Raw genomic sequence first — 54,898 nt, forward strand, 5'->3', positions numbered from 1 at the left:
GCCCGGCCTGCGCCCTCGACGGCGCCGTCCTGGTCGACGCCACCCTCGGCCTGGCCGGGCACTCGCTGGCGCTGCTGCGGGCGCACCCCGGGCTGCGGCTGGTCGGCCTGGACCGCGACCCCGACGCCCGCGCCGAGGCCGCCCGCCGGCTGGCCGCCGCCAGCCTCGCCGACCGCGCCACCGTCGTCCCCGCCGTCTTCGACGAGCTGCCCGGCGTGCTCGACCGCCTCGGCGTCGAGCAGGTGCAGGCGGTGCTGTTCGACCTCGGCGTCTCCTCCCTGCAGCTGGACCGGCCCGACCGCGGCTTCAGCTACGCCGCCGACGCGCCCCTGGACATGCGGATGGACCCCGGCGCGCCGCGCACCGCCGCCGACGTCGTCAACAGCTACCCCGTCGCCGAGCTCGCCCGGGTGCTGCGCGTCCACGGCGAGGAGCGCTTCGCCACCCGCATCGCCCGGGCCATCGAGCGGGAGCGGGCCCGCGAGCCGTTCACCCGCACCGGCCGGCTGGCCGAGCTCGTGCGCGCCTCGATCCCCGCCGCCACCCGGCGCACCGGCGGCCACCCGGCCAAGCGGACCTTCCAGGCCCTGCGGATCGAGGTCAACGACGAGCTCGGCGCGCTGGCGCGGGCCCTGCCGGCGGCGATCGAGGCGCTGGCCGTGGGCGGGCGGATCGCGGTCATCACCTTCCACTCGCTCGAGGACCGGATCGTCAAGCAGACCCTCGCCGCCGGGGCGACCGACCGCACCCCGCCGGAGCTGCCCGTGCCGCTGCCCGGGCACGGCCCGACGTTGCGGCTGCTCACCCGCGGCGGCGAGGCGCCGGCCGCGGCGGAGGTCGCGGCCAACCCGCGGGCCGCCTCGGCCCGGGTGCGGGCCGCCGAGCGCATCCGGCGGGCCGCATGAGCGCCACGGCCCGCGCGGCGGGCCTGCCGCCGGAGGACCGCCCCGCCCGGACGCCGCTGGCCGCCGTCCACCCGGCACCCCGGGCCCCCGAGGTCCGGCCGGACGAGACGCGGCCGGGCGGCGCGCACACCGCACCGGTCCGCACCGGCTCCCTGCGCAGCCGACCGACCCGGGCGACCGGTCCGGTCGCCCGCGCCTCGGCGGCGTCGGCCGTCCGCGGGCGGGGCGTCGCCGGCGCCCGCCGCGCGCCGTTCGTGCTGCTCGTCGTGGCGCTGCTGGTGGCGACCACGCTCGGGCTGCTGTTCCTCAACACCGCCATCGCGGTCGACTCGCTCAAGGCCACCCAGCTCGCGGCCGCCAACGAGGACCGCACCCAGGAGGTCCAGCGGCTCGAACAGCAGGTCATCGCCGGCGACACGCCCGCCTCCCTCGCCGCCACGGCGGCGGCGGCCGGCCTGGTGCCCGCCGGCGCGGCCGCCTACCTGGTCATCGGCGACGACGGCAGCGTCACCCTCCGCGGGCGGCCGGTGCCGGCCCCGGCCGCGGCTCCCCGGCCCCGCAGCGGGGGCTGACCCGTGGCGACCGCGGTCCGCCCGCCCGCACCCGGCCGGCGCGCCGGTGACCGCACCCCGCGGCGGGGTGCCAGCCCGGCCGGCGCCTTCGTGCCCCGCCGCCAGCCGGGCAGCCGGCGCCTCGGCGGACTGCGCCCCAGCCGCCGCCGGCTCACCCTCGGGCTGGTGCTGGTCGTCGTCCCGCTGTTGGCGATCACGGGCAAGCTGGTGCTGCTGCAGGGCGTGGACGCCGGCGACTACGCCACCGCGGCCGCGCAGGACCGGCTGCGCAGCGACCCGATCCCCGCGCTGCGCGGCCAGGTGGTCGACCGCGACGGCCGCCCGCTGGCCTACACCGTCGACGCCTCCCGGGTGGTCGCCGACCCGACCGTCGTCGCCGACCCCGCCCGGACGGCGCTGGCGCTGACCACGCTGCTCGACGTCCCGGTCTCCGAGCTGACCGCGCGGCTGTCCGAGGACAGCCGCTACGTGGTCCTGGCCGCGCAGGTCCCGCCGGAGACCGTCGACGCGATCGACGAGCTGGGCCTGGCCGGCATCACCGCCGAGGACGACCCGCAGCGGCTCTACCCGGAGGGCGCCGTCGGCGGCCAGGTGGTCGGCTTCGTCGGCCGGGACGGCGACGGGCTGGCCGGCATCGAGCAGACCTTCGACGCCCAGCTGGCCGGCACCCCGGGGCAGCGGCGGGTCGAGGTGGGCAGCGGCGGCCACCCGATCCCCTCGGGCATCGACGAGTCGACCGCCGCCGTCGACGGCGCCACCGTGCAGCTCACCGTCGACGCCGACCTGCAGTTCGCCGTAGAGCAGCAGCTGGGCCAGGCCTGCTCCGACGGCGCCACCACCCGCGCCTCCGCCGTCGTCCTCGAGGTGCACACCGGGCACGTCGCGGCCATGGGCTCGTGTCCCGGCTACCACCCCGGCAACTCCGCGAAGACGAACCCGGACCTGCTGGGCAACCCGGTGGTCTCCGACGTCTTCGAGCCCGGCTCGGTGATGAAGGCGGTCACCCTCGCCGCCGCCCTGGAAGAGGGCAAGGCCACCCCGGACACCGTGCTCACCGTCGACGGGCACATCCAGGCCGGCGACAAGGTGGTCACCGACGCGCACGACCACGCGCCGATCGACTGGACGGTGACCGGCATCCTCGCCAAGTCCAGCAACGTGGGCACGATCATGCTCGCCCGCGAGGTCGGGGACGCCGAGCTCGAGCACTACCTGCGGGCCTTCGGCGTCGGCAGCGCCACCGGCGTCGAGCTGCCCGGCGAGAGCGCCGGCATCCTGCAGGACTCCGCGGACTGGACCGCCAGCCGGGCGGCCAACGTCCCCATCGGGCAGGGCGTGTCGGTGACCACCCTGCAGATGGCCTCGGTCTACCAGGCGATCGCCAACGACGGCGTGCGCATCCCGCCGCGGGTGGTCGCCTCGGTCGGCGGGAAGGCGCCCGAGGCCCCGGAGCCGACCCGGGTGGTGAGCGGGGCCACCGCCGAGCAGATGGCCTACGTGCTCGAGGCCGTCGTCGGCCCGGGCGGGACGGCGCCGCTGGCCCAGATCGATGGCTTCCGGGTGGCCGGCAAGACCGGCACCGCGCAGCGGGCCAACCCCGCCTGCGGCTGCTACACCGGCGGCGGCTACGTGACCACGTTCGTCGGCTTCGCCCCGGCCGACGACCCGCAGTACGTCGTCGCCGTCGACCTGGAGCGGCCGACCAGCTCGGCCGAGGGCGGCCAGGTCGCCGCGCCCGTCTTCGCCGACATCATGCGCCGGACGCTGACCGCGGGCGGGATCGTCCCGTCCGGGACGCCGCGCCCCGCCTTCCGGCTCACCGGTTGACCGACCCCCCTGCCCCCCGCCACCGGCAGGCTCGCGGCGCCCCGCGTGTGGGCGGCGGGCCGGCCCGGGGCCCGGCGGTAGATTGGCGCCCCGTGAGCACGCGCGGGAGGGGGTCGGGGCACCGGCCGGCGGGCACCGGCCCCCTGACCCTCGCCGCGCTCGCCGACCTCGTCGGCGCCCCCGTGCAGGGCGATCCCGGCACGACGGTCAGCGGGGTCACCCTCGCCTCGGCCGAGGTCGCGCCGGGGGACCTCTACGCCGCCCTGCCCGGCGCCCGCACCCACGGCGCCCGGTTCGCCGTCGACGCCGCCGCCCGCGGCGCGGCCGCCGTCCTCACCGACCCGGCCGGCCGGGAGTCCGCCTGCGCCACCGGCGTGGCCGTCTGCGTCGTCGACGACCCCCGTGCGGTGCTCGGCGCCGTCGCCGCCCGCGTGTACGGCGAGCCGGCCCGGCGGTTGCAGGTCGTCGGCGTCACCGGCACCAACGGCAAGACGACGACGAGCTACCTGGTGGAGGCCGGCCTGGTGGCCGCCGGCCGCGGCACCGGCCTGATCGGCACCGTGGAGACCCGCACCCGCGGCCGCGCCGACGACGGGTCGCCGACGGTCACCGCCCTGCCCAGCGTGCGGACGACGCCCGAGGCCCCCGCCCTGCAGGCGCTGCTGGCCGGCATGGCCGACGCGGGCGTGCAGACGGTGGTCATGGAGGTCTCCAGCCACGCGCTGGTGCTCGGCCGCGTCGACGGCACCGCCTTCGCCGCCGCGGGCTTCACCAACCTCGGCCGCGACCACCTGGACTTCCACGCCGACCTCGAGGACTACTTCCGCGCCAAGGCCCGGCTCTTCGACGGCCGGGCCGCGGTCGAGGTCATCGACGTCGACGACCCGCACGGCCGGCGGCTGACCGGGCTGCTCGGCGGCCGGCGCCCGGTCACCGTCTCCACGCAGGGCGCGGACGCCGACTGGTGGGCCGCCGACGTGACCGTCGCCCCCGACGGCGGGTCGGCGTTCACCCTGCACGGCCCGGGCGGGCGCAGCTGGCCGGCGCAGGTGCGGCTGCCCGGGCGGTTCAACGTCGCCAACGCCGTCCTCGCCGTCGCCCTGCTCGACGCCGTCGGCGTGCCCGTCGAGGCGGCGCTGACCGGGCTGGCCGAGACGGTGGTGCCCGGTCGGATGGAGCCGGTGGACGCCGGGCAGCCGTTCGTGGCCGTCGTCGACTACGCGCACACCCCCGACGCGGTCGCCACCGCGCTGGCCGCGCTGCGCGCCGCCACCCCGGGGCGGGTCCTCACCGTGCTCGGCTGCGGCGGCGACCGCGACCCCGGCAAGCGCGCGGCCATGGGGGAGGCGGCGGCGCTGGGCAGCGACCTGCTCGTCGTCACCGACGACAACCCCCGCTCGGAGGACCCGGCCGCGATCCGGGCGGCGGTGCTGGCCGGCGTCCCCGCCGACCGGCGCGGCGCCGTGCTGGAGGTCGGCGACCGCCGCGCGGCGATCGCCGAGGCCGTGGCCCGCGCCCGGCCCGGCGACGCCGTCCTGGTGGCCGGCAAGGGCCACGAGACCGGCCAGGAGGCGGGCGGCACCCTGCACCCGTTCGACGACCGCGCCGTGCTGCGCTCGGCGTTGGAGGCCCTGGCGCGGCCGGCGCCGGCCGGAGTGGAGCCCCTTCCATGACCCAGCTCGCGAGGTCGGGCGAGTGCACGGCAGCCTGGAGCGCGGGGACGACGAGCGCCGGTGAGGAGACCCCGTGATCGCACTGAGCCTGGCCGAGGTGGCCGAGGCGGTGCGCGGGGAGCTGGCCGGCGGCGCCGGCGGCGTGACCGGGGTCACCGTCGACTCGCGCACCGTCACGCCCGGCGACCTGTTCGTCGCGGTGCCGGGGGAGCGGGTCGACGGCGCCGACTTCCTGGGGGCCGCCGCGGCCGCGGGCGCCGTCGCCGCGCTGACCCCCCGCCCGGACGACGCCCTGCCGTGCGTGCTCGTCGACGACCCGGTCGCCGCGCTCGGCCGGCTGGCCGCCGCCGTGCACGCCCGGCTCGCCGGGAACGGGCTGCGCACGCTGGCGATCACCGGCTCCTCGGGCAAGACCAGCACCAAGGACCTGCTCGGCCAGGTGCTGGCCGCCGCCGGAGCGACGGTGAGCCCGCCCGGGTCGTACAACAACGACATCGGCCTGCCGCTGACCGTGCTCGACGCCGACGCGGGCACCCGCTTCCTCGTCCTGGAGATGGGCGCGCGCGGGCCCGGGCACATCGCCCGCCTGTGCCGGGTGGCCCGGCCCGAGGTCGGGGTCGTGCTCAACGTCGGCTCGGCGCACCTGGGCGAGTTCGGCTCGCCCGAGGGCATCGCCGCGGCCAAGGGGGAGCTGGTCGAGGCGCTGCCGGCCGAGGGCACCGCCGTCCTCAACGCCGACGACCCGCGGGTCATCGGCATGGCGTCGCGCACCCGGGCCCGGGTGGTCACCACCGGCCGCGCCGCGGACGCCGACGTCCGCGCCGAGGGCGTCGCCCTCGACGAGGCCGGCCGGGCGCGGTTCACCCTCGTCGCCGGCGGCGCGCGCTGCGCGGTGCGGCTGCAGGTCGTCGGCGAGCACCAGGTCGCCAACGCGCTCGCGGCCGCCGGCGCCGCCCTGGCCGCCGGGATGGCGCCCGACGCGGTCGCCGCCGGGCTGTCGGCCGCCGTGCCGCGCAGCCGCTGGCGGATGGAGGTCACCCGCCGGGCCGACGGCGTGACCGTGGTCAACGACGCCTACAACGCCAACCCCGAGTCGATGCGCGCCGCGCTGGCGGCGCTGGCCGGCCTGCCCGCGCGGCGGCGGATCGCCGTCCTGGGCGGCATGGCCGAGCTGGGACCGGGCGCGGCCGCCGAGCACGAGCGGCTGGGCCGGGACGCCGTCGCCGCCGGGGTGGACCTGGTCGTGGCGGTCGGCCCCGACGCGGCAGGGACGGCCGACGGGGCGCTCGCCGCGGGTGCGCGCGAGAACGAGGGCGCGGTGCGCGTGCCGGACCGGGCAGCCGCCCGGGAACTGCTGATGGAGGTGCTGGTGCCCGGCGACGTCGTGCTGGTGAAGGCCAGCCGGTCCTACGGGCTCGAGGTGCTCGCGGCCGACCTGCTCGCCGCCGGGGCAGGCGCGTGAAGTCGGTCCTCATCGCCGCCGCGTTCGGCCTGGTGATCTCCATCCTCGCCACCCCGGTCGCCGTCCACCTGTTCCGCCGCAAGGGCTTCGGCCAGGAGATCCGGGACGACGGCCCGGAGAGCCACCTGTCGAAGAAGGGCACGCCCACCATGGGCGGCACCGTCATCGTCGGGGCGACGGTGGGCGCCTACCTCATCGCCCACCTGTTCCTCGTCACCCAACCCGGCCGCGGCATGACCGCCAGCGGGCTGCTGGTGCTGTTCCTCATGGTGGGGCTGGGCACCGTCGGGTTCCTCGACGACTACCTCAAGATCCGCTTCCGGCGCAGCCTGGGGCTGAACAAGACCGCCAAGCTGGTCGGCCAGCTGCTCGTCGGCGTGGCCTTCGCGGTGCTGGCGGTGAACTTCCCCGACGAGGCGGGCATCACCCCGGCCTCGACGTTCGTCTCCTACGTGCGCGACATCGCGCCGCTGGCGCTGGGCTCCATCGGGTTCGTGGTGCTGGCCTACCTGTACATCGCCGGCTTCTCCAACGCGGTGAACCTCACCGACGGCCTCGACGGGCTGGCCGCGGGCTGCTCGGCGATGGTCTGCGGCGCGTACACGGTCATCTCGTTCTGGCAGTTCACCCACGACTGCACCACCGGGCTGATCGACGGCTGCTACACGGTGCGCGACCCGCTCGACGTCACCCTCGTCGCCGCCGCCGGGCTGGGCGCCTGCCTCGGGTTCCTGTGGTGGAACACCAGCCCGGCGCGGATCTTCATGGGGGACACCGGGTCGCTGGCCCTCGGCGGTCTGCTGGCCGGCCTGGCGATCGTCACCCGCACCCAGCTGCTGCTGATCGTCCTCGGCGGGCTGTTCGTCGCGGTCACCCTCTCGGTGGTCATCCAGGTCGCGTTCTTCCGCGCGACCCGCCGCCGGGTGTTCCGGATGGCGCCGCTGCACCACCACTTCGAGCTGGCCGGCTGGACCGAGAACACCGTCATCGTCCGTTTCTGGCTGGTGACCGGGATGGCGGTGGCCTTCGGCCTCGGCCTGTTCTACGCCGACTGGCTCGCCTTCGCCGGCCTGTGAAGAAGGGAGAAGGACCCCGTCCCTCTCACCACTCGCACGCTCGTGGCGAGCCTCCGGACGGGGCCGCCCCCCGCGCCTCGCCCGCTCGACGCGGGCCCCATGAGGGCGGCCGTTCCAGCACCTCACCACCGCGACACGCCCCGTCGGTCCCCCGGGAGCCCGGCGCCACCGGCGACCATGGCCCGGTGGAGTCCACCGGCGTCCCGACCGCCCCCGGACGGCGCCGGACCGCGCCGACCGGGCGGAGGACGCCGGCTGCCCGGCTGACCCCTCCGGCCTGGCTCGACGGGCCCATGACCAGCTGCCACCTGGTCGTCGGCGCGGCCGGCATGCTCCTGGCCATCGGGCTGGTCATGGTCTTCTCCGCCTCGGCCATCGAGGCGGCGCTCAACCACCAGCCGGCCTGGCGGCCCGGTGTCGACCAGGTCGTGTTCGCCTGCATCGGGCTGGGCGCCCTGCTGGTCGCCGTCCGGCTGCCGGTCGGCCTCGTCCGCCGCTGGACCCCGCTCGCGCTGGTCGGGTCGGTGCTGCTGCTGGTCCTGGTGCTGGTCCCCGGGATCGGCGTGCGGCTCAACGGCTCCCGGGCCTGGATCGACCTGGGCGTCACCAGCTTCCAGCCCTCCGAGTTGGCCAAGCTGGTGTTCGCCCTGTGGGGCGCGCACGTCCTCGCCGTGCGGGAGCGCTTCCTCACCGTCCGGACGCTGCTGGTGCCCCTGCTGCCGGTCTTCGGCGTCCTGTCGTTCCTGCTGTACCGCGAGCCGGACTTCGGCGGGATCGTCAGCCTCGGGCTGGTGTTGGTCGGGCTGCTGTGGGCCGGGGGACTCCCCGGGCGCTGGTTCGCCAGCTTCGCCCTCCTCGGCGCGGGCGCAGTGGTCCTCCTGGTGGCCACCGCGAGCTACCGACTGGAGCGGGTCACCTCGTTCCTCGATCCCTTCGCCGATCCGTCGAACGCCGGCTTCCAGGCCATCCGCGGGTTCTACGCGCTGGCCACCGGGGGGCTGTGGGGCGTGGGCCTGGGCAACAGCGCGATGAAGTGGAACCTGCTGCCGGAGGCGGAGTCGGACTACATCTTCGCGATCATCGGTGAGGAGCTCGGCTTCCTCGGCTGCCTGGTGGTGATCACCCTCTACGCCGTGCTGGCCTACGCCGGCTTCCGGATCGCCCGCCGCTGCGCCGACCGCTTCGTGCAGCTGGCCAGCGTGGCCATCACCGTCTGGCTGGTCGGCCAGGCGGCGCTGAACATGGGCTACGTCGTCGGTCTGCTGCCGGTCACCGGCCTCACCCTGCCGCTGATCTCCGCCGGTGGCACCTCGCTGGTGCTCACCCTGTTCATCGTGGGGTTGCTCATCCGCTTCGCCCGCTCCGAGCCCGAGGCCATCGAGCACCAGCGTCGCCGCGACCGGGGCCGGCTGGCCCGGCTGCTGCTGCCGGTGCCGCAGCACGCGGTCGACCCGCTGCGCCCGCGCCGCGACCGCCGTCCCGAGCGCGGCGGCCGCGCCCCCGAGGGGGCGGCGGGGCGGCCCGCCGTCTCCGGCAGCCGCACCGTCGTCCGCGTCGCCCGGCCCGGGGCCCGCGACGCCGCCCGCGAGCGGGTGCCCGCCGGCCGGGAGCGGCGGGGCGACGGCCGCGGCCGGGTCCCCGAGGTCCGCCGGCAGCCGCCGCCGCGGGCCCGCTCCACCGCCCCCGAGCACCCGCGGCGGCCGCGGTGAGCGAACGAGACGGCACGGTGAGCCGCAGCGTGGTGCTCGCCGGGGGCGGCACCGGCGGGCACATCGAGCCGATGCTCGCCCTGGCCGACGCGCTGCGGCGCCGCGGTGCTCCTGCCCACCCACCCCTGCGGATCACCTGCCTGGGCACCGCCCGCGGCCTGGAGACCCGGCTGGTGCCGGCGCGCGGCTACGACCTGCGGCTGATCCCGCCGGTGCCGCTGCCGCGCACGCCCACCGTCGACCTGCTGCGGGTACCCGGCCGGGTGCGCCGCTCGGTGGCCGAGACGCGGACGCTGCTGCGGGAGCTGTCGGCCGACGTCGTCGTCGGCTTCGGCGGCTACGTGGCGCTGCCGGCCTACCTCGCCGCCCGCCGCGAGCGAGTGCCGGTCGTGGTGCACGAGCAGAACGCGCTGCCGGGCCTGGCCAACCGGGTCGGCGCCCGGCTGGCGGCCCGGGTGGCGGTGACCGTGCCCGGGACGCCGCTGCGCGGTGCCGAGTGCGTCGGCATGCCCCTGCGGACGACGATCAGCACGCTCGACCGCCCCGCCCGCCGGGCCGAGGCCCGCGCCGCCTTCGGTCTGGACGCCGACCGGCCCACGCTGCTGGTCGTCGGCGGGTCGCAGGGCGCGGCGTCGCTGAACCGGGCCGCCGCCGGCGCCGCCGACGCGCTCACCGCCGCCGGGGTGCAGGTGCTGCACGCCCGCGGGCCGAAGAACACCGACGTGACGGTCCCGTCCCGGGCGCCGGGCGGCGCGCCCTACGTCGTCGTCGACTACCTCGAGCGCATGGACCTCGCCTACGCCGCCGCCGACCTGGCCCTGTGCCGGGCGGGCGCGGTGACCGTGGCCGAGCTCTCGGCGGTGGGGCTGCCGGCGGTGTTCGTGCCGCTGCCCATCGGCAACGGCGAGCAGCGGCGCAACGCGCTGCCGGTCGTCGCGGCCGGGGGAGGACTGCTGGTGGACGACGCCGACCTGTCGCCGTCCTGGATCGAGGAGCACGTGATCCCGCTGGCCACCGACCCGGCCGCGCTGGCCCGGTACGCCGAGCACGCCGCCGCGGCCGGGTCGCGCGACGCCGACGAGCGGCTGGCCGACATCGTGCTGCAGGCGGCCGGGCGGTGAACGCCGCCGCGGTGGCCGCGTGGGCCGGGACGGTGCCCACGCCCGAGGAGCTCGGCGCCGTCCACTTCATCGGCATCGGCGGGGCCGGGATGAGCGGGATCGCGCGGATCCTGCTGGCCCGCGGCGTGCGTGTCTCGGGCAGCGACCGCCGCGACACCCCGACGCTGCTGGCGCTGCGCGCGCTCGGCGCCCGGGTGGAGGTGGGCCACGACCCGGCGCACCTCGGCGACGCCGACACCGTGGTGGTCTCCACCGCCGTCCGCGACGACAACCCCGAGCTCGCCGCCGCCCGCGCGCGGGACCTGCGGGTGCTGCCGCGGGCGGTGGCGCTGGCCGCGGTCATGGCCGGCAAGCGCAGCGTCGCGGTGGCCGGCACCCACGGCAAGACCTCGACCACCTCGATGCTCACCGTCGCCGTGCAGGCCTGCGGCGCCGACCCGTCGTTCGCCATCGGCGGCGACCTCAACGAGTCGGGCAGCAACGCGCACGCGGGGGAGGGCGACGTCTTCGTCGCCGAGGCCGACGAGAGCGACCGCTCCTTCCTGCTGCTGGCCCCGCACGGGGCGATCGTCACCAACGTCGAGGCCGACCACCTGGACAACTACGGCGACCTGGCCGCGGTGGAGGCCGCCTTCGACCGGTTCCTCGGCACGGTCGCTCCCGAGGGCTTCGTCGTCCTGTGCGCCGACGACCCCGGCTCGGCGCGGCTGCACGGGGTGCCCACCCCGGCGCGGGTGCGCACCTACGGCACCGCCGAGGACGCCGACCTGCGCGTGCTCGACGTCGAGGTCGGCCCGGACGCCACCGCGTGGACCGCCGTCCTCGACGGGGAGGTGCTCGGCCGGGTGCAGATCCGGGTGCCGGGGGAGCACATGGCCCGCAACAGCGCGGCCGCGCTGCTGGCCGGTCTCGAGCTGGGTCTGCCCGCCGAGGGGCTGGTCGCCGGGCTGGGCCGCTTCGGCGGGGTGCACCGCCGGTTCGAGCTCAAGGGCGCCGTCGGCGGCGTGCGGGTGTACGACGACTACGCCCACCACCCGACCGAGGTCGCCGCCCAGCTGCGGGCCGCGCGGGCGGTGGCCGGCGGGGGACGGCTGGTGGTCACCTTCCAGCCGCACCTGTACAGCCGCACGCGGGCGTTCGCCGCCGCGTTCGGCGCGGCGCTGGGGCTGGCCGACGAGGTCGTGGTCATGGACGTCTACGGCGCCCGGGAGGACCCGGTGCCCGGCGTGACCGGCGCGATGGTCGCCGACGCGGTCCCGCTGCCGGCCGAGCGGGTGCACTTCGAGCCGTCCTGGTCGGCCACCGCGCCGGCGCTGGCCGAGCGGGCGCGCCCGGGCGACCTGGTGATCACCATGGGCGCCGGCAACGTCTCCATGGTCGGCCCGGAGGTGCTGGCGGCCCTGCGCGCCCGGCAGGCGCCCGGCGACCCGGGGGACCCGGCCCGGTGAGCCGCTCGGGGACGACCACCCGCGACCGGGCGCGCGGTGCGGCGTCCTCGCGGGACGGGGCCGCTCCCCGGCCCGCCCGCCGGACCGGCGGTGCAGCTCGGGCACGACCGCGGCGCCGGGACACCCCCCGCGCCCGCCGTCGCCGGTGGTTCCTGCACGCCGGCGTCGCCGCCGCGGTGCTCGGCCTGCTGGCCTGGCTGCTGCTGGGCAGCCCCGTGCTCGCCGTCCACTCGGTGCAGGTGGACGGCGCGGCGACGCTGACCGACGCCGAGGTCGTCGAGGTGGCCGGCATCGCCGAGGGCACGCCGCTGCTGCGGGTCGACGTGGACGCCGCGCGCGCCCGCGTGGCGCGGCTGCCCCAGGTCGCCTCGGTCGAGGTGACCCGCGGGTGGCCGCGCAGCGTCGTCGTCACCGTGGTCGAGCGGATGCCGGTCGCCGTGGTGGACCAGGCCGGCACGCGGTCCCTGGTCGACGCCGACGGCGTGCTCTTCGACACGGTCACCGGCGACCCGCCGGCGGGCGTGGTCCCGCTGGACGTCACCTCCCCGGGCCCCGACGACCGGGCCACCCGGGCCGCGCTCGGCGCCCTCACCGCGCTGCCGGACGACGTGCGCGCCTCCGTCGCCGCCGCCTCCGCGCGCACCCCCGAGGACGTCCGGCTGACCCTCACCGACGGCACCACCGTGCTGTGGGGCAGCGCCGACGACGCGGGCGGGAAGGCCGCCGTCCTCGTCGCCCTGCTCGGCCAGCTGCACGCCGGCGCCCTCGACCCGGCCGGCACCATCGACGTCAGCGCACCGTCGGCGGTCGTGCTGCGCTGAAGAAGGGACCTCCCTGCCCCCCACCCCTCGCAGGCTCGCGCCAGGCCCCCTCCCGGGCACCGCCGGCCCCTCTGCAGGGTCCCGCTGCGAGCCTGCGAGCAGTGGGGGCAGAGGGGTCCTTCTCCGAGGGGTGGGCAGGAGGGGGTCCTTCTGCCTGCAGGGTGGCCTGCCGCTGACGCGGCGGGGAGGCTGGGCCGGTGACCACTGCGCCGATCAGCCGCTTCCCCGTGCCATCCCACGACCAGCTCGCCCCCGAGCTGCGCGAACGCTACGCCGAGGTCGAGGAGCGCTCGGGCTTCCTGCCCAACGTCTTCGCCGCGCTGGCCTGGCGCCCGGCCGAGGCCGCCGCGTTCTTCGCGCTGCACGACGCGCTCATGGACAAGGAGACCCCCGGCCTGTCCAAGGCCGACCGGGAACTGGTCGTGGTGGCCACCAGCGCGGCCAACGACTGCCTCTACTGCGTGGTCGCCCACGGCGCGATCGCCCGGGTCCGCGCCCGCGACCCGTACATCGCCGACCAGGTCGCCGTCGACTGGCGCAAGGCGCCGCTGCCGGAGCGGATGTCCGCGGTGCTCGACGTCGCCGTCCGGCTGGCGACCGAGCCGGTGACGGTCACCGCCGCCGACCTCGACCGGCTGCGCGGGCACGGCCTCACCGAGGACGACGTGTGGGACGTCGGGGCGATCGTGTCGCTGTTCGCGCTGTCCAACCGGCTGGCGCACTGGGCCGCGATCCCGCCCAACGAGGAGTTCTTCCTGCTGGGGCGCGTCCCCCGCAGGTGACCGCCTCGCCCGAGGCGACCCCGCGCCGATCCGGTCGCGGCCGGGAGGGGCCGCACCCGGACCCCGGGGACGACACGCGCGGTGCCGCGACACGCCCGGCGCTGCAGGCGACTTCGCGAGTTCCTGCGCCCGGGCGTGTCCCGGCCCTCGACCTGGACATGAGACGTCCCGGGCGCGGGTCGTCACGCTGGGTGGTGCTGGAGTGACCAGCGGGTCGGGTGGGACCGGTGGGACCGCGCCGGTTCGACACGCCGCGTCCGAGAGGGTGCTTGTAGGGCCCGCGGAGGCGCACCTAACTTCGTCCGCGTCGACCCAGTTGACATAACTATAAGGCTTTACTTGAGGATGAGGGTCGAGGTCGGGAGCCCCACATGACACCTCCGCACAACTACCTCGCGGTCATCAAGGTCGTCGGCATCGGCGGCGGCGGGGTGAACGCGGTCAACCGGATGATCGAGGTCGGCCTCAAGGGGGTCGAGTTCATCGCCATCAACACCGACGCGCAGGCGCTGTTGATGAGCGACGCCGACGTCAAGCTCGACGTCGGCCGCGAGCTCACCCGCGGGCTGGGCGCCGGCGCGCAGCCGGACGTCGGCCGGCAGGCCGCCGAGGACCACCGCGAGGAGATCGAGGAGGTGCTCAAGGGCGCCGACATGGTCTTCGTGACCGCGGGTGAGGGTGGCGGCACCGGGACCGGCGGTGCGCCGGTCGTCGCCTCCATCGCCCGCAAGCTGGGCGCGCTGACCATCGGCGTGGTCACCCGGCCGTTCTCCTTCGAGGGCAAGCGGCGGGCCGTGCAGGCGGAGGCGGGGATCGAGGAGCTGCGCAACGAGTGCGACACGCTCATCGTCATCCCCAACGACCGGCTGCTGCAGCTGGGTGACCGCAACGTCAGCGTCATGGACGCCTTCCGGACCGCCGACCAGGTCCTGCTCTCCGGTGTCCAGGGCATCACCGACCTGATCACCACGCCCGGCCTGATCAACCTGGACTTCGCCGACGTCAAGTCGGTCATGTCCGGCGCCGGATCGGCGCTCATGGGCATCGGCAGCGCGCGCGGGGACAACCGGGCGCTGCTGGCCGCCGAGCAGGCCATCGCCAGCCCGCTGCTGGAGGCCTCCATGGAGGGCGCCCACGGCGTGCTGCTGTCCATCTCCGGCGGCTCGGACCTCGGCCTGTTCGAGATCAACGAGGCCGCCTCGCTGGTCTCCGACGCGGCCCACGCCGACGCCAACATCATCTTCGGTGCGGTCATCGACGACGCCCTCGGCGACGAGGTGCGGGTGACCGTCATCGCCGCCGGTTTCGACGGTGGCAGGCCCACCGGCCGCAAGGACGCCGGCGTCGCCTCGGTACCGACCGCGGCCCCGGTCGCCTCGCCGTCCCCCTCGCGGCTGCCCCTGCACCCGCAGCCGGTGACCGCGGCCGGGTCGGCGCCCACGGGTGAGCGGCTGGTCGGCTCGGTCCCGGCTCCGCAGGCGCAGGCCAACCCGCCCTCGGCGTCGCAGCTGCCGCCCCGTCCGCCCGTCGCGGCTGGCGGCGGCATCACCGTCCCCCCGCTGCCGCCCGTTCCGGGTGCCGCGGGTACCGGCCGCCGCCCGCTGTCCGACGAGGACTTCGAGGAGGAGCTCGACATCCCGGAGTTCCTGCGCCAGTGAAGAAGGACCCCCCTGCCCCCCACCGCTCGCAGGCTCGCGGCGGGTCTCTGCAGGTGGGCCGCTGTCCTCCCCACCCCTCGCAGGCTCGCGGCGGGACCCTGCACGGGGCCGCCGTCCTCCCTGGGACGGGGCCATGAGCTCCACCCCGGCCGCCCCGCAGGCGGTGCGACCCCGGCGGGTCGTCACCGACCGACGGGGCGGCCGGTCCCGTTCCCCGTACGACTCGTTCAACCTCGGCGACCACGTCGGAGACGACCCGGCCGACGTGGCGGCCAACCGGGTCCGGCTGGCCCGCGAGCTCGGTGTCGACGCGGACCGGCTGGTGTGGATGACACAGGTCCACGGCGCGGGCGTCGCCGTGGTCGACGGTCCGGTCGCCGGGCCGCTGCCAGACACCGACGCCGTGGTCACGCGGACACCGGGGCTGGTGCTGTGCGTGCTGGTCGCCGACTGCGTGCCGGTGCTGTTCGCCGACCCCGTCGGCGGGGTGGTCGCCGCGGTGCACGCCGGGCGGGAGGGCGTCCGGCAGGGCGTCGTCCCGGCCGCGCTGGCCGCGATGGCCCGACTCGGCAGCCGGCCCACCGACGTCGCCGCGCTGCTCGGCCCGGCCGTCTGCGGCGCCTGCTACGAGGTGCCCCGCGCGCTGCAGGCCGAGGTGGCCCGGGTGGCGCCCGCCGCGGCGGTGCGCACCCGGAAGGGCACCCCGGGCCTGGACCTGCGGGCCGGGCTGGCCGAGCTGCTCCGCGGGGCCGGTGTCGGCCAGGTGGTGCACGACCCGCGGTGCACCGCCGAGGACCGCCTGCTGTTCTCCCACCGCCGCGACCGGGTGACGGGCCGGCAGGCCGGCGTCGTCTGGCTCGGCTGAGAGAGGACCCTGCAGGGAGGGCCACGACCAACGGGATGATCGTCGCCGTGAGCACCCCGGCCGACCGTCTCCAGGCGGTCCGCGCGCGCATCGCCGCCGCAGCCCGCGCCGCCGGTCGCGACCCCGCGTCGGTGACCCTGCTGGCGGTGAGCAAGACCTGGCCCGCGGCCGCCGTCCGGGAGCTCGCCGCGCTCGGGCAGGCCGACTTCGGGGAGAACCGCGCGCAGGAGCTCTCCGCCAAGGCCGCCGAGCTCGCCGACGCCCCGCTGCGCTGGCACTTCGTCGGCCAGCTGCAGCGCAACAAGGCCGCTGCCGTCGCCCGGCTCGGCGCCGTCGTCCACTCGGTGGACCGCCTGCCCCTCGCCCGGGCGCTCGCGCGGGTCGGTGCCGAGCGCGGGCGGCCGGTCGAGGTGTTCCTCCAGGTCGACCTCGGCGGACCGGAGGGCGAGCTGGCCGCCCGCGGTGGCGTCGACCCCGCAGCGGTGCCGGCGCTGGCCGACGCGGTGGCCGCCGAGGAGGGCGTCGTCCTGCGCGGGCTCATGGCGGTCGCCCCCCGCGGCGGCGACCCGGCGGCGGCGTTCGCCCGGCTGGCCGCCCTCGCCGAGCGCGTGCGGGCCGACCACCCCCGGGCGCGGGAGCTCTCCGCCGGCATGAGCGCGGACCTGGAGACGGCGGTCGCCGCCGGCAGCACCCTCGTGCGTGTCGGAACCGCGCTCTTCGGGCAGCGCCCCCTACCCTCCCCGGAGGACGAGTCACACCAGTCACACGGGCCACAGCAGCCCGGGTGAGCGACGCGCGGCAACCGCAAGGGGGAGGGCCGATGGCCGGAGCCATGCGCAAGATGGGCATCTACCTCGGGCTCGTCGAGGACGACGACGCCCGCGCCTACGGCCGGTACGAGGCCCGGCAGTCCGACTCCGCCGACCGGTACGACCGGCACGAGGAGCACCGGTACGGCCGCTACGCCCCCGAGGACGCCTACGACGACCACTACGACGACGCCGACCGCTACGGCGACCCCGACTACCGCGCCGACTACCGCAGCGACGCCCACCGAGCCGATCCCCACCGAGCCGATCCCCACCGTGCCGATCCCCACCGTGCCGATCCCCACCGTGCCGATCCCCACCGTGCCGATCCCCACCGTGCCGATCCCCACCGTGCCGACGACTACGAGGCCGACCTGGAGGCGGACCTGCCCCCGGCGCCCGACCCCGAGCCGGCCGCCCTGCCCCGCCGCCCCGGCTCGGGCCGCAACCTGGGCCTGGCGCCCTCCGCCGGCCCCGCCTCGCCTCGCCTCGGCGGGCTGGCCGGCGCCGGAGCCGGCCAGCTGCCCGGACCGGGCGCCAGCGGCGCCACGGCCGTCGGCGCGGCCGGGCTGGCCGTCCGCGAGCCGGCCGCGGCCGCTCCCGAGCCGGCGCCGACGCCTGCCCCGGCTCCCGCGCCGCAGCCCTACCGGATCACCACGCTGCACCCGCGCACCTACAACGAGGCCCGCCAGATCGGCGAGAGCTTCCGCGACGGGATGCCGGTCATCATGAACCTCACCGAGATGGAGGACGCCGACGCGAAGCGGCTCGTGGACTTCGCTGCGGGTCTGTCCTTCGGGCTGCGGGGTAGCATCGAGCGCGTCACGAACAAGGTGTTCCTGCTCAGCCCGAGGGACGTCGACGTGACGGCCGAGGACAAGGCCAAGATCCGCGAGGGCGGGTTCTTCAACCAGTCCTGAGGCCCCGAGCAGGACGCAGACCGGCACGCGACGTGCCCTGGACGAGCGAGGACCGTGGCTCTCTTCTGGCAGATCGTCTCGTCGGTCCTGTTCGTCTTCCTCGTCCTGCTCTTCGCGCGGTTCGTCATCGACTGGGTCATGGTGCTGGCACGGAGCTGGCGGCCCTCGGGGATCGTGGCGGCCGGTCTGGAGGTCGTCTACGCCACGACCGACCCGCCGCTCAAGGCGATCCGCAAGGTGATCCCGCCGCTGAACCTGGGGACGATCCGGCTGGACCTCGGGTTTATGGTGCTCTTGATCGCCGTGTACATCCTGCGTGGCATCACGACCTCGCTCGCCGCCGCCGCGTGATCGCTGAAGCCGTCGGGGCTGGCGACGCCGGAGGCCGGGTGCGGTCGGCCGTCGCCTGTCCGACTCCGTCCCTGTCCCCGCTGTCCGCCCCGAGGTGAGCCCGATGCCACTCACACCCGCCGACGTGCACAACGTCGTCTTCAAGAAGCCGCCGATCGGCAAGCGGGGCTACGACGAGGACGAGGTGGACGCGTTCCTCGACGTGGTGGAGGCCGAGCTGGCCCGGTTGATCGAGGAGAACAACGAGCTGCGCGCGGGCTCGGCGACCGGTCGCACACCCCGCGCCGAGGCCGCCGAGCCGCCGGCCCCCACTCCCACCCCGGCGCCCGCCGCCGCGCCGCCACCCCCGCCCGCCCCGCGGGAGGACGACAGCGCCCGCGCGTCGCGGATGTTGGCCCTGGCCACCGAGACCGCCGACCGGTACGTCAACGAGGCCAAGGCGCAGGCCGACCAGATGGTGGTCAGCGCCAAGACCAACAGCGAGCGCATGGTCACCGACGCGCGGGCCAAGAGCGAGCAGATGGTCAGCGAGGCCAAGATGCGCGCCGACTCGATGGTCAGCGACGCCCGCACCCGCGCGGACACGATGGAGCGCGAGGCCCGCGCCAAGGCCGCCGCCCTCGACCAGGACGCCGAGCGTCGGCACGCCGAGGTCATGGGCTCGCTGGAGGAGAGGCGCGGCAGCCTGGAGCGCAAGATCGAGGAGCTGCGCACGTTCGAGCGCGAGTACCGCACCCGGCTGCGTTCCTACATCGAGTCGCACCTGCGCGACCTGGACAGCCGCGGCTCGGCCGAGCCGGCGGTGGGCAGCCGCCAGACCCAGCACGCGACCGCCTGAGAGAGGGCCCCGGCCCCCAGGACTCGTAGAAGGACCCCGTCCTCCCCACCGCTCGCTCGCGGCGCGGCGGGTCCCGGACGAGGCCAGCGGTGCCCTGGAGGAGGCCGACGCCAGGAGAGGGCCGCCCCGGGACGGGCCGCCCTGGAGGGCCACCGCTCGGGGACGCCGACGGGGGGCCCGGCGCGGAGTCCGGCCGGCGCAACCGTCCGACGACACCCTCCCGACAGAGGCCCCGGACGAGGTCCGAAGGCCCTTGTGGCGTCCGGTCGCCGCGGCGAGCACGGCGGGGGACCCGACTACAGTCGGCGCGTGGTCCTGGCGGCGAGCCTGTTCGTGCTCCTCGGCCTCGGCCTGTTTGTCGCCGGCTTCACCACCGAGACCACGGCTTTCTACTGGGCCTGCGTGGTCTCCTGCGCGCTCGCCGCCGTCCTGCTGCTCCTCGCACGGGTGCGAACGGCCCGGGAGGACCCTTCCCTCGCCCGCCCGGCTCCGGACAGCGAGCACGCTCCCGGCGCCGAGCCGCGGGTGGTCACCGGATCCCGTGCGGGTCCGGAGTCCCGGCCGGTCATCGAGCCCCAGGTGGCCCGCCGACCCGCCGGCCGGGCGGCTCAGGACTCCCCACCGGCCGGCGGGCCGGCGGGCCACTCGCCCGCGGGGCGTCACGCGGCGGCCGCGGACGGCCTCGAGCCGACCGCGACCGACCCCGGCCGCACGGTGCCGCCCCGAGGCGCCTCCGCGTACCGGCCGTCGACCGAGTCCCGCGAGGTCCCACCCCTGCCGCGGCGGCCGGGAGCGCACGAGGCACGGAATCCGGCGGCCCCGGACCCCGACTCCGCCGACGGCGCCCGCTCCGACAGGGGCGAACCGGCCGAGGAGGAGGTGGAGGTCACCGACCTGCTGCTGGTGGTCGACCTGGTCGACGACGTGGTCGTCGTCGACGAGCACCCGCGCTACCACCTGGCCGGGTGCCCGTACCTCGCCGGCCGGACGTCGGTGCTGCTGCCCATGACCGAGGCGCGCGCCGACGGGTTCAGCCCCTGCGCCGTCTGCCGGCCGGTGCGGCACCTCGCCGACACCGAACGCTCGCGCCGGGCCGCCCGCGGCAGCTGAGAAGGGACCCCTTCCTCCCCATCCCTCGCATGCTCGGGGACGCCCGGGAAGGGGGCCAAGCTCGGGGACGCCCGGGAAGGGGGCCAGGCTCGGGGACACCGAGGAGGGTGGCCCCCTCCAGGCGCGGCCCCGTCCGGGGCAACCCCCGAGCGTGCGAGGGGATGCGGGGCGGGGTCCTGCCATGAAGGGCTGGGGAGGGGGCCTTTCCTCAGCCGGTCGTGCGGGCCACCCAGAACCGGGAGCCGGCCGGGCCCTCGACGCCCGAGCCCTCGCCCGCGGTACCCGCGTGCACCCGCACCGCCAGCACCTCGGCGGCCACCTGCTCGCCTTGCTCGGTCAGCGCCCGTGCCACCTCGCCGTCCGCCGTCCACCACAGCTCGATCCGGTCGCTGACGGCCAGCCCGCTGTTCTTGCGCGCCTCCTGCACCAGCCGCACCGCCTCGCGGACCAGGCCGGCCCGCTCCAGCTCCGGGGTCAGCTCCAGGTCCAGCGCCACGGTCAGCCCGCCGCCGCTGGCCACGGTCCAGCCCTCGCGCGGCGTCTCGGTGACCACCAGGTCGCCCTCCTCCAGCGGCACGGTCGCGCCGTCCACGTCGACGGACGCCGTCCCCGCGCGGTAGGCGACCACCAACGCGCCCGGGTCGGCGGCGGCGACCGCCCTGGCCACCGCCTGCACCTGCTTGCCCAGCCGCCGCCCGACCGCGCGGAAGTCGACCTTCACGCTGACGTCGACGAGGTCGCCACCGACCGCGGAGAGGTCCATCAACTCCGCCACGTTGAGCTCGTCGGCCACCTCGGCGACCAGGTCCCGGGGCAGCGACGACCAGCCCGGCGCCGCCACGACCGCGCGGGCCAGCGGCTGCCGGGTGCGCACCAACGCCTTCGTCCGGGCCGACCGGCCCAGCTCGACCAGCCGGCGCACCAGCGCCACCTGCTCCACCAGCTCCGGGTCGCGGGCGTCGGCGTCGGCCTGCGGCCAGGCGGCCAGGTGCACCGAGTCGGGGGCGTCCACCAGCCCCGGGGCCACCGCGCGGGCCCACACCTCCTCGGTGATGAACGGGGTGAACGGCGCCATCAGCCGGGTCAGCCCGTCGAGCACCTCGTGCAGCGTGGCCAGCGCCGCCGGGTCGCCGTCCCAGAACCGGCGCCGCGAGCGGCGCACGTACCAGTTGGACAGGTCGTCGACGAACTGCGCGAGCAGCCGCCCGGCGCCGGCGGTGTCGAAGTCCTCCAGCGCCGCGGTGACGCCGTCGGTGACCTCGGCGAGGGTGGCCAGCGCCCAGCGGTCCAGCAGCGGCCGCTCCGCGCGCGCCGGAGCAGGAGAAGCGGCCGGGTCCCAGCCGTTGGTCTCGGCGTACAGGGTGAAGAAGCTCGCCGTGTTCCAGTAGGTCAGCAGCACCTTGCGGACCACCTCGGACAGGATCTCGTGCCCGATCCGGCGGGCCGACCACGGCGAGCCGCCGGCCAGCATGAACCAGCGGACGGCGTCGGCGCCGTGCCGGTCCATCAGCGGGATCGGCTCGAGGATGTTGCCCAGGTGCTTGCTCATCTTCCGGCCGTCCTCGGCCAGGATGTGGCCCAGGCACAGCACGTTCTCGTAGGAGTTCCGGCCGAAGACCAGCGTGCCGACGGCCATCAGCGAGTAGAACCAGCCGCGGGTCTGATCGATCGCCTCGCAGATGAACTGCGCCGGGTAGGCCGCCTCGAACTCCGCCTCGTTGCGGTACGGCGCGCCCCACTGGGCGAACGGCATCGAGCCGGAGTCGTACCAGGCGTCGATGACCTGCGGCACCCGCCGGTAGGTGCCCTCCTCGCCGGGCAGCGTGAAGGTGACCTCGTCGATGAACGGCCGGTGCGGGTCCAGACCGGACAGGTCGCGGCCGGTCAGCTCCGACAGCTCGGCCAGCGAGCCGACCACGAGCACCCGGGACGGGTCGGCGTCGTTGCGCCAGATCGGCAGCGGCGTGCCCCAGTAGCGGTCGCGGGAGAGCGCCCAGTCGACGTTGTTGCGCAGCCAGTCGCCGTAGCGGCCCCACTGGATGGTCTCGGGGTACCAGTGCGTCTGCGCGTTCTCGGCGAGCAGCTGGTCCTTAATCGCACTGGTGCGGATGTACCAGGACGGCTGCGCGTAGTACATCAGCGGCGTGTGGCAGCGCCAGCAGTGCGGGTAGCTGTGCTCGTAGCGCTGCTCGCGCCACAGCAGGCCGCGCTCCTGCAGATCCGCCACCAGCGCCGGGTCGGCCGCCTTGAAGAAGTGCCCGCCGACCAGCGGGATCTCGGACAGGAAGTGGCCGGTCGCGTCGATCGGGTTGACCACCGGCATCCCGTAGGCCCGGATGACGGCGAGGTCGTCGGCGCCGAACGCGGGCGCCTGGTGGACCAGCCCGGTGCCGTCGTCGGTGGTCACGTAGTCGGCCAGGACGACGTAGTGCGTGTCCTCGCCGGCGGGGAAGTCGACCAGGTCGAACGGACGACGGTAGTGCACCCGCTCCCAGTCCCGGCCGGGAGTGCGGGCCAGCACCTCCACGTCGTCGAGGTCGCCGAAGACCGAGGCCAGCAGCGGCTCGGCGACGACGAGCGTGTCCGGGTGGGCGGGGTCCTCGGTGGATCGCGCGACCACGTAGGTGACGTCGGGGTTGACCGCGACCGCGGTGTTGCTCGGCAGCGTCCACGGCGTCGTCGTCCAGACCAGCAGGTCGGCCCTGCCCGCCCACTCGCCGCTGGTGACCGGCAGCCGCACGTACACCGACGGGTCGGTGATCGACTCGTAGCCCTGGGCGACCTCGTGGTCGGACAGGCCGGTGCCGCAGCGGGGGCAGTACGGACTCACCCGGGAGTCCTCGACCAGCAGACCCGCCTCGTCGACCTGCTTGAGCGACCACCAGACGCTCTCGATGTAGGTGGGGTCCATCGTCCAGTAGGCGGTGGACAGATCGACCCAGTAGCCCATGCGGCGGGTCAGGTCGGCGAAGTCGGCGACGTGCCGCACCACCGACTCGCGGCAGCGGGCGTTGAACTCGGCGATGCCGTAGCGCTCGATGTCGGGCTTGCCGACGAAACCGAGCTCCTGCTCGACGGCGATCTCGACCGGCAGGCCGTGGCAGTCCCAGCCGGCGCGGCGCGGCACGGACCAGCCCCGCATGGTCTTGAACCGGGGGAAGACGTCCTTGAAGGCGCGCGCCTCGATGTGGTGGGTGCCGGGACGGCCGTTGGCGGTGGGCGGCCCCTCGTAGAAGTTCCACTGCGGACGGCCGGCGGAGGCCTCCAGCGAGCGGGCGAAGACCTTGTCGGCCTCCCAGCGACCCAGGATCTCCTGCTCCAGAGCGGGCAGGTCGACCTGCGGGGGCATGGCGCGGAAGCGCCCGGAGGGCGGTCCGGAAGGCGCCGCGCGGAAGGGACCGGGAGAGCTCACGCCGTCCATCATCCCCGAGCCGCCCGGCGGGCCGGCGGCTGCGGTCCTCGTCACCGGCCCGCCGACCCGGAGGGCCCGGGCCGGCCCGACGCGTACGCCAGACTGCGGAGGTGGGCAGGGGCGCGCGGTGAACACGGCGGTCACCGTGGCGCTCGCCGTGGGGGCGGTCGTCGTGCTCGTCGCGGCGGTGGCCCTGCGGCTGGCCGACCGGCTGGGCCTGCCCAGCCTGCTGCTCTACCTCGCCCTCGGCGTGGCGCTCGGGGAGAGCGGTCTGGGCATCCAGTTCGAGGACTTCGCGCTCACCCAGACCCTCGGCGTGACCGCCCTGGTCGTCATCCTCGCCGAGGGCGGCCTGACCACCCGCTGGACCGACGTCCGCCGGGCGGTCGGGCCCGGGCTGGCGCTGTCGACCATCGGCGTGGTGGTCAGCGTTGCAGGGACGGCGGCCGTCGCCGTGTGGCTGCTGGACCTGGACTGGCAGTTCGCGCTGCTGCTGGGCGCGGTGGTCAGCTCCACCGACGCCGCGGCGGTGTTCGCCACGCTGCGCCGGCTGCCGCTGCCGCGGCGCATGGTGGCCGCGCTCGAGGTGGAGAGCGGCCTCAACGACGCCCCGGTGATCCTGCTGGTCGTCGTCCTCGCCGACTCGCTCACCGGCGGGACGAGGCCCGCCTGGTGGTTCACCGTGCTCGAGGTGGTCGGCGAGCTCGTCGGCGGCGCGGTCATCGGCGTGGCCATCGGCGTGGGCGGGGCGGCGCTGCTGCGCCGCTCGGCGCTGCCGCTGTCCGGCTTCTACCCGCTGGCCACCCTCGCCCTCTGCGTGCTCGCCTTCGCCCTCACCGACCTGCTGCACACCTCCGGTTTCGTCGCCGTCTACCTGTGCGGGCTGGTGCTCGGCAACGCGGCCCTGCCGCACCGGGCAGCCAGCATCGGCTTCGCCGAGGGCATGGCGTCACTGGCCCAGATCGGGCTGTTCGTGCTGCTCGGGCTGCTGGTCTCGCCCGAGCGGCTGCCGGGGGCGCTCGGCCCGGCGCTGCTGGTCGGCCTGGCCCTGCTGCTGCTGGCCCGCCCGCTGTCGGTGGCGTTGAGCCTGGTCTGGTTCGGCATGCCGTGGCGGCAGCAGGCGTTCATCTCCTGGGCCGGGCTGCGCGGCGCCGTCCCGATCGTCCTGGCCACGTTCCCGCTGACCGCGCAGGTGCCGGGGGCGACCCGGATCTTCGACACCGTCTTCGTGCTGGTCGTCGTCTTCACCCTCGTGCAGGGCCGCTCGCTGCCGTGGGTGGCGCGGCGGCTGGCCATCGCCACCCCGTCGACCCCGCGGGACGTCGCCGTGGAGTCCGCGCCGCTGGAGTCGCTGGACGCCGAGCTGATGCAGCTGACCGTGCCCGACGGGTCCCGGCTGCACGGCGTCTACCTGCCCGAGCTGCGGCTGCCCGAGGACGCCGCCGTCGTGCTGATCGTGCGCGACGGGCGGTCCTTCGTGCCCGGTCCCACCACCCGGCTGATGCGGGGCGACCAGGCGCTGCTGGTGTCCGCACGGCGGTCCCGATCGGAGGCCGAGCAGCGGCTGCGGGCAGTCAGCCGCGCCGGCCGGCTGGCCATGTGGCGCGGCGAGACCGGCGCGGCCACCGGTACGGACTGAGAAAGGACCTCCTTGCCCCCCGCCACTCGCAGGCTCGCGGCGGGACGCTGCACGGGGGCCGCCCCCGTCCTCCTCCCCGCTCGCGGGCTCCCCCCGTCGTGATCATCGGCGGTGGCGGTACTCGATGGCGTGTCGGCCAGCCACCCGCCCTCGTGGCCCCGTCCAGAGGCTCGCCGCGAGCGTGCGAGCGGTGAGGGGGACGGGGTCCTTCTTCAGCCGTTGAGCTCCAGGGTCTGCGTCGTCTCGGCGCGGATCTCGGCCAGCAGGGCCGGGTCGTCGGCCAGCCGACGGCCGTAGGAGGGGATGGCTTCCCGCAGCAGCGGGCGCCAGCCGTCGATCCGGTCGGGGAAGCAGCGCTCGAGCACGGTGAGCATCGCCGAGACCGCGGTCGAGGCGCCGGGGGAGGCGCCGAGCAGGCCGGCGATGGTGCCCTCGCCGCCGACGACGAGCTCGGTGCCGAACTGCAGCACCGGCCTGCCGCCGGCGTCGCGCTTGACCACCTGGACCCGCTGGCCGGCCGTGATCATGTCCCAGTGCTGCTCCTCGGCGAGCGGCACGAACTCGGTGAGGGTCCGGTGGCGGGCGCCGCGCGACTGGAGCAGCTCCCCGACGAGGTACCGGGTCAGCGCCATCTCGGTGCGGGCCACGCCGAGCATGGAGCCCAGGTTGTCCGGCTTGACCGACAGCGGCAGGTCGAACACCGAGCCGGCCTTGAGGAACTTCGGCGACCAGCCGGCGTAGGGGCCGAACAGCAGCGCGTGATCACCGTCGATCAGCCGCAGGTCCAGGTGCGGCACCGACATCGGCGGAGCGCCGACGGCCGCCTGACCGTAGACCTTGGCCTGGTGGGCCGAGACCAGCTCGGGGGAGCGGGTGCGCAGGAACCTGCCGCTCACCGGGAAGCCGCCGAAGCCCCGGATCTCCGGGATGCCGGCCCGCTGCAGCAGGGGCAGCGCGCCCCCGCCGGCGCCGACGAAGACGAACCGGGCCCGCACGCTGCGCTCCTCACCGCTGCGGGTGTCGCGCACGGTGACGGTCCACCGGCCGTCGGTGCGGCGCTCGAGCTCGGTCACCCGCTGGTGGCAGTGCACGTGGACGCCGCGCTGCTCGGCGGCGTCGACGAGCAGGCGGGTCAGCGAGCCGAAGTCGACGTCGGTGCCCGCCACCGCGCGGGTCGCGGCGACGACCTGGTCGGCGGGTCGGCCGGCCATCATCAGCGGCACCCAGCCGGCCAGGACGGCGGCGTCGTCGGTGTACTCCATGCCGGCGAACAGCGGGGACGCCGACATGGCCTCGTACCGGGTGCGCATGTAGCGCCGGCCGGCCTCGCCGGTGACGAAGCTGAGGTGCGGGACGGGGGTGATGAACTCCTTGGGCGACCCGGTCAGGCCAGCGCGGACCAGGTGCGACCAGAGCTGCCGCGAGACCTGGAACTGCTCGTTGATGGTGACGGCCTTGGTGACGTCCACCGAGCCGTCGGGGTCGGCCGGCGTGTAGTTGAGCTCGCACAGGGCCGCGTGACCGGTCCCGGCGTTGTTCCAGGCGTCGGAGCTCTCACCGGCCACCTCGGACCCGGACTCGAAGAGGGCGACGCTCCAGTCGGGAGCCACGACACCGAGCAGCGCCGCGAGGGTCGCGCTCATGATGCCGCCGCCGACGAGAACCACGTCGGGGTCGGTCGAGGGGGCGAGTTCGGTGGACACGGGAGCCTTCCGGGCGGGGGAGCACTGTCTCTCCACGTTCGGCCAGTTGCCGTCCGAACATGTCACTCCGCGTGTTGAGATGTGTGGCACAGCGTCATGAGATGGATCACACCGGGTCCGGCTCGTGCGACGAGCCGGACGGCGCGGAGGCGCCCGGGCAGGCGCGGCTATCGTCGGTGCGGCCGGCGGGAACCGGCCGCGCCAGCCCCGACCGAGGAGCCCTCCTGTCCGACGCGCCCGACCCGAGCGACCCGGCCGACGGCCCGGTCGCGGCCGGCCCCGGGGCCGCCGGACGCCGTCCCCGCACGCGGCTGCTGCTCCTGCTGGCGCTCGCAGTGCTGCTGGCCGACCTCGCCAGCAAGCTGCTCGTCGTCGCCACCATCGGGCGGGGTGAGGACATCCGGCTGCTCGGCGGCCTGCTGTACCTGACCCACACCCGCAACACCGGCGCCGCGTTCTCCTTCGCCGAGGGCTTCACGGTGGTCTTCACGCTGATCGCGGTCGCCGTCGCGGTGGTCATCGTGCGCACCGCCCGCCGGCTGTTCTCGGTCGGCTGGGCGGTGGCGCTGGGCCTGGTGCTGGGCGGCGCGGTGGGCAACCTGGTCGACCGGGTCTTCCGCGAGCCGGGGTTCCTGCGCGGCGGCGTGGTCGACTTCATCTCCGTCCTCGCCCCCGACGGGCGCGTGTACCCGGTCTTCAACGTCGCCGACTCGGCGATCGTCTGCGGCGGGATCCTGGGCGCGGTCCTGGCGGTGCGCGGCGTGGAGTTCGACGGCTCCCGCGGCTCACGCGGCACCCACGACGGCGGCCCGGCCCGCCGCTGAACGTCGGGCCCCGGCCCCCTCCCGGGCACCCCCCCGAGCCTGCCAGCGGTGGGGAGGTCGCGAATCCGTTCCCTCGTGGCCCCCTCCCGGGCACCGCCCCGAGCCTGCCAGCGGTGGGGAGGTCGCGAATCCGTTCCCTCGTGGCCCCCTCCCGGGCACCGCCCGGAGCCTGCCAGCGGTGGGGAGGAGGGGGTCCTTTCTCTGTCACGATGGACGGCGTGACGAGCTCCGCGGGCCAGCACCGCGCGCTGCCGGTGCCCGACGGGCTCGAGGGCCAGCGTGTCGACCAGGCGCTGTCCCGGCTGTTCGGCCTCTCCCGCAGCACCGCCGCCGACCTCGCCGACGCCGGCGATGTGCTCCTCGACGGCCGGGTCCGCGGCAAGGGCGACCGGGTCAGCGGCGGCGCCTGGCTGGAGGTCGAGCTGCCCCCGCCGCCACGTGCCCAGCCGGCCGACCCGGAGCCCGTCGCCGGGCTGACCGTGGTCCACGACGACGACGACATCCTGGTGGTGGACAAGCCGGTCGGCGTCGCCGCGCACCCCAGCCCCGGCTGGGAGGGGCCGACCGTCGTCGGCGGCCTGGCCGCGGCGGGCTACCGGATCGCCACCTCCGGTGCGGCCGAGCGGCAGGGCGTCGTCCACCGGCTCGACGTCGGCACCACCGGACTCATGGTCGTGGCCAAGAGCGAGCGGGCCTACACCGCGCTCAAGGCGGCGTTCAAGCAGCGCACCGTCGACAAGGGCTACGCCGCCCTGGTGCAGGGCCACCCCGACCCCTCGCGCGGCACGATCGACGCGCCGATCGACCGGCACCCCCGGCACGACTGGAAGTTCGCCGTCGTCCAGGGCGGGCGCCCGTCGGTGACCCACTACGAGGTGGTCGAGGCGTTCCCCGCCGCCAGCCTGGTCGACATCCGGCTGGAGACCGGCCGCACCCACCAGATCCGGGTGCACTTCGCCGCGCTGCGCCACCCCTGCGTCGGTGACCTGACCTACGGCGCCGACCCGACGCTGGCCGCGCGGCTGGGCGTTCCGCGGCAGTGGCTGCACGCCGCCCGGCTGGGCACCCCGCACCCGGCCGACGGCCACTGGATGGAGTTCACCAGCCCGTTCCCGCCCGACCTGGCCGGCGCGCTCGACATCCTGCGCGCCGAGGCCTGAGGCCAGCCGTGTCGGGGCTGCCCGGCTCCCTCGCGGACTACGGCCCGGCGGCGCTGTCGGCGGTCGTCGTCACCGGCTACCTGGTGGTCGGCGAGCCGCTGGTCGGGCACGTGCTGCACCGCCGCTTCGAGGGCCGGCTGCGCACCGACGACGGCGCCCGCCGGTCGTTCTACGCGCGGCTGCTGGCGCTCGAGTGGGGGCTGGCCCTGCTCGCGCTGGTCGTGTGGCTGTCCGCCCCGGGGGTGGACGCCGGCACCGTGGGCCTGCGCTGGCCGAGCGGCTGGCCCGGGCCGGTGTCCGGTGCCGCCACGCTGCTCGTCGTCGTCTTCGTGCTCGCCTCCACCCGCGCGCTGCGCTCGGGGGCCCTGGCCCGGGCCGCGGTGCCCGTGCGCCGGCCGGGAGAGGGGCGCCACGCCGAGCCGGCGGTGCACGCCACCCTGGCGCTGCTGCCGCGCACCCGCGCCGAGCGGCGGCTGTTCACGCTGGTCGGGGTGACCGCCGGCGTCTGCGAGGAGTGGCTCTACCGCGGCTTCCTCCTCGCCGTCGTCGCCGCGCTGGCCGGCGGGCTGCCCGCGCCGGTGCTGGTCGCCGTCGGCGCGGTCGCGTTCGGCCTGGCGCACGCCTACCAGGGCGTCGCCGGCGTGGTGACCACCGGCGTCCTGGGCGGGGTGCTGGCCGGGCTGTACCTGGACACCGCCTCGCTGCTGCTGCCGGTCGTCCTGCACGTGCTCGTCGACCTGCGCTTCCTGCTCGTGCCCGCGTCGGCGCTGCCGGCAGTGGCCCGGTGAGCGCCACGGTGGCGAGCGCCGACGACTGGCCGGAGGTCGCCCGCCTGCGCACCCGGGTGTTCGTCGAGGAACAGCGCGTGCCGCCCGAGATCGAGCAGGACGTGCACGACGCCCGCGCCGTGCACGTCCTCGCCCGCGACGGGCACGGCCGGGTGGTGGCCACCGGGCGGCTGCTGGTCCGCGACGGCCGGGCGGTGGTCGGCCGGATGGCGGTGGACGCCGCCGCCCGCGGCCGCGGCCACGGGGCCGCCGTCCTCGCCGAGCTGCACCGGCAGGCGGTGCTGCGCGGGCACACCGAGGTGGAGCTGCACGCCCAGGTCGCCGCCCGGGGGTTCTACGAGCGGGCCGGCTACGCCGCCGTGGGGGAGGAGTACGAGGAGGCCGGCATCGCCCACGTCACCATGCGGCGAGCCCTGGACGACGTGCTGGCCGCGGTCGCTCGGGACACCCCGCCCCGATAGGTGGCGGCGGGCTGGATGGCGCCGCTGCTGTCGGGGTCGTGGCGGACGACCGACGGGCGCAGTGGCCGCGTGGCGTGCTGGACCTGTGCGTGCTCGCCGAGCTGGAGCGGGGCGCGCGCTGCTGCTGGTGATCGTCTCCGGCGTCTCGATGATCCTCGACCCGGCCGGCGGGACCGCTCGCCTGCTGCCGTTCCGGTCGGTGCGCGAGGTGGTCACCCGGACCGTCGACGGCACCGACGCCGGCTGCCTCGTCCGTGGGCTGCTGCGCGCCGGCGTGGCGCTGGTGGTCCTGCGCGCCGCCGCCACGGTCCCGCGCAGCCGGGCGCTGCGGCTCCGGCGGCGACCGGGCGCGGCGACCGTGGACGCCCGGCGGGGGCGGCCGGTGTGACCGACGCCGTCTGGACGACGGCCGAGACACGATCTGTCAGACCCTCGGCGTAGACCTGTCCCAGTGCGAGGATCGAACCACCGGCCCGGCAGGCCGCTGCGACCGGTGGCGCCGACCCGGCGCACCAGCCCTGCCGGTCTTCCCCGCCGGTCGCCCGCCGTGCACCCCGACGGCCGGGCACGCACGACCCGTGAGGAGCGCCAGAGCCCGTGAGCACCGACTCGTTCGTGCACCTGCACGTCCACACCGAGTACTCGATGCTCGATGGGGCGGCCAAGCTGCCGGAGGTCACCGCGGCCGCCGCCGAGCAGGGGATGCCGGCGCTGGCGATGACCGACCACGGCAACGTCTTCGGCGCCTACGACTTCTACAAGCAGGCCAAGGCCGCCGGCGTGAAGCCGATCATCGGCATGGAGGGCTACTACACCCCCGGCTCGCGGTTCGACCGGGCGCCGTTCGACTTCGGCGACAACCTCATCGACGAGGACGGCGAGGGCGGCTCGTCGCGCGGCAAGGCCGCCTACACCCACATGACCCTGCTGGCGCGCACCACCGAGGGCATGCACAACCTCTTCCGCATCTCCTCGATGGCCAGCCTCGAGGGGCAGTACCGCAAGCCGCGCTTCGACCGCGACCTGCTCGAGCGCCACGGCAAGGGGCTCATCGCCACCACCGGCTGCCCGTCGGGCGAGGTCAACATGTGGCTGCGGGCGGGCAGGTACGACCGCGCCCGCCAGGCGGCCGCCGACTTCCAGGACGTCTTCGGCAAGGAGAACTTCTACGCCGAGCTGATGGACCACGGGCTGGCCATCGAGGGCAAGACCCGTCCGCAGCTGCTGCAGATCGCCCGCGACCTGGGCATCCCGCTGCTGGCCACCAACGACCTGCACTACACGGCGAAGGAGGACGCCGAGGCCCACGACGCCCTGCTGTGCATCCAGACCGGGTCGCGGCTGACCGAGACCAACCGCTTCAAGTTCAACGGCGACGGCTACTACCTGAAGTCCGCCGCGGAGATGCGGGCGCTGTTCACCGGTGACCTGGCGCAGGCGTGCGACAACACGCTGCTGGTGGCCGAGCAGTGCGAGATCGAGTTCACCGAGGGCGCCGACCTCATGCCCCGCTTCCCGCTGCCGCCGGGGGAGGACGAGACCTCCTGGTTCGTCAAGGAGGTCGAGCGCGGCCTGCACAAGCGCTGGCCTGCCGGCATCCCCGACCACGTGCGCAAGCAGGCCGACTACGAGGTCTCGATCATCACCCAGATGGGTTTCCCCGGGTACTTCCTCGTGGTCGCCGACTTCATCAACTGGGCCAAGGACAACGGCATCCGGGTCGGCCCGGGCCGTGGCTCGGCCGCCGGGTCGCTGGCCGCCTACGCCCTGGGCATCACCGACCTCGACCCGCTGGCGCACGGGCTGATCTTCGAGCGGTTCCTCAACCCCGAGCGCGTCTCCATGCCCGACGTCGACATCGACTTCGACGACCGCCGGCGCGGCGAGGTCATCCAGTACGTCTCGCAGAAGTACGGCGAGGAGCGGGTCAGCCAGATCGTCACCTACGGCACCATCAAGGCCAAGGCCGCGATCAAGGACGCCGCCCGCGTGCTCGACCGGCCGTACTCGGTCGGCGACGAGCTGACCAAGCTGATGCCGCCGGCGGTCATGGGCAAGGACATCCCGCTGTCGGGCATCTTCGACCCGGCTCATGCGAGGTACAAGGAGGCCGCGGAGTTCCGCGCCCGCTACGAGTCCGATCCGGGCGCGGCCGAGGTGGTCGACCAAGCGCGCAAGCTCGAGGGGCTCAAGCGCCAGTGGGGCGTGCACGCCGCCGGCGTGATCATCGGCCGCTACCCGTTGATCGACTCGGTCCCGATCATGCGGCGCGAGGCCGACGGCGCGGTCATCACGCAGTTCGACTACCCGACCTGCGAGACGCTCGGCCTGCTGAAGATGGACTTCCTGGGCCTGCGCAACCTCACGGTCATCGACGACGCGCTGCGCAACATCGTCGCCAATGGCAAGGACCCGATCGACCTGGACGAGCTCAGCCGAGATCTGTCCGACCGGAACACCTACGACCTGCTGGCCCGCGGCGACACCCTCGGCGTCTTCCAGTTCGACGGCGGCCCGATGCGCTCGCTGCTGCGGCTCATGCGGCCGGACAACTTCGAGGACATCTCCGCGGTCGGCGCGCTCTACCGGCCCGGCCCGATGGGTGCCAACTCGCACACCAACTACGCGCTGCGCAAGAACGGCCAGCAGGAGATCACCCCGATCCACCCGGAGCTGGCCGAGCCGCTGGAGGACATCCTCGGCACGACCTACGGCCTGATCGTCTACCAGGAGCAGGTCATGGCGATCGCGCAGAAGGTCGCCGGGTACTCCCTCGGCAAGGCCGACCTGCTGCGCCGCGCGATGGGCAAGAAGAAGAAGTCGGTCCTGGACGCCGAGTTCGTCGGCTTCGAGGCCGGGATGCAGGAGCGCGGCTACTCCGCCGCGGCGGTCAAGACCCTGTGGGACATCCTCGTCCCGTTCGCCGACTACGCGTTCAACAAGGCCCACTCCGCGGCCTACGGCCTGGTCTCCTACTGGACGGCGTACCTCAAGGCCAACTACCCGGCCGAGTACATGGCGGCCCTGCTCACCAGCGTCGGCGACGACAAGGACAAGCGGCCGATCTACCTGGCCGAGTGCCGTCGCATGGGCATCAAGGTGCTGCCGCCCGACGTCAACGAGTCGGCGGCGGACTTCACCCCGGTGGGCACCGACATCCGCTTCGGCCTGGCCTCGATCCGCAACGTCGGCCGCAACGTGGTCGACGCGATCGTGCGGGCCCGCAAGGACGAGGGCGCGTTCACCGGCTTCGCCGACTTCCTGCGCAAGGTCGACGCGCTGGTGTGCAACAAGAAGGTCATCGAGTCGCTGTGCAAGGCCGGCGCCTTCGACTCCCTCGGCCACTCCCGCCAGGGTCTGGTCTCCGTGCACGCCACCGCCGTCGACCAGGCGATGGCGCTCAAGCGGCGGGAGGCCGAGGGGCAGTTCGACCTGTTCGGCGGCTTCGGCGGTGACGGCGCCGGGGACGGCGACCCCTTCGGCGGGGCGCTGGACATCGCCGTGCCGACCGCGGACTGGTCGAAGTCCGAGCGGCTGGTGTTCGAGCGGGACATGCTCGGCCTCTACGTCTCCGACCACCCGCTGCACGGCGTCGAGCACGTGCTCACCGCGCACGCCGACACCCCGATCGCGGAGATCAACGCCGGCGGCGTGGAGGACGGCGCCCCCGTCACCATCGCCGGGATCCTCACCGCGGTCGGCCCGCGGACCAACAAGCAGGGCGCGCCGTGGGCGATCGCCACCCTGGAGGACCTCGAGGCCGGCATCGAGGTGCTCTTCTTCCCCAAGACCTGGGCCGAGGTGTCCGAACGGGTCGTCCGGGACCAGATCGTCGTCGTCAAGGGGCGGATCAGCCGGCGCGACGACCAGCCGTCGTTGTTCGGCGCCGAGGTCACCGTCCCCGAGCTCACCGAGGGCCCACGCGGCCCGGTGCTGGTCTCCATGCCCGCCGCCCGGTGCACCCCACCGGTCGTCGAGCGGCTGCGCGAGGTCCTGGGCAGCCACCCGGGCACCACCGAGGTGCACCTGAGGCTGCTCAACGGCAGCCGGGAGACCGTGCTGCGGCTCGACCAGGGGCTGCGGGTGCGCCCGAGCACCGCCCTCATGGGCGACATCAAGGCGCTCCTCGGCCCGACCAGCGTGGCGCTGCTCTGATGAAGGACCCTGCTGCCCCCCGGTCGGCCCCGTCCAGAGGCTCCGGCCCCCTTGCAGGGTCCCACCGCAGGCCCCGTCCCGGGTCCCGCCCTGAGCTTGCGAAGGGTGGGGAGGACGGGGTCCTTCCATGGCGGGGGCAGGGGGTCCTTCCACTGCGAGTGGTGAGGAGGACGGGGTCCGTCAACCTGCAGCAGGGCCGCCGGTCCGCCCACCGCCGCGAGCCGGGGCAGCCGGTGTCGGCTGCGCCGGGGCGGACGGCGGCGCGGCCCCGGCGCGGCAGCACCGCGAGCGGCGTCGCCCCTGGAGCAGCCCGACGGAGGCGATGCCGCGGGCCCTCGCCAGGGCGGAGGGACCGGGTGGGAGGTCACCCACGGCGCAGTCCCGTCGATGCGACGTCCGCGCGCGCGCCACGGCCCGGAGGCTGGCGCCCCGCCCGCGTCCGGCCGGGTCCCGCGCGGTGAGCCAGGCAACACGGGCGGTCGCGGCAGGATCCTTGTTTTTCCAAGAGAGCTTGTAAAAACTCGGGGTCGTGCGGAACGCCCTCGACCCGCGAACCCGCCGGGCACCGGCCGGACCCCGCTGATGACCACGACCACGCCCGACGCCCGGGCCGCTGCCCCCGGCCGACCGGGGCCGGTGCCCGTCCCGCTGCGCCGGGCGGTGTTCCTGCTCCCGGCGGCGACCGCCCTGCTGGCCGGGCTGGACGCCGGCCTGCTGCTGCTCGGCCTGCCCGCGCCGGTGTCGGCCGACCGGCTGCCCTTCGTGCACGGCCCGGTCCTCGTACTGGGCTTCGTCGGCACCCTGATCGCCCTCGAGCGGGCCGTCGCGCTGCGCCGGCCGGCCGGGTTCCTCGCCCCGGCGCTGCTGGGCCTGGGCGCCCTGCTCGTCCTCTCACCGGCGCCGCTGCGGGTCGGACAGGGAGTGCAGCTGGCCGGGGCCGCGGCCGTGGTGGCGGTGCACGTGGCCCTGTGGCGGCGGGCCCGCGACGGCGCCGTCCTGGTCCAGGCGCTGGGCGCGGTCGTGGCCGCCGGGGCGACGGTCCTCTGGTGGGGCGGGGTACCCGTCCCGCTGCTGCTGCCCTGGCTGGCCGGCTTCGTCGTCCTCACCGTCGGCGGGGAGCGGCTGGAGCTGGCACGGGTCGCGATGGGCCCCCGGGCCGAGCCGACGCTGGTGCTGCTGGCCGGCGCCGTCCTCGCCGGGATCGTCGCCGCGCTGCTGTGGCCCGGGCCGGGGACACCGCTCCTGGGGGCCGCCGTCCTCGCCCTGGGCGGCTGGCTGGCTGCGCACGACGTGGCGCGCCGGACCGTCCGCGCGCGGGGGCTGACCCGGTTCACGGCCGGGTGCGTGCTCGCCGGCTACGCCTGGCTCGGGGTGGCCGGTGCCGTCTGGTTCGTCGGCGGCGCCGCGCTGGAGGGGCCCCGCTACGACGTGGTGGTGCACACGGTCTTCCTCGGGTTCACCCTGTCGATGGTCATGGCGCACGCCCCGGTGGTCCTGCCCGCCGTCCTGCGCCGCCCGCTGCCGTACACGCCGGCCCTGCTCGTGCCCGCGGCGCTGCTGCACGCCTCCCTGCTCCTGCGGACCTGGGCCGGGGACGGGCTCGGTCTCCACCCCGCCTGGCAGGTCGGCGGCGCCGGCAACGTCGCCGCGGTGCTGCTGTTCCTCGTGCTCGCCGGCTGGTCGGCCGGACGGGCCGCACGGAGCGCCCGGTGAGCCGCGCCCGGGACGGCGGCCGGGGGTTCTGGCCGCTGCGGGACCTGCCGGTCGTGGGCTGGCTCACCGCGACAGCCGGCGTCGCGCTGGTGCACCCGGTCGTGCCGGCGCCGCGCTGGCTGATGATCCACCTGCTCCTGCTCGGCGCGGTCGGTCACGCGATCCTGGTGTGGAGCCGGCACTTCACCGAGGCGTTGCTGCACACCGCCCCCGGGCCCGGCGACCGGAGGACCCAGTCCCGCCGGCTGCTGCAGTTCAACGCCGGTGCGGTCCTGGTGGTCACCGGGGTGGTGTCGGCGACCTGGCCGGTCACGGTCGCCGGCGCCGCCGCGGTGGCCGGCGCGGTCGGGTGGCACGGCGCGGCCCTCGGCCGGCAGCTCCACCGGGCCCCGCCGGGCCGCTTCCGGAGCACGGTCCGTCACCACGTCGTGGCGGCAGCTCTCCTCCCGGTCGGCGCGACGCTGGGCACCCTGCTCGCCCGTGGGCTGGGCGGTCCGTGGCAGGAGCGGGCGCTGCTGGCGCACGTCGTCGTCAACGTGCTCGGCTGGGTGGGGCTGACCGTCGTCGGCACGCTGGTGACCCTGTGGCCGGCGATGCTGCGGACCCGCATCGCCGAGGACGCCGAGCGGGCGGCGCGTCGGGCTCTGCCGGTCCTGGCCGGGGCGGTCGTCGTCGCGGCCGGGGGAGCGCTCGCCGGCTCCCGGACCCTCGCCGTCGCCGGGCTGGCCGGGTACGTGGCGGGCCTGGTCCTGGTCGGCCGGGTGCTCGTCGCGACGGCCCGCACCCGGCCGCCGTCGTCCTACCCGACCTGGTCGGTGGCGGCGGCGGTGCTCTGGCTGACCGGTTGCGTGGCGGCGGCCACGGTCGCGGTGGGCACCGCCGGGTCCTGGGCCGAGGCCGGGGACCGGTTGGCCTGGCTGACGCCGTTCCTCGCCGCCGGGTTCGGCGCACAGGTGCTGCTGGGCGCGCTGTCCCACCTGGTCCCGGTCGCCCTCGGCGGTGGCGCGGTGCCGGTCCGGGCGGCCAACACCGTCCTCGACCGGGGCGGCCCGCTGCGGATCGCCGTGGTCAACGCCGGCCTGCTGGTCTGCGTCCTCCCCGTCCCCAGCGTCGTGCGGGTCGGCGCCTCCGCCCTGGTGCTGGCCGGGCTGGGCGCCTTCGTCCCGCTGCTGTTCCTCGCGATCGGCGCGTCCCGTCGGGCCCGTGCCGGGGACGCCGGGCCCGGCGGCGGAGCGGTGGGCGGTCCGCACCCGCCGACGACCGCCGCGCGCCCACGGGGCCAGGCCGCCGGCCTCGCGGTCGCCGGGCTCGCCGCGGTCGCCCTGGTGGTGGCCGCCGGGGTCGCCGTCGACCCCTCGGCGCTGCCCGACGCCCGCGCCCTGGCCGCCGTCCCCGCGGCCGACGTCGTGCCCACCGGCCGGACGACGACGGTGCGCGTGGAGGCGCGGGACATGCGGTTCACCCCGGAGACGGTCGACGTCCCCGCCGGCGACCGGCTGGTCGTCGAGCTCGTCAACGCCGACGACGCGGCCGTGCACGACCTGGTGCTGGACTCGGGCGCCGACAGCGGCCGGCTGGCGCCGGGCGAGTCCACCCGCCTGGACGTCGGCGTCGTCGGCACCGACCTCGAGGGCTGGTGCTCGGTGGTCGGCCACCGGCAGATGGGCATGGTGCTGCACGTCCGCGCGGTCGGCGGCACCTCGTCACCGGCGGCCGGCAGCGCGGTCGACGCCGCGGCCGGACCCGGCAGCGCCGCCGACGACCTGGACTTCGCCGCGGAGCCGGGCGACGGCTTCACCGCCCACGACCCGGTGCTCCCGCCGTTGACCGACGAGCGCGTGCACCGGCTGACCCTCCCCGTCTCGGAGGTCGAGCGCGAGGTGGCCCCGGGTGTCACCCAGCAGCTGTGGACCTTCGGCGGCAGCGCGCCCGGCCCGGTGCTGCACGGGCGCGTCGGCGACGTCTTCGAGGTCACGCTGGTCAACGACGGCACGATCGGCCACTCGATCGACTTCCACGCCGGCGCGCTGGCACCCGACGGGCCGATGCGGACGATCCCGCCCGGCGAGTCGCTGGTGTACCGCTTCACCGCCACCCGGGCCGGGGTCTGGATGTACCACTGCTCGACCGCGCCGATGTCGGCGCACATCGCCAACGGCATGTTCGGAGCCGTGGTGATCGAGCCCGACGGCCTGCCGGCCGTGGACCGGTCGTACGTGCTGGTGCAGTCCGAGCTCTACCTCGGACCCCAGGGCGGGCCGGTGGACGTCGCCAAGCTGGCCGAGGAGCGCCCGGACGCCGTGGTGTTCAACGGCTACGCCGACCAGTACGACGCCCGCCCGCTGACCGCCGAGGTGGGGGAGCGGGTGCGGATCTGGGTGCTCGACGCCGGCCCGAACCGGGCCACCTCCTTCCACGTCGTCGGCGGGCAGTTCGACACCGTCTACGCCGAGGGCACCCACCTGCTGCAGCCCGGCGCGGGAGGCAGCCAGGTGCTGGCCCTCGGGCCGGCCCAGGGCGGCTTCGTCGAGCTCACCTTCCCCGAGGCGGGGCGCTACCCCGTCGTCTCCCACGTCGTGGTGGACGCCGAGCGGGGCGCGCACGGCGTCGTGGAGGTGAGCGCCGGCCGGTGACCGCGGTCCCGGGACGGCGGCGCGCTGGGGAGCCCGCCGGCGACCCGTCCCGGAACGCGGTTGACTGGGGGCGTGAGCAGCCTGCCCGTCCCGCCGCAGCCCGTCGTCCCGGCCCGGTGGCGCACCGGGGCGCGGTGGCCCGGTCGCGCGGAGCTGCGCGCAGACCTGCGCGGCGGCCTGGTCCTGACCGGGGTGCTGCTGGTGGCCGGGCTGCCGGCGGGGCTGCTGTGGGAGGCGCTGGCCCCGCGCGCGCAGTTCGAGGTCACCGCGGACGGCCCCACCGTGGTCGGGCACCCGTCGGCCGAGCTGCTCGTCGCCGACGACGGCGTCTACACCCTCGTGCTCGCCGGCCTCGGCCTGCTCGCCGGCGTCGCCGCCTGGCAGCTGCGCCGCCGGCGCGGGGTCGCCACGCTGCTCGGCCTGGCCGCCGGCACCCTGCTGGCCGCGCTGGCCGCCTGGCAGCTGGGACAGCTGCTCGGCGCCGGACCCACCGCGGCCGAGCTCGCCGACGTCGGCGCGCGGGTCACCACCGCGGTGCGGCTGCACTCGCTGCCCGCGCTGGCCGTCGGCCCGTTCGTCGCCGTCCTCACCTACGTGGTGGCGGCGCTGTTCGCGCCCGGGGAGGACCTCGACCGACCCGGCTCCGCCCCGGCCGTCGCCGTCCTCCCGCCGGGCGGCCCGCTGCCGGCCCCCGGCCCCGTCCAGGGCCGGCCCCCTGCAGGTAGGAGGACCCCGTCCTCCTTCAGTTGAGGCTGCGCTCCGCGGCGAACTGCTGCATCGGCGCGGGCACCGCGCCCAGGGTCTCCAGCAGGGTCAGCTCGCGGCGCAGCAGCCGGGACTCGGCCCGCAGCCGCCGGCGGGTCGCGGACTCGGCCAGCAACGCCTGGCGGTCCTCGGTGGTCAGCAGCGCCGCCGACGCCACCAGGTAGGACAGCGCCCGCGGGTCGTCGGCGACCGCGCCGGCCAGCTCCGCGGCGTCGGCGGGCTCCTCGCCGTCGTCCTCGCCGGTCAGCCCGGCGACCGCGGCGACGTAGCGGCCGAACAGCTCGCCGACCCCGCGGACCAGCACCGCCATCGACCGGCGCGCGACGTCGGAGACGAGGTCGTCCTCGGGCACGGCGCCTCCGGCCGGTGCCAGCTCCTCCTGGTCGCCGGCGGCCTCCTCGGCCGCCTCCTCCTCGGCCAGCCACTCGACCTGGGCCCGCAGGTAGGGCGGGTCCTCGGTGACGACGACGTCGAGCAGCCGGAACCGGTCCCCGCCGACGGTCACGAGGCGGAACCCGCCGTCGGGCTGCGGCCGCACTCCCTGCACCCGGGCGGTGCAGCCCACGTCGTAGAGCGCCTCCGCCGGGGCGACCTGCTCGACCTCCCACCCCTGCCGGATGGCCACCACCCCGAAGGACCGCTCGCCCTCCGGCGAAGCCAGCAGGTCGTGCACGAGCCGCCGGTAGCGCGGTTCGAAGACCTGCAGCGGCAGGACCACCCCGGGGAACAGCGGGGTCCCCAGCGGGAAGAGCGGGATCAGGTCGCCCACGGCCGTGGAGCCTACGAGCAGTGCCGGCCGAGACCGGGCAGCTCGCCCGACCACGCCGACTATCCTGGGGTGTTCGCCGTCCCCCGCCGCCGGAGGTCCGCCCGTGCTCGCCCGCATCGACCTGCGTGGATCCACCCTGCCGGGGGTGCGTGAGCTCGCCGGCCTGCTGCCCCGGGCCGTCACGGACGTCGACTCGGTGCTGGCCACCGTCCGGCCGCTGTGCGAGGACGTGCGGATCCGCGGCGCCCAGGCGGTCCGGGAGATCACCGCCCGCCTCGACGGCGTCGACCTGGAGGACTTCGCCGTCCCCGCCGAGGCGATCGAGGCCGCGCTCGCCGGGATCGACCCGGCCGTCCGCGCCGCACTGGAGGAGGCCGTCGCGCGCGTGCGCCGGGTGCACGCCGACCAGCGCCGCGCCGACGTCACCACCCGGGTCGTCCGCGGCGGCACGGTCATCGAGCGCTGGGTGCCGGTGCGCCGGGTCGGGCTCTACGTGCCCGGCGGGCTGGCGCCGCTGCTGTCCAGCGTGGTGATGAACGTCGTCCCCGCGCAGATCGCCGGGGTGGAGTCGATCGCGGTCGCCTCCCCGCCGCAGCGCGACCACGGCGGCCTGCCCGACCCCGGCGTGCTCGCCGCGTGCGCGCTGCTCGGCGTCACCGAGGTCTACGCCGTCGGCGGCGCACAGGCCATCGCCGTCTTCGGCTACGGCGCCGGCTCCTGCGAGCCGGTCGACCTGGTCACCGGCCCGGGCAACGTCTACGTGACGGCGGCCAAGCGGCTGCTGCGCGGGCTCATCGGCATCGACTCCGAGGCCGGGCCCACCGAGGTGGCCGTCCTCGCCGACGACACCGCCGACCCGGTGCACGTCGCGGCCGACCTGGTCAGCCAGGCCGAGCACGACCCGCTGGCCGGCGCGGTGCTGGTCACCACCAGCGAGCAGCTCGCCGACGCCGTCCTCGACCTGGTACCCGCCCAGGTGGCCGCGACCAAGCACTCCGACCGGATCACCACCGCGCTGGACGGCAGCCAGTCGGGCGTCGTCCTGGTGGACGACGTCGAGGCGGGCCTCGCGGTGGTCGACGCCTACGCCGCCGAGCACCTGGAGATCCAGACCCGGGACGCCCGCGCGGTCGCGATGCGGGTGCGCAACGCCGGCGCGGTGTTCGTCGGCCCGTGGTCGCCGGTGTCGCTGGGCGACTACTGCGCCGGCTCCAACCACGTGCTGCCCACCGGCGGGTGCGCGCGGCACTCCAGTGGGCTGTCGGTGCAGTCGTTCCTGCGCGGCGTCCACGTCGTCGAGTACGACGAGCAGGCCCTCGCCGAGGTCGCCGGGCACATCGACGCCCTGGCCGGCGCCGAGGACCTGCCCGCGCACGCCGCCGCCGTCCGGGCCCGGCAGCGCGCATGACGCACGGCGTCGCCAGCAGCACGGACCAGCTCCCGCTGCGGCCGGAGCTGCGCGGCCGCTCGCCCTACGGCGCCCCGCAGCTGCCGGCCCGCTACCGGCTCAACACCAACGAGAACCCGCACCCGCTGCCACCCGAGCTGCTCGCCGACCTCGGCGCGGCGCTCATGCGCGCCGCGGTCGAGCTCAACCGCTACCCCGACCGCGACGCGCTCGACCTGCGCCGCGACCTCGCCGGCTACCTGACCCGCACCAGCGGCGAGCCGATCGAACCGGCGCAGGTGTGGGCGGCCAACGGCAGCAACGAGGTCCTCCAGCAGGTCCTGCAGGCCTTCGGCGGCGCCGGGCGGACGGCGCTGGGTTTCACGCCGTCCTACTCGATGCACCCGATCATCTGCGCGGGCACCGGCACCGCCTGGGTCGACGGGCACCGGCGGGCGGACTTCACCATCGACGTCGCGGCCGCCGCGGCGCAGGTGTGCGAGGTGCGCCCGGACGTCGTCTTCGTGACCAGCCCGAACAACCCCACCGGCACCGCGGTCGCGCTGGAGACGATCGCTGCGCTGTACGACGCGACGTCCGGCGTGGTCGTCGTGGACGAGGCCTACGCCGAGTTCGCCCGCGCCGGCACGCCGTCGGCGCTGACCCTGCTCCCGGGCCGGCCGCGGCTGATCGTGAGCCGCACGATGAGCAAGGCGTTCGGCATGGCCGGGCTGCGGCTGGGCTACCTCGCCGCCGACCCGGCCGTCGTCGACGCGGTGCAGCTGGTCCGGCTGCCGTACCACCTCTCCTCGCTGACCCAGGCCGCCGCGCGGACGGCGCTGGCGCACACCGACGCGCTGCTGGCCACCGTCGACGCGGTCAAGGCCGAGCGGGACCGGATCGTCGCCGCCCTGCCGGCGATGGGGCTGACCAGCGTGCCCAGCGACGCCAACTTCGTGCTCTTCGGCCGGTTCGCCGACGCGCCGGCCGCGTGGCGGGCGCTGCTCGACCACGACGTCCTCGTGCGCGACACCGGGCTGCCCGGCTGGCTGCGGGTGACCGCCGGGACGCCGGAGGAGACAACTGCTTTCCTCACCGCGCTGAGTGAGGTCGTCCGTGAGCACGGCGCCACCTGATGCGCCCGGGGCCGAGTACTCCAGTACCCCCTCGGTGAGGTGGCCGCCGAGCACCGCCTGGGAGACTGAGCGCATGAGTCGCACTGCACGCGTCGAGCGGGAGACCAGCGAGACCAAGCTCGTCGTCGAGCTCGACCTCGACGGCACGGGCACGAGCTCGATCAGCACCGGGGTCGGCTTCTACGACCACATGCTGACCTCGCTGTCCAAGCACAGCGGCATCGACCTCACCGTCCGCGCCGACGGCGACCTGCACATCGACGCCCACCACACGGTGGAGGACGTCGCGATCGCCCTCGGCTCCGCCTTCGCCCAGGCGCTGGGGGACAAGAAGGGCATCACCCGCTACGGCGACGCCACGATCCCCATGGACGAGGTGCTCGCCCAGGCCGCGGTCGACCTCTCCGGTCGGCCGTACTTCGTGCACGCCGAGCCCGAGGGCATGACGCCGATGATCGGGCCGGACTACCCGACCAGCCTGACCCGGCACGTGCTGGAGTCCTTTGCGTTCAACGCGCGGATCAGCCTGCACGTGCGGGTGCTCTACGCCGGCCGGGACGCCCACCACATCGTCGAGGCCCAGTTCAAGGCGCTGGCCCGGGCGCTGCGCACCGCCGTCGCGCTCGACCCGCGGATCCCCGACGTGCCCTCCACCAAGGGTGCGCTGTAGGCCATGGCGCGGCTCCGGTACCTCGCATGACCTCCGGCGTCGTCCTGCTGGTCCTCGGCGGCTTCCTGCTGGGCGGGGCCTGGAGCATCTGGAAGGCCGACTCGGACACCAAGGGGCGGACCGGTCCGCAGGTCGCCTTCGCCGTGATCCTGCTGCTCGCCGCGCTGCTGGCGACGGCATCGGGCGTCCTGCGGTTGGTGTGAGCGAGGAGCCGCGGTTCCTCGACGTCGTCCTCGCCGACCCCACGGTGGCCGCGGTCGTGCAACGCGCTCCGGAGCTGGGCGTTGGGGGACTGGTCGCTCACCGCCGGGGTGCTGTTCCCGGCGGTGTGGAAGGAGCTGACCTTCGGCCGGCGGTCACCGGGGTGCGCGACGTCGACTGTTCTCCTTCCCCCGACACCTCCAGGGACGCCGAAGACGCCGTCATCCGCCGCGGCGGGCAGCTGTTCGCCGACCTGCCGGTGCCGGGCGAGATCCGCGACCAGGCGCGGGTGCACCTGTGGCACGCCGACGGCTTCGGCACGACCACCCGGCCATTGCGCAACTGTGCCGACGCAATCGAGGGGTTAGTGGCCGTGTGCTGTTGCTGTGGCGTGACCGTGGACGCGCATGGCCGGCCCCACGGCCATGCGCCTCACGGCTACGACGACCTGTTCAGCCTGGTCACACGCCCGAACCGGCACGGTCCGGCGCCGCGGTACGTGTTCGAGGCCAAGGCGGCCCACTGGACCAGCCTCTGGCCCGAGCTCACCGTGCTGCCCTGGGAGGGGAGCGCCGCAGGGCTCTGACGGCCGCTTCTCCCTTCCACTCGCCGCCGGTGCTGACGCACGAGCGGCCGGCAGCCGACCCGGGCCCGTGTGGGCGTCGGTCAGCTGTCGGCTGCTGTGCTGGCGGGGGTGGCGGCGTGACGTCGGATCAGGCGGCGGTCACGAGCGGCGGTCCGGTGCGCTGGGGCCCGATGAGGATCTCGGTGCCGTCGGGTCGCCGGGTGCGCCATCGCCCGTCGGGTTGTCGCTCGACGCGGAAGCCGTGGTGGACTTTCGTGTGGTGCCGCTCGCACAGCAGCGCGGCGTTGTCCAGGTCGGTCTGGCCGCCGTTGATCCACTCCAGCAGGTGGTGCACGTCGCACCACCAGGTCGGCGCCCCACAGCCGGCGAACACGCACCCGCCGTCACGGACCTCGGCAGCGCGACGGACGTGCGGCGGGAACAGCCGGACGGTGCGGCCGTGGTCAAGTGGCACCCCGTCGGGCCCCATCACGATGCGGGTGACCTGCCCGTCGCAGGCCAGCCAGCGGGCGCGGGCGGCGGAGATCGTCGCGCCGGACCCCATCTCGGCCGCACTCCGCCCGGTGGCGGGGTCGACGAGGTCCTCGATGGCGATCTTCACCACGACCTGCGGCTTGTGCCCCCGAAGCTGCGGCAGCGAGCCGGCGGCCAGGGCGTTGTCGCACAGCTGCACCAGCGCGTCGGCTTGCTGCTGGGCGCGGCTGCGCTCGTCGCCGGTGCTGCGGCCGGCCTGCACCAGCGCCTCCAGCGCCGTCTGCAACTTCTCCAGACCGACAGCGTCGAGGTCGAACCGGCCCGAGCCCGATCCGTCGGGGCGCTGGGCGATCACCAGCCGCCGCCCCTCGGTCGGATCGGGCTCCGGGCCGTCGGCGTCCAGCCGGTCGAGGTAGTGCTGCACCGCCTTGGCCACGTCGGCGCACCGCTGTTGGGTGGCCACACCGGCCAGCACCGCATCGACCGCGGCCAGGTCGACGTCCTGCTCGGCAGCCAGCGCGAGCGGCTCCGGCTCGGCCACCCGCGCCACCAGCCCGGCCTGCTCGCCGGTGACGTGCCCGGCGGCGAACGCGGCGGCCAGCGCGGGCAGGTGCTCGAGCGCCCGCCCGGCGCGGACCACCCGCCCGGCCTCCGCCGGGGACAGGTGGGCGTGCCCGCGCAGCCAGGAGGCCATCGACTTGAGCCCATCGACCTCGGCTGCGCCGGCGCTCTCACACTCGCGTACGGTGCGGGCGATCTCGGCGGCGATCCGGTTCTGCGCCATGAGCAGCGGCCGCAGCCGATCCAGCAGCGCCGGGCCGAACAGCGGCGAGAGGTCCTCGGCGGCGAGGGCGTCGAGTGCGGCCTGCAGCTCGTCCACGACACCTCCCACTGCTTCGATCACGTGTTCTAAGTCTAGTTGAGTCGACCCCGTTGCTCAACATGAACTTGCAGGTCAGCGCTCTGTCCACAGATCTGCGGATGCCCTTGACGCGCACTCCTGCGCCCCACCGCGACACCCCATCCTCAAGATCGGTTCCCGGCGCTGATCATGTCGCGGTGAAGGCCGAGCCGTAGGTGTCGATCGCATCGGCGAGGTCTTCCGAACCAAGGCTTCGCTGTCGGCCAGCGGCGTCTGGTTCCTCCGTACCTCGACGAAGTCGACTCCCAGGGCAGCTGCCACGAGCCCTCCCAGAAGACAACCACGCGTCTCAGGGCCCAGTACCACAGTCGGCTGCTCGGAGTCGAAGAGGCCGGCCAGCGCCGGGAGGACCTCTGCGTCACGCCACCAGCCCGTCATGTCGGCGAACGAGCTGACGTCGGTGCGGTCGCCGCGCCAGCGGAAGCCGCCGCGCAACCGTTCACGGAGCTGGCGCGGGGCCGGAGGGGCGGACATGCCCCGAGGGTGCCCGGACCCGCGGGCTCACGAGCCGAACCTCGCCGGGTCCTGTCGGAGGAGCACGGCCGTGTGCGAGGCCGACGCGGTACGGCCTGTGCGACGACCGCCACCTCGGGCCCGTCGGCCGCCCGCCTCCTGCCACGTACCGTGGCAGGGGTGAAGAAGGTCGTCGTCCTCGACTACGGCTCGGGCAACCTGCGCTCGGCCGAGCGCGCGCTGGCCCGCGTCGGCGCCGACGTCACGGTGACCGCCGACCGGCAGGCCGCGCTCGAGGCCGACGGGCTCGTCGTCCCGGGGGTCGGCGCCTTCGCCGCCTGCATGGACGGGCTGCGCGCCGTCGACGGGCCGCGCGTGATCGGTCGCCGGTTGGCCGGCGGCCGGCCGGTGCTCGGGGTCTGCGTCGGCATGCAGGTGCTGTTCGAGCGCGGCGTCGAGCACGGCCACGACGCCGAGGGCTGCGGGGAGTGGCCCGGCGTCGTCGAGCAGCTGAAGGCCCCGGTGCTGCCGCACATGGGGTGGAACACCGTCGAGGTGCCCGAGGGCAGCGCGCTCTTCGCCGGCCTCGCGGACCAGCGCTTCTACTTCGTGCACTCCTACGGCGTGCGCCACCTCCCGCTCGGCGCCGAGGGGCCGCCGTCCCCGCTCGCGAGCCCGATGGTCACCTGGGCCGAGCACGGCGACCGTTTCGTCGCCGCGGTCGAGAACGGCGCCCTGTCGGCGACCCAGTTCCACCCGGAGAAGAGCGGCGACGCCGGCGCCCAGCTGCTGACCAACTGGCTCGGCACGCTGGACTGACGCCGGACCGGAGCCGGTCGGCCGCCTAGGGTGACGCCGTCCCGTCCCGGCGTCCCGCGGAGGTGCGTGTGCCCGCCGAGCAGCCCCCACCCCGCGGACGACGCCTCGCCGGTCTCGTCGTCGTGGCGCTCCTCCTCGGCCTGACCGGCTGGTCGGTCGCCGCGCTCGGGCCGCCGAGCCCGCTACCCCCCGATGCCCCCGCCGACCGGTTCAGCGCCGCCCGCGCGTTCGAGCACGTCCAGCGCGTGGGCGCCCGTCCGCACGTCGCCGGCAGCGCCGCGGACGCCGACGTCGTCACCTACCTGGTCGACACGCTGACCGGCCTCGGCCTGGACACCCGCGTCCAGACCGCGGTGGGCGCCCGACCGTCCGGCCCCGGAGCCGCCGAGATGGCCACGGTGCGCAACGTCGTCGCCGTGCTGCCCGGCAGCGACCCGGCCGGGCGGCTGTTCCTCGTCGCCCACCACGACTCGGTCCAGACCGGGCCGGGCGCCAGCGACGACGGCGCCGGCGTGGCCGCGCTGCTCGAGTCGGTCCGCGCCCTCGCCCAGGGGCCGCGGCCGCGCAACGACGTCGTGGTGCTGTTCACCGACGCCGAGGAGGCCTGCCTCTGCGGCGCGGAGGCGTTCATCGCGTCGCACCCGCTCGCCGGCCAGGGCGGCGTGGTGCTCAACTTCGAGGCACGCGGCACCGGCGGCCCGCCGGTCATGTTCCAGACCTCGCCCGGCAACTCGGGCCTGGCCGCGGTCTTCGCCGGCGCGGCGCCCCACCCGGTGGCCACCAGCTTCGCCGTCGAGGTCTACCGCGCGCTGCCCAACGACACCGACCTCACCCCGTTCCTCGACGACGGTCGGTTCACCGGGATGAACACCGCTTTCGTCGACGGCGCCGCCGCCTACCACACCCCACAGGACACCCCCGACCGGCAGGACCCGGCGAGCCTGCAGGCCATGGGGGACAACGCCCTGGCGCTGGCGCGCGCGCTCGGCGACCGCGACCTCGCCACCCTGGCCGGGCCGGCAGCCGGCGACGCCACCTACCTGCCGGTCCTCGGTCGGCTGGTCCGCTACCCGGGGTCGCTGGTCTGGCCCCTGGCGGCCGCCGCCGCCGCCGCGGTCCTGCTGCTCGTCGGGGTGCTCGCCCGGCGGGGAACCAGCTCCCCCGGCCGGACGGCGGCGGCGACCGGCCTCGCCCTGCTGCCGCTGGCCGCCGCGCCGCTGGCGGTGCACGGCCTGTGGCTGCTGCTGGTCGCCGTCCGGCCGGGCTACCGCACGGTGCTCGACCCCTGGCGGCCCGGCTGGTACCGGCTCGCCGCCGTCGCACTCGTCCTCGCCGTCGTCCTGGCCTGGTACGGACTGCTGCGCCGTCGGGTCGGCGCCGCCGCGCTGGCCGCCGGCGCCCTGGTGTGGCTCGCGGTCCTGGGAGTGGTGCTGGCCGCGCTGGCGCCGGGCGGCTCCTACCTGGCGGCGCTGCCCGCGCTGGCCGGAGCGCTGGCCGGGCTGGTCCGCGCACCGGGGCTGCGTCCGGTCGCGGTCCTGCTCGCCGGTGCGGTCGCGGTCGTCGTCCTGGCGCCGACCGTGGCCCTGTTCCTCCCGGCGCTGGGGATGTCCGGCGCGGCCGCGCCGTCGGTCGTCGTGACGCTGGGCGCCCTCGCGCTGCTGCCGGCCGTCGAGCTGCTCCTCGCCGACGGGCGCCGGCTCCCCGCCGCCGTGCCGGGGGTCGCCGTCGTCGCCGCGGTCGCCTGCACGCTGGCCGGGCTGTCGGTCGACCGGTTCGACCCCCGGCACCCGATCCCCAGCCAGCTGGCCTACGTCCTCGACACCGACGCCGGCCGGGCCTGGTGGGCCACCACCGAGGCCGACCCGGGCGAGTACACGTCCCGCTACGTCCGCGGCCCGTCGCAGCTACCGGCGGCGTACCCGTACCCGGGTGGGGACGACGTGTCGAGCGGGCCGGCCCAGGTCGCGGCGCTGCCCGCCCCGCGGGTCGAACCGGTCGCCGAGCGGCTCACCGGTGGCCGCCGCGAGATCACCGTGCGGGTGATCCCGCAGCGGGAGGGCGTGCGGCTCCTGGCCCTCGATCTGGACGCCGGCGAGGGCACCGTCGTCGCGGCCCGCGCCGAGGCCCGTGACGTGCCGGAGGCGGCGCTCGGCGGGCACCGCCTGCGGGTGACCTTCTCCGCGCCGCCGGCCGACGGCGTGGAGCTCCGGGTCACCGTCGAGGGCGGCGGCCCGCCGGACCTGCTGGTCGTCGACGGTAGCGACGGCCTGGACGGCCTGCCCGGCTTCGTGCCACGGCCCGCGGACGTCGACGCCGCCGGGTCGCACAGCTCGGACCTGGTGCTGGTCTCGGCCACCGTCGCGCTGGGCTGAGCGACCGCGGCCGGCGGGCCCGGGCCGCGGCGCTCACCAGCGCCGGCTCCACCGCCGGTGCCGGAGGAACACCACGAGCAGCAGCAGGGCGAGGACCGGGGGAGCGCCGTGCACGAGCGCCACCACCGACCAGACCAGGACCATCGCCACGAGGACGGCGACCGCCGCCCGCGGGGCCCACGCCGGCGGGCCCGGCGCCCGACGGGCCGGTGGCGGCTCGGCGGGGAGGTCGGCCAGCAGCGGCGGGAGCTCGTCGAGGTGCACCGCCGCGTGCGCGCGGGCCGCCCGCTCGTCGTACTCGCCGACGGTCAGCCGCCCCTCGGCGAGGTTCCGGCCGAGCCGCTCCACCACCCGCTGCCGGTCGGCGTCCCCCGCGCGCATCCGCGATGGCTCCATGTCGCCCGCCTCCTCCGTCTCCCGGCCCCATGCTCCGCCGCGCAGCGGTACGCCGTCGTCGGCGCGGGAGCGGCTGTGCGCCTACGCGGCCCGACGTACGGGCCAACGTCCCGGGGCGGTCACCAGTGCCCGCGGTGCACGACCTCCTCGACGCCGCGCCGACCGCGCCGCAGGGACGGCGACCGGCGGTCCTCCCCGCCCGGGTAGCCCACCGAGAGGCAGCCGACCGGCCGGTGGCCGTCGGGGACGCCGAAGGCCTCCCGGAAGGCGTCCACCCGATCGGCGGGGACGCCGAAGAAGCAGGCGCCCAGCCCCTCGTCGACCGCGGTCAGCAGCACCAGCAGGGCCGCCATCCCGGTGTCGACGTCCCAGTAGGGAACCGGCCAGCGCGCCTCGTCACGGTCGGTCCAGCCCTTGTCCGGCTCGGCGTAGCGGTCCAGGTAGGCCGCCCTGCACGACAGCGCCACGATCAGCAACGGCGCCCGGCGCATCCGGGTGAGCCAGCCGTCGGGTGTCCCGCCGGTCGTGGTCACCGTCCAGAAGCGATCCCGCTCCTCGGGGGTCTCGAGCACCAGGAACGCCCAGCCCTGGGTGAACCCCGCCGACGGCGCCCGGATCGCGTGCTCCAGCAGCCGCTCCCGCACCTGCGGCGGCACCGGCCGGTCGGGGTCGTAGTCGCGCACCATGCGCCGCCGGCGGACGACGTCGGCGAACTCCACACCGCCACCCTGCCAGGCCGCCACCCTGCCACCCCGCCGCGGCGCCCCGGGGAACGCGGTGCCGCAGCGCCCGCACGCCGCCACCCTCCGGCCGGTGACGCGGGCGACAGGAGGGACGTCACTAGCCTGAGGGCGTGCCGAAGCTGCAGCTGCTGCCCGCCGTCGACGTCGCCGACGGCCAGGCCGTCCGGCTCGTGCAGGGGGAGGCCGGCAGCGAGACCTCCTACGGCGACCCCCTCGAGGCGGCGCTGACCTGGCAGCGCGACGGCGCCGAGTGGGTGCACCTGGTCGACCTCGACGCCGCCTTCGGCCGGGGCAGCAACCGTGCGCTGCTCGCCCGCGTCGTCGGCGAGCTCGACGTCGACGTGGAGCTCTCCGGCGGCATCCGGGACGACGCGTCGCTGGCCGCGGCGCTGGCCACCGGCTGCCGGCGGGTCAACCTGGGCACTGCCGCGCTGGAGTCGCCGGAGTGGTGTGCCGCGGCCATCGCCGAGCACGGCGACCGGATCGCCGTCGGCCTCGACGTCCGCGGCACCCGGCTGGCCGCCCGCGGGTGGACCCGCGAGGGCGGCGAGCTCTACGAGACCCTCACCCGGCTCGACGCCGAGGGCTGCGCCCGCTACGTGGTCACCGACATCACCAAGGACGGCACGCTGCGCGGACCCAACCTCGACCTGCTGCGCGAGGTCTGCGCCGCCACCGACCGCCCGGTCGTCGCCTCGGGCGGGGTCAGCTCCCTGGACGACGTCCGGGCGCTGGCCCGGCTCACGCCGGTGGGCGTGGAGGGCGCCATCGTGGGCAAGGCCCTCTACGCCGGCGCGTTCACCCTGCCCGAGGCGCTGAAGGTGACCGAGGAGTTCGCGTGAGCACGGTGCGGCTGGGCTCCGGCGGGCCCTGGGAGGACGTCGTCGGCTACAGCCGCGTCGTCGTGGTGGGGGACCAGGCCTGGGTCAGCGGCTGCACTGCCACCGTCGACGGCGAGGTCGTGCACCCCGGCGACGTGGGCGCCCAGGCCCGGGTGGCGTTCTCGGTGCTCGTCCGGTCGCTGGAGAGCGCCGGGTTCAGGGCTGCCGACGTCGTCCGCACCCGCATGTACGTCACCGACACCAGTCGCTGGGAGGAGGTGGGCCGGGTGCACGGCGAGGTCTTCGGCGCCGTCCGGCCGGCCACCGCGATGATCGGCGTCGCCTCGCTGCTGCACCCCGACATGCTGGTCGAGGTGGAGGCCGACGCGGTGCGGGGCGCGTCGTGAGCCTCGCCGTCCGCGTCATCCCGTGCCTGGACGTCGACGCCGGCCGGGTGGTCAAGGGGGTCAACTTCGTCGACCTGCGCGACGCCGGCGACCCGGTCGAGATGGCCCGCGTCTACGACGCCGAGGGTGCCGACGAGCTGACCTTCCTCGACATCACCGCCAGCTCCGGCGACCGGGAGACCACCTACGACGTCGTCCGCCGGACCGCGGAGAGCGTGTTCATCCCGCTGACCGTCGGCGGCGGTGTGCGGTCGGTGGCCGACGTCGACCGGCTGCTGCGCGCGGGCGCGGACAAGGTCGCGGTCAACACCGCCGCCGTCGCCCGGCCCGAGCTGATCGGCGAGATCACCGACCGCTTCGGCAACCAGGTGCTGGTGCTCTCCCTCGACGCCCGGCGCTGCCGCGACGGCGCGGTCACCGACTCCGGCTTCGAGATCACCACCCACGGCGGGCGGCGCGGCACCGGCCGGGACGCCGTCGAGTGGGTGGTGCGGGCCGCCGAGCTCGGCGCCGGCGAGGTGCTGCTCAACTCGATGGACGCCGACGGCACCCAGGCCGGCTTCGACACCGAGCTGATCCGGGCGGTGCGCCGCGAGGTCACCGTGCCGGTGGTCGCCAGTGGGGGGGCCGGGGAGCCGGAGCACTTCCCGCCGGCGGTGGCAGCCGGCGCCGACGCGGTGCTGGCCGCCAGCGTCTTCCACTTCGGCAAGCTGCGCATCGGCGAGGTCAAGGCCGCGCTCGCCGGCGCCGGTGTCCCCGTGCGGTGACATCGTCGTCCTACCGGACGACACCGCGTCCAGGTGCCCAGAAGGACCCCTCCGGGGCACACTGGGCGCGACACCGTCAGCCGGTGGTGACCCGGGCGGCGTCCCGGCGGCCGCTGGCCCACAGCAGCAGCTCCAGCGGCTCGCCCGAGACGACCGTCTCCGGCGTCCCGCTGCCGAACCGCCTCTCCTCGCCGGGCGCGTCGCTGCGGCGCAGCACCAGCGCACCCGGGACCTGGCCGGCGGCGACCCGGCCGAAGAGGCCGAGGGCGCGCCAGAGGCGGTCCTGCGCCGCCCGCGGCAGCGGCCGCGGCGCCCAGCCCGGCTGGGCGCGGCGCACGTCCTCGTGGTGCACGACGTACTCGACCGTGTCGAGCGCCCCGGCCACCGGTGGCCAGGCGGCCGGCAGCCAGGGGGGCGGGCCGGAGCGCACGCGGTCGACCAGTTCGGCGTAGGGGGTCCCGGTCCGCAGCCGGTCCTCCACGCGGTGCGACCAGGCGGCCAGCGGCCGGCCGACCGGCGTCGTCTCCAGCGCGAACCCGGGCACCGCGTCGGGACGGCGGTCGCGGGTGACCAGGTGCGCGGCCAGGTGGGCGGTGTCCCAGCCCTCGCACAGGGTGGGCGCGTGCGGCCCCAGCTCGTCGAGCAGGTCGGCCAGCTCGGCGCGCTCGGCGGCCGCGAGGGAGCGAGTCGTCACACCGCGGGGGTTACCGACGTGGACGGGCCGGGAAACGGGCCGGCCGAACCGTCCCGGCCGAGCTCGTCGGACCGTCCGGTGCCCGTCGGCCCGTCCGGCGCCGGCAGTCCGTGCGACGCCCGTTAGCGGGTCTAAGCACCGCGTACAGTCGGTGATCCCGCCCTGTCCACGTGAGGAGCGCCGTGCCCCGCCGCCGCCGAGACGCCGTGGTGCGGCGCGGCCTGCGCCACGTCGGGCGCGCGATCGCCGAGCAACCCGGCATGTTCACCCTGGCCTTCCTCGCCAGCTGCCTCTACGGCGGGATGACCGTGGCCAGCGCCTACGTCGTCGGCGGGATCACCGACCGCGTCGTCCTCCCGGCGTTCGCCTCGGGCGCGACCACCACGGCGGCGCTGACGCTGGCCGTCGCCGCCTTCCTCGGCGTCGCCGTCCTCAAGATCGCAGGCATCCTCGGCCGGCGGCTGTTCGCCGGCATCATGGGTTACCGGCTGCAGGCCGACTACCGGCGCCGGGTCACCGGTCAGTACCTGCGGCTGCCCCTGTCCTGGCACCAGCGCCACCCGACCGGGCAGCTGCTGTCCAACGCCAACTCCGACGTCGAGGCCGCCTGGTTCTTCGTCGCGCCGCTGCCGTTCGCCTGCGGTGCGGTGGTGATGATCGCGATCACCGTGGTCGCGCTGGTGGCCACCGATCCGTGGCTGGCGCTGGTCGGCCTGGTCGTCTTCCCCGCGGTCTTCGCGGTCAACGCCGTCTACTCGCAGGTGATGAGTCCGCGGGTGCAGCGGGCGCAGCAGCTGCGCGCCGAGGTCAGCGAGATCGCCCACGAGAGCTTCGACGCCGCCCTGGTGGTCAAGACCCTCGGCCGGGAAGACGTCGAGACCCGCCGGTTCACCGCCCGCGCCGAGGAACTGCGCGACGGCCTGATCGCCGTCGGCCGGGTGCGCGGCCTGTTCGACCCGCTCATGGAGGCCCTGCCCAACCTCGGCACGCTGGCCGTGCTGCTCATCGGCGCCGGACGGGTGGCCGACGGCGCCGCCGACGCCGGCGACCTGGTCTCCATCGCCTACCTGTTCACCCTGCTCGCCCTGCCCATCCGCGCCATCGGCTGGGTGCTGGCCGACCTGCCCCGCGCGCTGGCCGGCTTCGACCGGGTCACCCCGGTGCTCGACGCCACGGGAGAGGTCCCGCACGGCGCCGAGGCCGCGGCCGGCGGCAGCGGCGGCGCCTCCCTGGCGCTGCGCGACGTGGGGTTCGCCTTCGACGACGACGACGGCGCCCGGCGGCCGACCCTCTCGGGGGTGAGCTTCGACGTCCCCGCCGGCAGCACGGTCGCCGTCGTCGGACCGACCGGGTCGGGCAAGTCCACCCTGGCCGGGCTGCTGGTCCGGCTGGTCGACCCGGCCACGGGGTGGGTGCTGCTCGACGGCGCGGACCTGCGGACGCTGCGGGAGGGCGAGGTCAGCGGCCAGGCGGCGTTCGTCCCCCAGGGCACCTTCCTCTTCGACGACACCGTCCGCGGCAACGTCACCCTCGGCGCCGACCTGCCCGACGACGCGGTCTGGGCGGCGCTGCGGGTGGCCGCGGCCGACGACTTCGTGCGCCGGCTGCCCGACGGGCTCGACACCCGGGTCGGGGAGCGGGGCGCCACGCTGTCCGGCGGGCAGCGGCAGCGGATCGCGCTGGCCCGCGCCGTCGTCCGCCGTCCCCGGCTGCTGGTGCTCGACGACGCGACCAGCGCCGTCGACCCCGCCGTCGAGGCGCGCATCCTCGACGCCCTCCGCAGCGCCGACCGGCCCTCCACCGTCGTCGTGGTCGCCTACCGGCAGGCCACCATCGCGCTGGCCGACGAGGTCGTCTGGCTCGAGGGCGGCCGGGTGCTCGCCCGGGGCAGCCACGAGGAGCTGCTGGCCGAGGTCCCCGGCTACGCCGCCCTGGTCCGCGCCTACGCCCAGCCGGAGGTGGCGGCGTGAGAAGCCCTGTGTCAAGCCGCCTGCCGTTGATCTTGGTTGAGGATGCGTTGCAGGGCGTTGTGTCGGGCGGGGTCGTAGGCTTCGCCGGCTTGCCAGCAGTGCCAGATCACG

45 protein-coding genes and 1 pseudogene (1 of these 46 running past the window's edge) are annotated in these 54,898 nt (G+C 75.9%); 39 read left to right on the forward strand and 7 right to left on the reverse strand.

Annotated features, from left to right (window positions below; genetic code table 11):
* From rsmH to DQ238_RS15865, 18 genes and pseudogenes are all read left to right on the forward strand, one after another.
* On the forward strand, positions 1 to 905 hold the 3' portion of the coding sequence (gene rsmH / locus DQ238_RS15780; RefSeq protein WP_113782215.1) for a 16S rRNA (cytosine(1402)-N(4))-methyltransferase RsmH. Its footprint begins 73 nt before the window's first position; 905 of the gene's 978 nt are visible here — the last part of the coding sequence; its start codon lies off the left edge, out of view; it ends in the stop codon at positions 903 to 905.
* Positions 902 to 1,477: a hypothetical protein gene (locus DQ238_RS15785; protein ID WP_113782216.1), complete on the forward strand. Its 576-nt coding sequence runs from the start codon at positions 902 to 904 to the stop codon at positions 1,475 to 1,477. The genes rsmH and DQ238_RS15785 overlap by 4 nt, the downstream gene beginning before the upstream one ends.
* Positions 1,478 to 1,480: 3 nt before the next feature.
* Positions 1,481 to 3,304 carry a penicillin-binding protein 2 gene (locus DQ238_RS15790; RefSeq protein ID WP_113782217.1) on the forward strand — a complete coding sequence of 608 codons (1,824 nt, stop codon included), beginning with the start codon at positions 1,481 to 1,483 and terminating at the stop codon, positions 3,302 to 3,304.
* 92 nt (positions 3,305 to 3,396) lie between these two features.
* The gene (locus DQ238_RS15795; protein WP_113782218.1) at positions 3,397 to 4,977 is read left to right on the forward strand and encodes a UDP-N-acetylmuramoyl-L-alanyl-D-glutamate--2,6-diaminopimelate ligase; all 1,581 of its coding nucleotides are present in this window, start codon (positions 3,397 to 3,399) and stop codon (positions 4,975 to 4,977) included.
* Between the two features lie 73 nt (positions 4,978 to 5,050).
* A complete protein-coding gene (gene murF, locus DQ238_RS15800) occupies positions 5,051 to 6,439 on the forward strand; it encodes a UDP-N-acetylmuramoyl-tripeptide--D-alanyl-D-alanine ligase (protein WP_113782219.1) in 1,389 nt (462 codons plus the stop codon).
* Positions 6,436 to 7,515: a phospho-N-acetylmuramoyl-pentapeptide-transferase gene (mraY, locus tag DQ238_RS15805; protein WP_113782220.1), complete on the forward strand. Its 1,080-nt coding sequence runs from the start codon at positions 6,436 to 6,438 to the stop codon at positions 7,513 to 7,515. Before murF ends, mraY begins: the two co-directional genes overlap by 4 nt.
* A gap of 185 nt (positions 7,516 to 7,700) precedes the next feature.
* The gene (gene ftsW / locus DQ238_RS15810; RefSeq protein ID WP_113782221.1) at positions 7,701 to 9,224 is read left to right on the forward strand and encodes a putative lipid II flippase FtsW; all 1,524 of its coding nucleotides are present in this window, start codon (positions 7,701 to 7,703) and stop codon (positions 9,222 to 9,224) included.
* A gap of 71 nt (positions 9,225 to 9,295) precedes the next feature.
* Positions 9,296 to 10,345 (forward strand): undecaprenyldiphospho-muramoylpentapeptide beta-N-acetylglucosaminyltransferase, encoded by a 1,050-nt coding sequence (gene murG / locus DQ238_RS15815; protein WP_370447524.1) that lies wholly within the window; start codon positions 9,296 to 9,298, stop codon positions 10,343 to 10,345.
* Positions 10,342 to 11,793, forward strand: coding sequence for a UDP-N-acetylmuramate--L-alanine ligase (murC, locus tag DQ238_RS15820; protein WP_113782223.1), 1,452 nt, complete (start codon positions 10,342 to 10,344; stop codon positions 11,791 to 11,793). Before murG ends, murC begins: the two co-directional genes overlap by 4 nt.
* Entirely contained in the window at positions 11,790 to 12,614 is an 825-nt protein-coding gene (locus tag DQ238_RS15825; protein ID WP_233496009.1) for a cell division protein FtsQ/DivIB, read from the forward strand. Before murC ends, DQ238_RS15825 begins: the two co-directional genes overlap by 4 nt.
* 197 nt (positions 12,615 to 12,811) lie before the next feature.
* Positions 12,812 to 13,396: a peroxidase-related enzyme gene (locus DQ238_RS15830; protein ID WP_113782224.1), complete on the forward strand. Its 585-nt coding sequence runs from the start codon at positions 12,812 to 12,814 to the stop codon at positions 13,394 to 13,396.
* A 371-nt stretch (positions 13,397 to 13,767) separates the two neighbouring features.
* The gene (ftsZ, locus tag DQ238_RS15835; RefSeq protein ID WP_113782225.1) at positions 13,768 to 15,054 is read left to right on the forward strand and encodes a cell division protein FtsZ; all 1,287 of its coding nucleotides are present in this window, start codon (positions 13,768 to 13,770) and stop codon (positions 15,052 to 15,054) included.
* A 133-nt stretch (positions 15,055 to 15,187) separates the two neighbouring features.
* Positions 15,188 to 15,919, forward strand: a complete 732-nt coding sequence (gene pgeF, locus DQ238_RS15840; RefSeq protein ID WP_199506384.1) for a peptidoglycan editing factor PgeF — start codon at positions 15,188 to 15,190, stop codon at positions 15,917 to 15,919.
* A 35-nt stretch (positions 15,920 to 15,954) separates the two neighbouring features.
* Positions 15,955 to 16,707, forward strand: coding sequence for a YggS family pyridoxal phosphate-dependent enzyme (locus tag DQ238_RS15845; RefSeq protein WP_199506385.1), 753 nt, complete (start codon positions 15,955 to 15,957; stop codon positions 16,705 to 16,707).
* A 659-nt stretch (positions 16,708 to 17,366) separates the two neighbouring features.
* Positions 17,367 to 17,648 (forward strand): annotated as a pseudogene (locus DQ238_RS23845) (cell division protein SepF); the annotation flags it as partial.
* 54 nt (positions 17,649 to 17,702) lie between these two features.
* Positions 17,703 to 17,999 carry a YggT family protein gene (locus DQ238_RS15855; RefSeq protein WP_113782227.1) on the forward strand — a complete coding sequence of 99 codons (297 nt, stop codon included), beginning with the start codon at positions 17,703 to 17,705 and terminating at the stop codon, positions 17,997 to 17,999.
* Between the two features lie 103 nt (positions 18,000 to 18,102).
* The gene (locus DQ238_RS15860) at positions 18,103 to 18,837 is read left to right on the forward strand and encodes a DivIVA domain-containing protein (RefSeq protein WP_113782228.1); all 735 of its coding nucleotides are present in this window, start codon (positions 18,103 to 18,105) and stop codon (positions 18,835 to 18,837) included.
* A 309-nt stretch (positions 18,838 to 19,146) separates the two neighbouring features.
* Entirely contained in the window at positions 19,147 to 19,947 is an 801-nt protein-coding gene (locus DQ238_RS15865) for a hypothetical protein (RefSeq protein WP_147263098.1), read from the forward strand.
* Positions 19,948 to 20,155: 208 nt separating this feature from the next.
* Here DQ238_RS15865 and ileS read toward each other — a convergent pair whose 3' ends face one another.
* The gene (gene ileS, locus DQ238_RS15870) at positions 20,156 to 23,359 is read right to left on the reverse strand and encodes an isoleucine--tRNA ligase (protein WP_233496010.1); all 3,204 of its coding nucleotides are present in this window, start codon (positions 23,357 to 23,359) and stop codon (positions 20,156 to 20,158) included.
* Between the two features lie 127 nt (positions 23,360 to 23,486).
* Between ileS and DQ238_RS15875 the strand changes: the two genes are divergently transcribed.
* Positions 23,487 to 24,998, forward strand: a complete 1,512-nt coding sequence (locus DQ238_RS15875) for a potassium/proton antiporter (RefSeq protein ID WP_113782231.1) — start codon at positions 23,487 to 23,489, stop codon at positions 24,996 to 24,998.
* Between the two features lie 212 nt (positions 24,999 to 25,210).
* On the opposite strand, the gene mqo is transcribed toward DQ238_RS15875, so the two are convergent.
* The gene (gene mqo, locus DQ238_RS15880) at positions 25,211 to 26,701 is read right to left on the reverse strand and encodes a malate dehydrogenase (quinone) (protein WP_113782232.1); all 1,491 of its coding nucleotides are present in this window, start codon (positions 26,699 to 26,701) and stop codon (positions 25,211 to 25,213) included.
* Between the two features lie 101 nt (positions 26,702 to 26,802).
* Between mqo and lspA the strand changes: the two genes are divergently transcribed.
* The 9 genes from lspA to DQ238_RS15925 all read left to right on the forward strand — a co-directional run bounded on the left by lspA (position 26,803) and on the right by DQ238_RS15925 (position 39,185).
* Complete coding sequence (gene lspA / locus DQ238_RS15885) at positions 26,803 to 27,525, forward strand: signal peptidase II (RefSeq protein WP_233496011.1); 723 nt, start codon at positions 26,803 to 26,805, stop codon at positions 27,523 to 27,525.
* A gap of 209 nt (positions 27,526 to 27,734) precedes the next feature.
* Positions 27,735 to 28,685, forward strand: a complete 951-nt coding sequence (locus DQ238_RS15890; protein ID WP_113782233.1) for an RluA family pseudouridine synthase — start codon at positions 27,735 to 27,737, stop codon at positions 28,683 to 28,685.
* An 8-nt stretch (positions 28,686 to 28,693) separates the two neighbouring features.
* Positions 28,694 to 29,473, forward strand: coding sequence for a CPBP family intramembrane glutamic endopeptidase (locus tag DQ238_RS15895; RefSeq protein WP_113782234.1), 780 nt, complete (start codon positions 28,694 to 28,696; stop codon positions 29,471 to 29,473).
* Positions 29,470 to 29,934: a GNAT family N-acetyltransferase gene (locus tag DQ238_RS15900; protein ID WP_113782235.1), complete on the forward strand. Its 465-nt coding sequence runs from the start codon at positions 29,470 to 29,472 to the stop codon at positions 29,932 to 29,934. Before DQ238_RS15895 ends, DQ238_RS15900 begins: the two co-directional genes overlap by 4 nt.
* A 127-nt stretch (positions 29,935 to 30,061) precedes the next feature.
* Positions 30,062 to 30,322 carry a hypothetical protein gene (locus DQ238_RS15905; protein WP_113782236.1) on the forward strand — a complete coding sequence of 87 codons (261 nt, stop codon included), beginning with the start codon at positions 30,062 to 30,064 and terminating at the stop codon, positions 30,320 to 30,322.
* 209 nt (positions 30,323 to 30,531) lie between these two features.
* Positions 30,532 to 34,089, forward strand: coding sequence for a DNA polymerase III subunit alpha (gene dnaE, locus DQ238_RS15910; protein ID WP_199506386.1), 3,558 nt, complete (start codon positions 30,532 to 30,534; stop codon positions 34,087 to 34,089).
* A gap of 582 nt (positions 34,090 to 34,671) precedes the next feature.
* A complete protein-coding gene (locus DQ238_RS15915) occupies positions 34,672 to 35,802 on the forward strand; it encodes a hypothetical protein (RefSeq protein ID WP_199506387.1) in 1,131 nt (376 codons plus the stop codon).
* Positions 35,799 to 38,435, forward strand: a complete 2,637-nt coding sequence (locus DQ238_RS15920; protein ID WP_199506388.1) for a multicopper oxidase domain-containing protein — start codon at positions 35,799 to 35,801, stop codon at positions 38,433 to 38,435. Before DQ238_RS15915 ends, DQ238_RS15920 begins: the two co-directional genes overlap by 4 nt.
* Positions 38,436 to 38,507: 72 nt before the next feature.
* Positions 38,508 to 39,185 (forward strand): DUF2567 domain-containing protein, encoded by a 678-nt coding sequence (locus DQ238_RS15925; RefSeq protein ID WP_113782237.1) that lies wholly within the window; start codon positions 38,508 to 38,510, stop codon positions 39,183 to 39,185.
* On the opposite strand, the gene DQ238_RS15930 is transcribed toward DQ238_RS15925, so the two are convergent.
* Positions 39,178 to 39,969 (reverse strand): LON peptidase substrate-binding domain-containing protein, encoded by a 792-nt coding sequence (locus tag DQ238_RS15930; protein ID WP_113782238.1) that lies wholly within the window; start codon positions 39,967 to 39,969, stop codon positions 39,178 to 39,180. The two genes, DQ238_RS15925 and DQ238_RS15930, sit on opposite strands and share 8 nt — an antisense overlap.
* A gap of 103 nt (positions 39,970 to 40,072) precedes the next feature.
* Between DQ238_RS15930 and hisD the strand changes: the two genes are divergently transcribed.
* The 5 genes from hisD to DQ238_RS15950 all read left to right on the forward strand — a co-directional run bounded on the left by hisD (position 40,073) and on the right by DQ238_RS15950 (position 43,949).
* A complete protein-coding gene (hisD, locus tag DQ238_RS15935) occupies positions 40,073 to 41,377 on the forward strand; it encodes a histidinol dehydrogenase (protein ID WP_113782239.1) in 1,305 nt (434 codons plus the stop codon).
* A complete protein-coding gene (locus DQ238_RS15940) occupies positions 41,374 to 42,492 on the forward strand; it encodes a histidinol-phosphate transaminase (RefSeq protein WP_113782240.1) in 1,119 nt (372 codons plus the stop codon). The genes hisD and DQ238_RS15940 overlap by 4 nt, the downstream gene beginning before the upstream one ends.
* 73 nt (positions 42,493 to 42,565) lie before the next feature.
* Positions 42,566 to 43,162, forward strand: coding sequence for an imidazoleglycerol-phosphate dehydratase HisB (gene hisB, locus DQ238_RS15945; protein ID WP_113782241.1), 597 nt, complete (start codon positions 42,566 to 42,568; stop codon positions 43,160 to 43,162).
* A 26-nt stretch (positions 43,163 to 43,188) separates the two neighbouring features.
* Positions 43,189 to 43,365: a hypothetical protein gene (locus tag DQ238_RS23340; protein ID WP_199506390.1), complete on the forward strand. Its 177-nt coding sequence runs from the start codon at positions 43,189 to 43,191 to the stop codon at positions 43,363 to 43,365.
* A 161-nt stretch (positions 43,366 to 43,526) separates the two neighbouring features.
* On the forward strand, positions 43,527 to 43,949 hold the full coding sequence (locus tag DQ238_RS15950) for a nucleotidyltransferase family protein (RefSeq protein WP_199506391.1): 423 nt from the start codon (positions 43,527 to 43,529) through the stop codon (positions 43,947 to 43,949).
* Between the two features lie 127 nt (positions 43,950 to 44,076).
* Here the strand turns inward: DQ238_RS15950 and DQ238_RS15955 are convergent, their stop codons facing one another.
* A complete protein-coding gene (locus tag DQ238_RS15955; protein ID WP_113782242.1) occupies positions 44,077 to 45,303 on the reverse strand; it encodes an HNH endonuclease signature motif containing protein in 1,227 nt (408 codons plus the stop codon).
* Positions 45,304 to 45,978: 675 nt separating this feature from the next.
* Between DQ238_RS15955 and hisH the strand changes: the two genes are divergently transcribed.
* Both hisH and DQ238_RS15965 read left to right on the forward strand, forming a co-directional pair.
* Positions 45,979 to 46,617: an imidazole glycerol phosphate synthase subunit HisH gene (hisH, locus tag DQ238_RS15960; RefSeq protein WP_113782243.1), complete on the forward strand. Its 639-nt coding sequence runs from the start codon at positions 45,979 to 45,981 to the stop codon at positions 46,615 to 46,617.
* A 68-nt stretch (positions 46,618 to 46,685) separates the two neighbouring features.
* Positions 46,686 to 48,989 carry a M20/M25/M40 family metallo-hydrolase gene (locus tag DQ238_RS15965; RefSeq protein WP_199506392.1) on the forward strand — a complete coding sequence of 768 codons (2,304 nt, stop codon included), beginning with the start codon at positions 46,686 to 46,688 and terminating at the stop codon, positions 48,987 to 48,989.
* A gap of 33 nt (positions 48,990 to 49,022) precedes the next feature.
* Here DQ238_RS15965 and DQ238_RS15970 read toward each other — a convergent pair whose 3' ends face one another.
* Both DQ238_RS15970 and DQ238_RS15975 read right to left on the reverse strand, forming a co-directional pair.
* On the reverse strand, positions 49,023 to 49,385 hold the full coding sequence (locus DQ238_RS15970; protein WP_113782245.1) for a DUF1707 domain-containing protein: 363 nt from the start codon (positions 49,383 to 49,385) through the stop codon (positions 49,023 to 49,025).
* A gap of 119 nt (positions 49,386 to 49,504) precedes the next feature.
* On the reverse strand, positions 49,505 to 50,128 hold the full coding sequence (locus tag DQ238_RS15975) for a nitroreductase family protein (RefSeq protein ID WP_233496012.1): 624 nt from the start codon (positions 50,126 to 50,128) through the stop codon (positions 49,505 to 49,507).
* A 110-nt stretch (positions 50,129 to 50,238) separates the two neighbouring features.
* Here DQ238_RS15975 and priA point away from each other — a divergent pair, with 110 nt between their 5' ends.
* Genes priA through hisF form a run of 3 tightly spaced genes read left to right on the forward strand, consistent with a single transcriptional unit; the run spans position 50,239 to position 52,123 of the window.
* Complete coding sequence (gene priA / locus DQ238_RS15980) at positions 50,239 to 50,970, forward strand: bifunctional 1-(5-phosphoribosyl)-5-((5-phosphoribosylamino)methylideneamino)imidazole-4-carboxamide isomerase/phosphoribosylanthranilate isomerase PriA (RefSeq protein WP_113782246.1); 732 nt, start codon at positions 50,239 to 50,241, stop codon at positions 50,968 to 50,970.
* The gene (locus DQ238_RS15985; RefSeq protein WP_113782247.1) at positions 50,967 to 51,356 is read left to right on the forward strand and encodes a Rid family hydrolase; all 390 of its coding nucleotides are present in this window, start codon (positions 50,967 to 50,969) and stop codon (positions 51,354 to 51,356) included. Before priA ends, DQ238_RS15985 begins: the two co-directional genes overlap by 4 nt.
* A complete protein-coding gene (gene hisF / locus DQ238_RS15990) occupies positions 51,353 to 52,123 on the forward strand; it encodes an imidazole glycerol phosphate synthase subunit HisF (RefSeq protein WP_113782248.1) in 771 nt (256 codons plus the stop codon). Before DQ238_RS15985 ends, hisF begins: the two co-directional genes overlap by 4 nt.
* A 76-nt stretch (positions 52,124 to 52,199) precedes the next feature.
* Here hisF and DQ238_RS15995 read toward each other — a convergent pair whose 3' ends face one another.
* Positions 52,200 to 52,817 (reverse strand): TIGR03085 family metal-binding protein, encoded by a 618-nt coding sequence (locus DQ238_RS15995; RefSeq protein WP_113782249.1) that lies wholly within the window; start codon positions 52,815 to 52,817, stop codon positions 52,200 to 52,202.
* A 182-nt stretch (positions 52,818 to 52,999) separates the two neighbouring features.
* On the opposite strand from DQ238_RS15995, the gene DQ238_RS16000 reads away from it, so the two are divergent.
* Positions 53,000 to 54,787: an ABC transporter ATP-binding protein gene (locus DQ238_RS16000; protein ID WP_113782250.1), complete on the forward strand. Its 1,788-nt coding sequence runs from the start codon at positions 53,000 to 53,002 to the stop codon at positions 54,785 to 54,787.
* Positions 54,788 to 54,898: the final 111 nt, after the last annotated feature.

Origin of the sequence: Geodermatophilus sp. TF02-6 (assembly GCF_003319115.1) — a bacterium.
GTDB lineage: Bacteria > Actinomycetota > Actinomycetes > Mycobacteriales > Geodermatophilaceae > Geodermatophilus.

Coding starts and splice junctions, on each gene's coding strand:
- DQ238_RS15890 (WP_113782233.1), top strand. CDS start 27,735: ATGGACGGCGTGACGAGCTCCGCGGGCCAGCACCGCGCGCTGCCGGTG.
- DQ238_RS15785 (WP_113782216.1), top strand. CDS start 902: ATGAGCGCCACGGCCCGCGCGGCGGGCCTGCCGCCGGAGGACCGCCCC.
- DQ238_RS15970 (WP_113782245.1), bottom strand. CDS start 49,385: ATGGAGCCATCGCGGATGCGCGCGGGGGACGCCGACCGGCAGCGGGTG.
- DQ238_RS23340 (WP_199506390.1), top strand. CDS start 43,189: ATGACCTCCGGCGTCGTCCTGCTGGTCCTCGGCGGCTTCCTGCTGGGC.
- DQ238_RS15845 (WP_199506385.1), top strand. CDS start 15,955: ATGATCGTCGCCGTGAGCACCCCGGCCGACCGTCTCCAGGCGGTCCGC.
- lspA (WP_233496011.1), top strand. CDS start 26,803: ATGGATCACACCGGGTCCGGCTCGTGCGACGAGCCGGACGGCGCGGAG.
- hisB (WP_113782241.1), top strand. CDS start 42,566: ATGAGTCGCACTGCACGCGTCGAGCGGGAGACCAGCGAGACCAAGCTC.
- DQ238_RS15915 (WP_199506387.1), top strand. CDS start 34,672: ATGACCACGACCACGCCCGACGCCCGGGCCGCTGCCCCCGGCCGACCG.
- DQ238_RS15940 (WP_113782240.1), top strand. CDS start 41,374: ATGACGCACGGCGTCGCCAGCAGCACGGACCAGCTCCCGCTGCGGCCG.
- ftsZ (WP_113782225.1), top strand. CDS start 13,768: ATGACACCTCCGCACAACTACCTCGCGGTCATCAAGGTCGTCGGCATC.
- pgeF (WP_199506384.1), top strand. CDS start 15,188: ATGAGCTCCACCCCGGCCGCCCCGCAGGCGGTGCGACCCCGGCGGGTC.
- DQ238_RS15860 (WP_113782228.1), top strand. CDS start 18,103: ATGCCACTCACACCCGCCGACGTGCACAACGTCGTCTTCAAGAAGCCG.
- murG (WP_370447524.1), top strand. CDS start 9,296: ATGCTCGCCCTGGCCGACGCGCTGCGGCGCCGCGGTGCTCCTGCCCAC.